34 protein-coding genes and 7 pseudogenes are annotated in these 40,819 nt (G+C 69.5%); 15 read left to right on the top strand and 26 right to left on the bottom strand.

The annotated features are described in order from the left end of the window. Window positions 1-1,286, bottom strand: a 1,286-nt coding sequence (locus tag ABZ823_RS28425) for a helix-turn-helix transcriptional regulator (protein ID WP_361665711.1), incomplete at its 3' end; no start/stop codon positions are given. 145 nt (window positions 1,287-1,431) lie between these two features. On the opposite strand from ABZ823_RS28425, the gene ABZ823_RS28430 reads away from it, so the two are divergent. Continuing rightward, window positions 1,432-1,749, top strand: a complete 318-nt coding sequence (locus ABZ823_RS28430; RefSeq protein WP_361665712.1) for a hypothetical protein — start codon at window positions 1,432-1,434, stop codon at window positions 1,747-1,749. 133 nt (window positions 1,750-1,882) lie between these two features. Here ABZ823_RS28430 and ABZ823_RS28435 read toward each other — a convergent pair whose 3' ends face one another. Beyond that, complete coding sequence (locus ABZ823_RS28435) at window positions 1,883-2,317, bottom strand: hypothetical protein (RefSeq protein WP_361665713.1); 435 nt, start codon at window positions 2,315-2,317, stop codon at window positions 1,883-1,885. Between the two features lie 126 nt (window positions 2,318-2,443). After that, window positions 2,444-13,162, bottom strand: a complete 10,719-nt coding sequence (locus tag ABZ823_RS28440; RefSeq protein WP_361665714.1) for a LamG-like jellyroll fold domain-containing protein — start codon at window positions 13,160-13,162, stop codon at window positions 2,444-2,446. Between the two features lie 118 nt (window positions 13,163-13,280). On the opposite strand from ABZ823_RS28440, the gene ABZ823_RS28445 reads away from it, so the two are divergent. Continuing rightward, complete coding sequence (locus ABZ823_RS28445; protein ID WP_361665715.1) at window positions 13,281-13,649, top strand: hypothetical protein; 369 nt, start codon at window positions 13,281-13,283, stop codon at window positions 13,647-13,649. A gap of 66 nt (window positions 13,650-13,715) precedes the next feature. Then, window positions 13,716-14,246 carry a hypothetical protein gene (locus tag ABZ823_RS28450; RefSeq protein ID WP_361665716.1) on the top strand — a complete coding sequence of 177 codons (531 nt, stop codon included), beginning with the start codon at window positions 13,716-13,718 and terminating at the stop codon, window positions 14,244-14,246. 275 nt (window positions 14,247-14,521) lie between these two features. On the opposite strand, the pseudogene ABZ823_RS28455 reads toward ABZ823_RS28450, so the two are convergent. Both ABZ823_RS28455 and ABZ823_RS28460 read right to left on the bottom strand, forming a co-directional pair. Then, a pseudogene (locus ABZ823_RS28455) lies at window positions 14,522-14,722 on the bottom strand (DUF2470 domain-containing protein); the annotation flags it as partial. Window positions 14,723-14,820: 98 nt separating this feature from the next. Continuing rightward, window positions 14,821-15,429: a TetR/AcrR family transcriptional regulator gene (locus ABZ823_RS28460; protein WP_361665717.1), complete on the bottom strand. Its 609-nt coding sequence runs from the start codon at window positions 15,427-15,429 to the stop codon at window positions 14,821-14,823. Window positions 15,430-15,559: 130 nt separating this feature from the next. Between ABZ823_RS28460 and ABZ823_RS28465 the strand changes: the two genes are divergently transcribed. Further along, window positions 15,560-17,071, top strand: coding sequence for a cytochrome P450 (locus ABZ823_RS28465; RefSeq protein ID WP_361665718.1), 1,512 nt, complete (start codon window positions 15,560-15,562; stop codon window positions 17,069-17,071). On the opposite strand, the gene ABZ823_RS28470 is transcribed toward ABZ823_RS28465, so the two are convergent. The 4 genes from ABZ823_RS28470 to ABZ823_RS28485 all read right to left on the bottom strand — a co-directional run bounded on the left by ABZ823_RS28470 (window position 17,033) and on the right by ABZ823_RS28485 (window position 18,832). Further along, on the bottom strand, window positions 17,033-17,863 hold the full coding sequence (locus ABZ823_RS28470) for a pentapeptide repeat-containing protein (RefSeq protein WP_361665719.1): 831 nt from the start codon (window positions 17,861-17,863) through the stop codon (window positions 17,033-17,035). The two genes, ABZ823_RS28465 and ABZ823_RS28470, sit on opposite strands and share 39 nt — an antisense overlap. 105 nt (window positions 17,864-17,968) lie before the next feature. Next, window positions 17,969-18,406, bottom strand: a complete 438-nt coding sequence (locus ABZ823_RS28475; protein ID WP_361665720.1) for an SRPBCC domain-containing protein — start codon at window positions 18,404-18,406, stop codon at window positions 17,969-17,971. After that, the gene (locus tag ABZ823_RS28480; protein WP_361665721.1) at window positions 18,403-18,531 is read right to left on the bottom strand and encodes a hypothetical protein; all 129 of its coding nucleotides are present in this window, start codon (window positions 18,529-18,531) and stop codon (window positions 18,403-18,405) included. The genes ABZ823_RS28475 and ABZ823_RS28480 overlap by 4 nt, the downstream gene beginning before the upstream one ends. A gap of 4 nt (window positions 18,532-18,535) precedes the next feature. After that, entirely contained in the window at window positions 18,536-18,832 is a 297-nt protein-coding gene (locus ABZ823_RS28485) for an ArsR family transcriptional regulator (protein WP_361665722.1), read from the bottom strand. Window positions 18,833-18,928: 96 nt separating this feature from the next. Between ABZ823_RS28485 and ABZ823_RS28490 the strand changes: the two are divergent. The 3 genes and pseudogenes from ABZ823_RS28490 to ABZ823_RS28500 form a co-directional block, all read left to right on the top strand. Next, window positions 18,929-19,030 (top strand): annotated as a pseudogene (locus tag ABZ823_RS28490) (DUF5999 family protein); the annotation flags it as partial. A gap of 80 nt (window positions 19,031-19,110) precedes the next feature. Further along, window positions 19,111-19,329 (top strand): annotated as a pseudogene (locus tag ABZ823_RS28495) (site-specific integrase); the annotation flags it as partial. 41 nt (window positions 19,330-19,370) lie between these two features. Next, window positions 19,371-19,646: a recombinase gene (locus tag ABZ823_RS28500; protein WP_361665744.1), complete on the top strand. Its 276-nt coding sequence runs from the start codon at window positions 19,371-19,373 to the stop codon at window positions 19,644-19,646. A 140-nt stretch (window positions 19,647-19,786) separates the two neighbouring features. On the opposite strand, the gene ABZ823_RS28505 is transcribed toward ABZ823_RS28500, so the two are convergent. Further along, window positions 19,787-20,479 (bottom strand): methyltransferase domain-containing protein, encoded by a 693-nt coding sequence (locus ABZ823_RS28505; RefSeq protein ID WP_361665723.1) that lies wholly within the window; start codon window positions 20,477-20,479, stop codon window positions 19,787-19,789. 117 nt (window positions 20,480-20,596) lie between these two features. Here ABZ823_RS28505 and ABZ823_RS28510 point away from each other — a divergent pair, with 117 nt between their 5' ends. Beyond that, the gene (locus ABZ823_RS28510) at window positions 20,597-20,743 is read left to right on the top strand and encodes a DUF5999 family protein (protein ID WP_361665724.1); all 147 of its coding nucleotides are present in this window, start codon (window positions 20,597-20,599) and stop codon (window positions 20,741-20,743) included. 9 nt (window positions 20,744-20,752) lie between these two features. Here the strand turns inward: ABZ823_RS28510 and sigJ are convergent, their stop codons facing one another. The 5 genes and pseudogenes from sigJ to ABZ823_RS28535 all read right to left on the bottom strand — a co-directional run bounded on the left by sigJ (window position 20,753) and on the right by ABZ823_RS28535 (window position 25,206). Continuing rightward, window positions 20,753-21,646 carry an RNA polymerase sigma factor SigJ gene (gene sigJ, locus ABZ823_RS28515; protein ID WP_361665725.1) on the bottom strand — a complete coding sequence of 298 codons (894 nt, stop codon included), beginning with the start codon at window positions 21,644-21,646 and terminating at the stop codon, window positions 20,753-20,755. A gap of 83 nt (window positions 21,647-21,729) precedes the next feature. After that, window positions 21,730-21,912 (bottom strand): annotated as a pseudogene (locus ABZ823_RS28520) (PIG-L family deacetylase); the annotation flags it as partial. Between the two features lie 274 nt (window positions 21,913-22,186). Further along, window positions 22,187-23,008 (bottom strand): recombinase family protein, encoded by an 822-nt coding sequence (locus ABZ823_RS28525; RefSeq protein ID WP_361665726.1) that lies wholly within the window; start codon window positions 23,006-23,008, stop codon window positions 22,187-22,189. Window positions 23,009-23,380: 372 nt separating this feature from the next. Then, window positions 23,381-24,037: a response regulator transcription factor gene (locus ABZ823_RS28530; protein WP_361665727.1), complete on the bottom strand. Its 657-nt coding sequence runs from the start codon at window positions 24,035-24,037 to the stop codon at window positions 23,381-23,383. Further along, window positions 24,034-25,206: a sensor histidine kinase gene (locus tag ABZ823_RS28535; RefSeq protein ID WP_361665728.1), complete on the bottom strand. Its 1,173-nt coding sequence runs from the start codon at window positions 25,204-25,206 to the stop codon at window positions 24,034-24,036. The genes ABZ823_RS28530 and ABZ823_RS28535 overlap by 4 nt, the downstream gene beginning before the upstream one ends. Window positions 25,207-25,339: 133 nt before the next feature. Here ABZ823_RS28535 and ABZ823_RS28540 point away from each other — a divergent pair, with 133 nt between their 5' ends. After that, window positions 25,340-26,260, top strand: coding sequence for an ABC transporter ATP-binding protein (locus tag ABZ823_RS28540; protein WP_361665729.1), 921 nt, complete (start codon window positions 25,340-25,342; stop codon window positions 26,258-26,260). After that, entirely contained in the window at window positions 26,257-27,117 is an 861-nt protein-coding gene (locus ABZ823_RS28545; RefSeq protein ID WP_361665730.1) for an ABC transporter permease, read from the top strand. The genes ABZ823_RS28540 and ABZ823_RS28545 overlap by 4 nt, the downstream gene beginning before the upstream one ends. A gap of 80 nt (window positions 27,118-27,197) precedes the next feature. On the opposite strand, the pseudogene ABZ823_RS28550 reads toward ABZ823_RS28545, so the two are convergent. The 4 genes and pseudogenes from ABZ823_RS28550 to ABZ823_RS28565 form a co-directional block, all read right to left on the bottom strand. Then, window positions 27,198-27,446 (bottom strand): annotated as a pseudogene (locus tag ABZ823_RS28550) (Tn3 family transposase); the annotation flags it as partial. 128 nt (window positions 27,447-27,574) lie between these two features. Beyond that, window positions 27,575-27,685 (bottom strand): annotated as a pseudogene (locus tag ABZ823_RS28555) (PIG-L family deacetylase); the annotation flags it as partial. 142 nt (window positions 27,686-27,827) lie between these two features. After that, window positions 27,828-29,129, bottom strand: a complete 1,302-nt coding sequence (locus tag ABZ823_RS28560; RefSeq protein ID WP_361665731.1) for an alpha/beta fold hydrolase — start codon at window positions 29,127-29,129, stop codon at window positions 27,828-27,830. A 142-nt stretch (window positions 29,130-29,271) separates the two neighbouring features. Then, window positions 29,272-29,648 (bottom strand): annotated as a pseudogene (locus ABZ823_RS28565) (helix-turn-helix transcriptional regulator); the annotation flags it as partial. 103 nt (window positions 29,649-29,751) lie between these two features. Here ABZ823_RS28565 and ABZ823_RS28570 point away from each other — a divergent pair. The 5 genes from ABZ823_RS28570 (at window position 29,752) to ABZ823_RS28590 (ending at window position 34,849) form a co-directional block, all read left to right on the top strand. Then, a complete protein-coding gene (locus ABZ823_RS28570; protein WP_361665732.1) occupies window positions 29,752-30,459 on the top strand; it encodes an SDR family oxidoreductase in 708 nt (235 codons plus the stop codon). Window positions 30,460-30,758: 299 nt separating this feature from the next. Continuing rightward, window positions 30,759-31,550: a (Fe-S)-binding protein gene (locus ABZ823_RS28575; protein ID WP_361665733.1), complete on the top strand. Its 792-nt coding sequence runs from the start codon at window positions 30,759-30,761 to the stop codon at window positions 31,548-31,550. Beyond that, a complete protein-coding gene (locus ABZ823_RS28580) occupies window positions 31,547-33,031 on the top strand; it encodes a LutB/LldF family L-lactate oxidation iron-sulfur protein (protein ID WP_361665734.1) in 1,485 nt (494 codons plus the stop codon). The genes ABZ823_RS28575 and ABZ823_RS28580 overlap by 4 nt, the downstream gene beginning before the upstream one ends. Further along, entirely contained in the window at window positions 33,028-33,672 is a 645-nt protein-coding gene (locus ABZ823_RS28585) for an LUD domain-containing protein (RefSeq protein WP_361665735.1), read from the top strand. The genes ABZ823_RS28580 and ABZ823_RS28585 overlap by 4 nt, the downstream gene beginning before the upstream one ends. A 22-nt stretch (window positions 33,673-33,694) precedes the next feature. Next, the gene (locus tag ABZ823_RS28590) at window positions 33,695-34,849 is read left to right on the top strand and encodes an ATP-binding cassette domain-containing protein (protein ID WP_361665736.1); all 1,155 of its coding nucleotides are present in this window, start codon (window positions 33,695-33,697) and stop codon (window positions 34,847-34,849) included. Between the two features lie 49 nt (window positions 34,850-34,898). Here ABZ823_RS28590 and ABZ823_RS28595 read toward each other — a convergent pair whose 3' ends face one another. The 7 genes from ABZ823_RS28595 to glgB all read right to left on the bottom strand — a co-directional run. Continuing rightward, window positions 34,899-35,834, bottom strand: coding sequence for an ABC transporter substrate-binding protein (locus tag ABZ823_RS28595; RefSeq protein WP_361665737.1), 936 nt, complete (start codon window positions 35,832-35,834; stop codon window positions 34,899-34,901). Next, complete coding sequence (locus ABZ823_RS28600) at window positions 35,831-36,502, bottom strand: ABC transporter permease subunit (RefSeq protein WP_361665743.1); 672 nt, start codon at window positions 36,500-36,502, stop codon at window positions 35,831-35,833. The genes ABZ823_RS28595 and ABZ823_RS28600 overlap by 4 nt, the downstream gene beginning before the upstream one ends. Further along, a complete protein-coding gene (locus ABZ823_RS28605; protein ID WP_361665738.1) occupies window positions 36,499-37,179 on the bottom strand; it encodes an ABC transporter permease in 681 nt (226 codons plus the stop codon). Before ABZ823_RS28605 ends, ABZ823_RS28600 begins: the two co-directional genes overlap by 4 nt. A 142-nt stretch (window positions 37,180-37,321) precedes the next feature. After that, window positions 37,322-37,528, bottom strand: a complete 207-nt coding sequence (locus ABZ823_RS28610) for a hypothetical protein (RefSeq protein ID WP_361665739.1) — start codon at window positions 37,526-37,528, stop codon at window positions 37,322-37,324. Window positions 37,529-37,659: 131 nt separating this feature from the next. Continuing rightward, the gene (locus tag ABZ823_RS28615; protein ID WP_361665740.1) at window positions 37,660-38,331 is read right to left on the bottom strand and encodes a UdgX family uracil-DNA binding protein; all 672 of its coding nucleotides are present in this window, start codon (window positions 38,329-38,331) and stop codon (window positions 37,660-37,662) included. Window positions 38,332-38,699: 368 nt separating this feature from the next. Continuing rightward, entirely contained in the window at window positions 38,700-39,494 is a 795-nt protein-coding gene (locus ABZ823_RS28620) for a SigB/SigF/SigG family RNA polymerase sigma factor (RefSeq protein ID WP_361665741.1), read from the bottom strand. A gap of 281 nt (window positions 39,495-39,775) precedes the next feature. Then, window positions 39,776-40,819 (bottom strand): 1,4-alpha-glucan branching enzyme (glgB, locus tag ABZ823_RS28625; protein WP_361665742.1); only part of this gene is annotated, 1,044 nt, incomplete at its 5' end.

The following is a 40,819-nucleotide window of genomic DNA, read 5'->3' on the forward strand; positions in this document are numbered from 1 at the left end:
CGCAGGGTGCATTCGGCGTCCGTCATCGGCCGCGCCCAGTCGTAGGCCTCCTCGAACAGCTTCTCGCCGGGGCCGCGGACGTGGAAGCGCGGCAGGTCCTTCAGCAGCGGGTGCCCGTCGGGGGCTTCGCATGGGGCGCAGTCCACCGGGTCCTTGCCCAGGCTGCCGGGGTTGTGCTCGGAGTGTCGGCGGCCGTCGGCGTCGGGTTCGGAGGCGCGGGTCGGGGGGTGCAGCGCGGTCATCAGCTCCAGGCCGGTGACGGCGGTGGAGCCGCGTGGCGTCATCACCCGGGACGCGTACACGCCCAGGATCCGGGCGAGTTCCGCCGACGGCAGCTGCGCGGCCGGTCCCCAGTGGCGGGAGTCGAGCGCGTGCCAGGAGGGGATGCACAGCTGCACGCAGTTGCGCTCCGAGCCCTGCGCGGGGCGGTAGATCCGCGCCCATGGCCCGAACCCGCGCTTCGTCAGCTTCCAGTCGGCGCGGGCCAACTGCTTGACGACCTTGTGGCCCTCCGGGATGCGCCCGGCGAGCCGCTCCTCATCCGTGAGGGCGACGGGGAGGCCGTAGCGCTGCAGCGCGGCCTCGGTGAGCACGAGCAGCGGGTCGGCGTCCTTGCCGGGGCCGGACAGCTTCGGCTGCCCGAGCTTCGCCTCCTTCAGCGTCCACTCCACCAGGGACGGGAGGGACTTGGCGGGTACGTCCAGGACCAGGCCGCCGGTGCAGTACGCCAGCACCTGCCCGCCCGCGTCGACGTCGACGACCGCGAGCGGTCCGTTCTCGAAGCGCGGATCGATGTCGCCCGCCGCGGTTCCGGCCGGGGCTGCCTTCCGTGCGCTCGGGCGGCGCGACGTCGACGTGCTCCTGGTGGCGCGCGCCGAGCGCGGCATGGCCTGCTCGGCAGGAGCGACAGCGGTCTGGGTGTTCTCGTGTGCGGTCATGTCCGCAGCCTCGGGGGCCGGGGCTGGGGGCATAGTCCGCTCTGCCGGAGCGGACTCGCCGGTGAATGTGGCCGGCACCGCGGTCGGGGCGGCGGGGGCGGGCGTGGGGTAGAGCTCCGCCAGTTTGTTCAGCAGTCGCGCGTACGCCTCGCGCTCGGGGCCGCGCGGTTCGGTCGGCTTCTTCAGCGACTCCCAGCCGGACACCGTCGCCCGGCGCACCTTCAGCGCGGCGGCCACTTCCTCCAGCGTCAGCCCGTGGGCCTGGCGCAGCCGTTTGCGCTCCTCGGCCGGCGGTAGCGGAGCGCGGGATGCGACCAGCGCGTCGACCGCGTCGAACAACTCGGACATGAAACACCTCCCTGGCCGACAGCCTACCTCGTAAACCGTACGGATTGCGTAATTTTGGCGTACTGATGCCGTACGAATGGCGTGTGTGGTGGCGAGACGGTCCTGGCCAGGCGCTGGCTGGAAACCAGACGCTTTCGGCGACGCGATGAAGGAACTGACGGCGATACGGAAGCAACTGGAACGTCTTGACGATCCGACGGTGGGGCTGACCGCACTGCACGGTGAGGTCACCCAGAGCCGCCTGAAGATCCTCGAAAAGATCGAGGGGGGCGTCATCGGACTGCACGAAGAGAACCGGGAGGTTCGTCAGCGCCAGGACCGGATGATCAGCGACCTGAAACACACGTGGCGATGGCGATCGGCGACGGACTCCTCGTACACGGCGCCCAGGCCTGGCCGCGTGGTCGAGGTCGCCAAGGTCGCCACGCACGGCACCATCCTCGTCGTACGGCGGATCGTCTAGTGGCAGGCGAGGCGGTCGCCGATGCCCGGTGCGGGGTCGTCGGCGTGGCAGTACAGCCGCATCCGCACCCAGCCCCGGCCGTCCGGGTTGAGCGGAACCCTGTAGCGAGGATCCCGGCCAAGAATTGATGCAATCAATCCGTCCAGCAATACACCTGCGCGCACTCACCAATTTCCCGTTTGCGGGTGATTAGTTCGACCAAGCTATGAAGAATGGCGGAAGCGGCAGACCGATCGATGGCCATACCGTCATTCTCTTTCTCGGCAACCCACCACTGAATCAATTCTTCGATCTGGGAATTCGAGGCGGAAGCTAGCGCTTCTATCAGGTCATCAGAAATAGCGAAAATTGCCGGACCTTCCTCAATCTCCGCGATCACTTCGGGAAGGTCCTCCTCGACAAGCTCCTCAAATGAACGACCTCTCAGGTAGGCCTCCCAATCGAGAAGAGCTTCCTCTACGTCGAAGTTGCCGAACCAAGCCATAGGGAATTGGGTACCGGGGCCCGTGTTTAGTACGCCGACTGCATCCTCTCTCGGCGCCACGAAAAATTTTACCGCGTTACTCATGTCTCTCATCCCTCAATCTTCCCGACACACTGAGGGCCCAGGATGCTGGGTCGCCGGCACTCCAGGGCGGGCGACCCAGCTCACACATGAGCCGAAATTACGGCCCATCGACGAATAGCTCTGACATCATTGCCAGAGAATTCCCACTCCAGGGCCACACCTGGGGCCGTAATCGTAAACATGTTGGCCCCACATCACCTCAGTCGTCAGATCGTACCAGCCAATGCCTGGAACGCTCGTCCCTGTGTTGACCCAGTCCGGCCCTGGCATGCCGCTGGGCGTCGAGAAAAGTTCACTAAGCGCCGGATCGTTATCAGTCAACTCCTTCACCCGGCGATCAAGAATATTTCCCTTTATTGTGTTGGCCCGGGATGGCCTACGGGCAATCCTTGTGAGGTCCTTTGCAGAGTACCCAATGGCCCCCGATTCCCATTCAGAAAGCGCCTGGTTCGTGTACTTGAGTAGACGCGAGGCCAGTGCGTCTGGCTTGTCGATCGTCATTCCACCTACATCGACAACACGAGCTCCGCAGTCGGCGCAGACTGCGCCTTGGGCAGCGTCGTCCCTACCAGCACCCGTAGTCGGCGCCTCCCCGGCGGGGAGCGGTACGCAGGTGTTGCCTGCGGTCCAGTCGGCGGCTGGGTTGCAGTACGCGACACCGGTGTCGGGGTCGAGGAGATTGCCGCCGCCGGTGCACTGGAAGCCGAGGAGGCCGCCGGTGCAGCCGCCGTTGTTGTCCAGGGCGGTGCCGTTGCTCGTGGGCTGGTGGGCGGTTGGGTCGGTGACCCGGGTGGGCGCGGCGCCCTTGGGGTCGAGGGGTTTCGTGTCCGACGGTCCCGTGCCTGGGCCCTTGGTGCCGTTCTGGTGGGGGCTCTCGTTCCCCTTCGGCTGGCCCGACGGCCGCGTGCCCGGGTTCTCCTTAAGACCCATCTTGGCGGTGGGCGGGGGCGGCGGAGGCGGCGCGATGGTGACGTCGCAGCTGCCGTAACCGGCGGCGAGGACGAAGACGCTCCCGACCTCGGCGGCGACGCCCCATCCCGCGGAAAGGCCCCAGAAGGTCCCTCCCGCGGCGGCGCCAGTGAAGAACGAGCCCCAGAAGCTGGGTCCGTCACTGTGGTGACGCATCACCCGCATGCCTGACCCACCGAACGTCCAGCTCAGCGAGGAGCTGATGGAGACAGCTATCTCGCGCTGCGCCGCGGCGATTTCGTCGCCGTAGTCCCGTCCCGGGCTGCGTCGTGAGTGGGGCCCGTTGCTGGATGAGTAGGACGGGTGGTGGTGGTAGCCGCTGGACTCGTTCGCCGGGTGGCAGGCGCTGTTGCCTGAGGGGTCAGCGTTGGTCAGCGGGTCGTCGTTGCCGTAGGCGTTGGCGTTGGCGTTGACGGACGGGACGGGTGGCTGGCTGGTGGCGTCGTGGCTGGTGAAGTCTCCTGTGGACGGGTCGTACCAGCGGGAGGCGGTGGCCACCCGGTGGGAGGCCGGGTCGGTCCAGCCGCCCTGGTAGCCGAGGTCGTGCTGAGTGCCGCCGGTGGCGAGGTTCTGGCCGTAGGGGTCGTAGGCGGTGGAGCCGGTGAGCGTGGTGCCGGTGGCGGTGAAAGTGGCGCTCAGGTCGCCGTGTTGGTTGGTGTAGGCCAGGGCCGCGCCCCCGGGGCCAGCGATGCCGAGGAGTTGTCCGCCCGGTCCGCGGCCGTAGGTTTCGGTTCCGTCGGAAACGACCTGCTCACCGGTGCCGTCGTAGGCGAAGGTGCTGCTGCCGGCAGTGGCGAGGCGGCCGAGGTCGTCGTGGGTGTAGGTGGTGCTGCCGTCCCGGGTCAGCTGGTCGAGAGCGTCGTAGCTGAGGCTCTCGGTGCCTTGGGGGCCGGTCACCGAGGACAGGGTGCCGCGGGCCGTGTAGGCGTACGTCGTCGAGGACGAACCGGTGCTGGCGGTGAGCTGGTTGCGGGCGTTGTAGCTCGCGGTCGTCGTGGTGGATCCGCGCGTAACGCTGGTGCGGTTTCCGGCGCCGTCGTAGCCATAACTCGTGGCGGTCGAGCCGTTGTTCCAGGAGGTCAGGCGGCCCGCCTTGTCGTAGCCGTAGGTGTTGGATGCCGCTCCCGCGATGCCGGTGGTGGTCTGCGCGGTGAGGTGCCCGGCGTTGTCGTAGCCGTAGGAGGCGGATGCTTCAGCGCTGCCGCCGGGGGCGGTGAGGGTGTCGCTGGTGAGGCGGTGCTGGGCGTCGTAGCCGAAGTTGCGGGTCGCGTTGCCGCTACCGCCGTAGGCGATCCCGGTGATTTGGCCGGTGGAGTTGTAGGTGTAGGTGAGAGTGGTGCCGGTGGCCGGGTCAGTGGCCGTGTCGACCTGCCCGTTGGGGTCGTATGTGAAGGTTGCGGTGCCCGCCTTGTCGGTGCGGGAGGTGAGCAGGCCGTCGGAGTTGTAGCTGTAGGTGGCGTTGCCGGAGGGGCCGGAGGCGGTCAGGACCTGGCCGCGGTCATCGTAGGTGTAGGTGTTGGTGCCGCCGGGTGCTCCGGCGGAGGTGAGGCGGCCGTCGGCGTCGTAGCCGAAGGTGCGGCTTTGGGTGGTGGCCTCGGCGCCAGTGCCGGATGTGCCGGTCAGGCGGCCATCGGCGTCGTAGGTCTGGGTGAGGGTGACGCCGCCGGGGCGGGTGACGGTGGTTGGGTTGCCGTTGCCGTCGTAGGCGACGGTCGTGGTGCGATCGGCCGTGTTCGGGAAGGCGCTGGTGCTGGGCTCGATGGTCGATTCGGGCAGCCCGAGCGTGTTGTAGGTGGTGATGGTGGCGTGGTTGTTGCCGTCCGTGTAGCGGGTGGGGTTGCCCGCCGCGTCGTAGCCGAAGCCGGTTGTGATGGTGGAGGTGGAGCTGACCGGTTCGGTCTGCTGGGTCAGTGCGTCAGTGGCGTCGTAGTCGTAGGTGGTGGTGTTGCCATCGGCGTCGGTGATCGAGGTGGGGTTACCGGCCGGATCGTAGCCGTAAGACGTGCTGGTCAGTGTGGTGCCGGAGGTATCCAGGTTCGCGGCGGCGGTCAGGCGTCCGGCGGTGTCGTACGTCTGGGTGGTGGCGGTGCCGTCGGGCAGGGTGGTTTTGGTGAGTCGGCCGTCGAGGTCGTAGGCGTAGTGGGTGGTGTTGCTGCGGGCGTCGGTGGCGGTGAGTTGGTTGCCCGCGGTGTTGTAGGTGGCGGTGAACTTCTCGCCGCCGGGCAGGGTGAGGGAGGTCTGGTTGCCTGCCTCGTCGTAACCGACCGTGGTGGTGGCGGTGGTCGTGGATGGCTGGCGGACGACCTGGCTGAAGGTCAACGGACGGCCGAGGTCGTCGTAGGTGGCCTGGACGACTGCTCCGGTGGGGTCGGTGGCGGATAGGGCCTCGCCGTCGGCGTCGTAGGTGACGTGGCTGGTGGGGGTGGTGCCGCCGACGGCGGGCTGCTGGATCTGGGCCAGGTCGCCGAGTTGGTCGTAGGTGTAGCGGATGGTGGTGTTGTCGGCGTCGGTCGTGGCGGTGAGGCGGCCGTCGGCGTCGTAGGCGGCCGTGGTGGTCGGGGTGAGGGAGGTGGTGGAGCCCGGCGGGGTGTAGGCGTTGCCGGAGACAGCCAGCTGCTCGCCGTCGGCGTCGTAGGTGTAGGTGGTGATGTTGCCGTCGGGGTTGTCGACGGCGGTCTGGTCGCCGAAGGTGTTGTATCCGTACAGGGTGATGGGGTGGATCTGCTGCGGGGTGCCGCCGTTGGTTTCGGCATTTACTGCCGGCGCGGTGATCTGGGTGAGGCGGCCGGCCGGGTCGGAGGTGTAGGCGGTGGTGTAGTCGGCGGCGGTGGCGCCGGAGACGTTGCCGCGTGGGTCGGTGGTGGAGGTGAGCAGGCCTCGCTGGTCGTAGGTGTGGGTGGTGACCAGCGTGCTGGAGCCGTTGTGGACGGTCTCCGCGGTGACGTCTCCAAGGGTGTTGTAGCTGTAGTCGGTCTGTTCGGTGGTTCCGCCGCCCGTCACGGACCGGGAGGTGAGGTTGCCGTTGCCGTCGTGGCTGTAGGAGGTGACGGTGTTCAGGCCGCTGGGGTCGAAGGTCCGCTGGGTGACGCGGCCCGCGGGGTCGTATGTGTACTGCGTCTTGACCAGCGCGTTGGTGTCCAGGTCAGTGACCACGTGCCCGGCGTTGTCGTATCCGTAGACGTGCAGGTACTTGCTGCTGGTGGAACCGTCCGCGTTGTGGAAGTTGCTGAGCGTGCTGGAGTAGAGCCAGTGCGTGAAGTGGTACTTGTAGCTGGTGGTTCGGCCCATCGCGTCGGTGTCCGAGGCGAGGAGGCCGTCCGGGTCGTAGGCGCGCGAGTCGATCACCAGCGGGCTTGCTGTTGAGGGGTTGACCGGGTCGCCGGTGTAGTTGGTCAGCGTGGTGGTCAGCAGTTCACCGGTGGGTGAGTAGCTGTAGCTGTAGGCGTTGCCGTCGGCGGCGGTTTCGGATGCGCGGTTGCCGTAGGCGTCGTAGCCGTAGGTGGTCTTGCGGCCGGCCGGGTCGGTGACCGAGTCGACCTGATCGTGGCTGTTGTACGTCCACGTGGTGGTACGGGAGGTGTTGCCGCCTGTGGTGTCGGCGACCGCCTGCGAGGTGGTGTTTCCGTCGTCGTCGTAGGCGTAGGTCGTCTGGGCGGTGTGGGTGGTGCCGGATACGGCGTCGGTGGTGGCCGGGTCGGTGCGAGTGAGCACGCGGTCGTCGGCGTCGTAGGCGTAGGTGGTGGTGATGCCGTTCGGGTAGGTGTCGGAGACCTCTGTGGTGGTCAGGCGGCGACCGAGCCCGTCATAGGTGTAGCTGGTCTTCAGCCCGGACGGGGCGGTCACCTGGGCAAGATCGCCAGCGCTGTCGTAGGCGTAGCTGGTGGTCTTGCCGTTGGCGTCCTTGGTGGTGGCGACCAGGCCGGCGGGTTCGGTACCGCCGCCGACCGCCACCTCCGTGCCGGTGGTGTAGGTCCTGGTGGTGGTGTTGCCGTCCGCGTCCTTGGTGGTGAGTAGGTGACCGTTAGAAGAGTAGATATAGGTGGTGGCGTAGGTGGTGTCGGACGGACCGGAGGAGCGGGGGTCAGCGTAGGCGAGGGGTTCGTCGTTGCGCGGATCGGTGACGCTGTACGTGCCGTCGGCCGGGTAGCTGTAGTAGCTGGTGAAGCCACCGGGGTAGAAGTCGCCGAGCGTGGTGGACAGCAGATCGCCGCGCGCGTTGTGTGTGTAGCTGGTGTTGTCGCCGTCCGGGCGGATGACGGTGGAGACGAAGCCGTTGGTGTCGTAGGCGTACGAGACGGTGTGGCCGAGGGCATCGGTGGTGGAGAGCAGGCGTCCGCCGTGGCCGGGGTCATATTGGTAGATGGTGGTCTTGTTGCCCGGGTCGGTAACCGTGGCGGTGGTAACTGGCGTGGCCCCGTTGGAGGCGCCGCGAGCGGAGTAGTCCGCGGCGATCGCGTTGTCGCTGAGCTTGCTGACGAAGACGGACGCCTCGGCCAGCGAGCCCTTGAAGTAGCCGTTGGGGTTGTTGGACGGCTGGGCGGGCCAGGAGCCCGACAGGTAGCCGGCGCCCAGGGAGTAGTAGCTCTGACCGGTGTTGTTGAAGTCCTTGCCGGTGCGCTGGTCGGCCTGCTTGCCGTCGAGGTACAGGGCCTGGACATCGTCAGAGCCCATGCTCATGGCTACCTGGTGCCAGGCGCCGTCGGTGACGGTGCCGTCGGACTCTATTGGGGAGAGGTAGCCGTCCCAGAACTGGCCGTACAAGTGGCCGTCGGAGCCGACGTACAGGGCTGGGGTGTAGTTGCCGCTGGGGGTGGTGCCGATGGGGCTGCTCTGGTAGCTGAACAGCACGCCTCCGGCGGTGGTGGTTTTGAACCACAGCTCCAGCGTGACGTTGACCGGCCCGTTCGTGCTGCCGATGGTCGAAGGGGGCAGTTCCACGTAGGAACTGGTGCCGTTGAGGGACGCGGCGGTCTCCGTGCCGCCGGAATACAGGCCCGATGCACCGAGTGTGACGCTGTGGTAAGTAGCGGGGCCGTCGGAGCAGTACCGGACGGCGTTGGCGGTGCAGTCCGCGGTCTCATTGACGGCCTGGCTGCCGGAAGACTCGCCGAGACGCCAGTAGTCACCTGGATCGTTCGCCATCACCGAGTTGCGGTAGTAGGCGCCCGAGCCCTTCGTCGCGGGGTTGGCGAGTTTCCAGGTGCCGCCGTTGGCGTCAGTGATCTGCGATGCCCTGTCGTGCACCGCGTCGTAGGCGGCCGCCATGTGCGTCTTGCCCGAGGGCAGGGTGACGCCGGTCAGTTCGCCTGCGGCGTGGGTGCCGGTCGCGTACTGCTGCTGGATGGCTGGGGCGCCGAGCGAGTGGGTGTAGAAGCCGGCTTCGGCGATCTGGCCGTTGAAGTAAGTGGGGTAGCCGGTGTTGCTGGACGTGCTGTAGTGCGGCTCGTCGGGCCAGTTGCCGCCGAGGAACCCGGAGCCGATGGTGTCGACAGGCTGACTGCCAACCGATATCAGACCGGTCTTGCTACCGACCAGAGAGCCGTCGACGTACAGCGTCTGGGTGTCACCGGCTCCGCTGAGGACGACGTAGTGCCACTTGCCGTCGGCCACGGACGCGGAGGTGGACACCGGGGAGACGCCCTGGCTGTTCCAGAACTCGCCGTACAGCTTGCCGGATGTCCCGACGTACAGCATCGGCGTGTAGTTGCCGGGGGTCGAGGAGTTGCTCAGTGCGTCCTTCTGGTACGCGAACAGCACACCGGCGGACGTGCTGCTCGTCTTGAACCACATGCCCACTGAGACATACGACGCCGACGACAGTAGCCCGTTGGGCAGCGAGACATAGCCGTGGGAGCCGTCGAAGGAGGCCGCGGTGGTCGGCGAGCCAGCCAGCGGTCCCGAAGCGCCGAGGCTGACGCCACTGGAGGAGTAAGTGCCCTTGTCGTTGCCCTCATTGAGGGTCACTTCGCTGGCAGCTGTGGTGCCGGAGGATTCAGCCAGCCGCCAGTACGAGGCCGGGCCGGCGTCCAGTACGGCGGAGCGGAAGTGGGAGCCGGAGGTGTAGGAATACGTGGTGCACGCGGTGGTGGAGGTCGGCGGGCAGACCTTGGTCAGGTTGTCGCCACTGTAGGAGTACGTCCAGGTTTCCGGGCTGCCGCCGCTGGTCGCCGGGTCGGTGGCGACCTGGGTGACGTGGCCGCTGCTCCAGGTGAGATGCAGGGCGCGGTTGCTGGTGGCGTTGGTAACGGTGGCCAGCGTGCCGTCGGCGTTGTAGGCGAGAGTCTCGGCGCGGCCGAGACGGTCGGTGATCTTCGTCAGCTTCCAGGCAGTGCCGGACGACTTACCAAAGGTATAGGTGCTGCCGGACTTGTCCCCCAGCGCCCAGCCCGCGGAGATGCCCGCGACCGGCGCAAGGGTTTCGAACTCACCGGCGGCCGGGGTGTAGACGGCCATGCCAGTGGCGGTGCGCGTGGAGCCGGTAAACGGGGTGGAGATGGGCGGGGGGCCGGAGTGGTACAGGTACTGCACCCCGCTGGACTTGTCGGTGGCCACCAGGTCGGTTCCCGCGTCACCGCTGACCCCGGCCACGGGTGCCAGGTCGCGCATCGTGTTCCAGTTGGTACCGATCTGCACGCGCGAGCCCAGACCGCCCGAGCCAGTACCGGGGTACAGCCACAGCTTGCCGGTGGCGGACTCGATGGCGACGATGTCGCCATGACCGTCGGCGTTGAAGTCGCCGCCGATCAGCTCGGTCATACCGCCCCAGCCACCGGTGCCGATCTGGACACGGGTCCCCAGGGTGCCGCCGCTGCTGATCGGGTAGGCCCACAGGTAGCCGGTGGAGGTCTCGCTGGCGACCAGGTCCTTCTTTCCGTCGCTGCCCAGCGGCGGGGTGACGGCGAGGTTGGACATGCCGGTCCAGCCGCCGGTGCCGATCTCGACGCGGGAGCCGTATCCCCCTCCGGACACACCGGGGTACATCCACAGCGTGCCGTCCGACGGCTTCATAGCGATCAGGTCACCGACGCCGTCGCCGTTGACGTCGCTGCCGGTCAGCAGGTCCATGCCGTTCCAGCCACCGGTACCTACCAGCACCCGGGTCAGCGCCGAGAAGTCCGGTCCCTTGTACAGCCAGAGCTTGCCGGTGGTCTGGTCGACGGCGACCAGGTCGTCGACCCTGTCGCCGGTCTGGTCACCTGTGTCGGCGATCTTGTTGAGTTCGAAGCTGTTCTGGCCGAACCGCTCCTGCCGGCCGTCCGCGCCGGTCACCACGATGTCGCCGGAGGTGTCGTTGTCCGGCTGGACGCTCATGTCGTACCGAGATGACCAGCCCGAGCCGAACAGCAGGGACGTGCGCGGGTCCAGTGAATTGTAGGTGCGGGACACGTCCAGCGCCGGTCCCGCCGTGGCCACCGCGGCGTCGGTGGCCGCCGTGGTGTAGTCGCCCACCTGCGGGTCGAAAGCACGTCCGCTTTGGTTGCGCGCCGCCGAGCCGAGGTGAGAGGTGATCAACGGCTGCGGGACCGTCGTGGAGAAGTACGCCGGATCGGACCAAGCACTCTGGGCGTCGCCGTCGCTGTCGGCCACGACCCAGGAGTAGGACTGGTTCCAGGCGAGCTTGCCGACCGGGACGGTCCACTGAGTGGTGCTCACCCAGCCGGAGTCCGCCACCAGGGACGGGGAGCCCGATGCGGAGTTGGAGTAGACCTGGTAGTCGTAGGTCAGCGCGTTGCCCGGGTAGTTGTCCGGGTCGTGGCCGCTTGCGAACAGCTGCGGGGAAACGGAGCCGACCACTGCGTTGGAGGGCGGTGAGGTCGAGTCGATCTGCGGCGGGGTGTCCGCAGAGGTGATCTGCGCGCATGTCTGCGGCACGTTGTAGGTGGAGTAGAACGACGTGCCGCTGGTCAGCATGTCCCAGCACACGTAGTACTGGCCGGGTGCCAGCGCCGGCAGCGTGCCGGTCATCGTGATCGTGGAGTTGGGGCTCACTGAACTCGGCACGTACGTCTTCGTGGCGTTGGTGCTCACCTTCGACCAGGACGTGGTGTAGATGTCGGTGGCCAGCTGCGTGCTGGAAGTCGACCAGGAGGTCGTGCCGCGGTTGGTGAGCGTCACCTTCATCGAGCCTGTGGTGCTCGCCGTGGGCTCGGTGTACGTCTGGTTGGGGATGGAGTAGTCGGCGCCGTAGGGGCTGTAGGTGACCGACAGGTACGGCGGGTAGGAAGAGTGGACCGAGGCGAACTGCTTCCAGGCCGCCACCACCGAAGTGTCAGCCGTCAGCGCAAGGCCCCGGTTGGTTCCGCCGTGCGCCCAGCCCTCGAGCAGCTTCACTCCGGCCGCACTGGGGTTGTCGCCGATGTCGATCCCGTGCCAGGAGGAGCCGCCGCAACTGGCCCCGGCTTCGAAACTGGCCGACCCGATCGTCGACCCGTACGACAGGCCCGGGTAGTCGGCAATGGTGCCCACGTTCCAGGAGCTGGTGATGCCGTGGACGTAGACGGGTTGCGCGGTGCAGCCGCCGGACCAGACGTCGTCCAGGTACAGCGACGCCTTCTCGATATAGTCGTTCTGGAAGGTGGACCCGAACGACGAGAACAGCAGGTAGCTGTTGGCCTTGTGGGTGCCGCTGTCGTAGGAGCCGACCTTCAGGGTGTCGTCGGTGGAGAAGTTGATGTCGTACGGGGTCTCCACGTACGTGCTCGATGCGGCGTTGAGGTTCGTCGGGTCGACGGTCACCGGGAACACACGGTCCGCGGAGCGCAGCCAGGAGTCGTCCAGCGACACCTTCAGCGCCGGGCTGCCGTCAGAGGTGGTGGTCAGCGAGTACGTGACGCCGGTGGAGATGGCGCCCTCGCCGGAGACGTGGTCGACGTGGGCGTCCTCCATGAAACCGTGCGGAATCGTTTCACGCACTGTGCCGGAGCCGTCTTTGAACACCACGCTGCCGTTCGCGGCCAGCGACGGAGTCAGGCCGGTCACGTGCAGCGGGAAGACCCAGGTGGTCGGGGCCTCGCCGGAGTGCAGGGTCAGGGTCTCCTTCACCCCGGATGCGGTCGCCGTGTACGTCACGTCCGACTGCTTGACGATGCCCGGATAGGTGATCGAGCTTCCCGAAGCCTGGCCCTGGACAGCGGCCGCACCCTGCAGGCCGTAGCTGACCTGCTCGCCATGGCCGGGGCCGTACGTCACCAGCGCCGGATCGTCGCCGGTTGCCGCGAAGCGGGCCGAGGGGGCGTCTGCTTTCTCCTGCCACGCGCCGTCGGAGCCCTGGGCCAGCGTGGTGTCGATGTCGGCCCACGAACCGTCCGCCGTGCGGTAGTGGACGGGACGGCTGTAAACGCGGGCGGTCAGCGTGCCGTCCGGGTTTTGGAACACCGAGGTGGTGGCTGTGCGGTCTTTGGTGACCTCCGGGCCCGCGGCTGTGGGGCCCGGCAGGTGAGCGTCGCCATGGGCGGAGGAGGACAGGGAGTGGTGGGGGAGCGTGCGGGCGCGCACTGCGGCAGGCGGTGTCGTCCGCTTGGCGCTGAGCTTGCTCTTCGGGCCGGTGAACGACAGGTGCGGCTTCACCGACCGGTTCGGAGTCCGGTCGGCGGGCAGCGCTCCCTTCACCGCAGCCGGCTTGTGCCGGCTGGCGGTGGAGAGGACCGGGCCGCCCCTTGTCAGCGCGGAGCCGGTCTGGTGGCGCAGCCCGGCGGCGGAACCTGTCCGCTGATGGGGCAGCACCAGGGAACCCGATTCTTGGGCCTGCTCGCTGATGACTGCCTCGGCGGGCTGCGTCGCCAGCACCATGAGAAGCACGGCACTGACCGCGAGCGCGATCCTGCGCAGCCAACGCCGCGGCACGCCACTTGCGAGGGAGGCGTTGACGAACGCCAATCTCCTCCCCACATCAGACGACACGCGGACCGGACGGCGTCTCATCGCAGAACCCCCACAGGCACGACGCAGCAACGCCTCTCCTGTGGAGGCGCAGCGCCCATGTTGTAGCGGCGACTTGACGGTTGATCAAAAATTCATCAGCACCGCCCGACGGCCAGGCAGCAGCGGCCACGCTGACCAGTACGGCTACGGCCTGGTCAACCCGCTGGCTGCTCTGCGTTCACCCGTCACCATCAGCGGCAGTGCCGCCAACCCGCTCCTGTCGGCCCGCCCACTTGGCAATCACACCGACACCGGTATCGGATGGCTCATCGGCATCAGCGTGGGTGGGGCAGTGGCTCTGACCGCCACGTCGGCATGGATAGTCATCCGGCGCCGCAAGGCCCCTCCCGCCAAACGGACGAGCCCGGCTTCCACGCCGTCACGCGGCGCATCACGTCCCGCCGGCAAGTCGAGCAAGAAGAAGCAGAAAGCCCGAACCTGACAGCATGGAAGGCCCGGCCAGTCAGGCAGCGGACTACCTTCAAAAACCAGTCCTGGAGCGCGCCCCGTGATCCTCCCTTTCAGCCTTCACAACCGCTCTCCAAAGGCGCGGCTGATGGCTGCCGCAAGTGCACTGACCGCCGTCGGCTTGCTGGCATGGCTTGCCGTCGCGCTGCTCACCGACCATGCGACTCCGAAGGTTGTCGCCGACAACATCTCAAGGAATTTCCGCGTTTGCCTGATCAATGGCCAGCATGACTCGGATACGGCTCGGACCGTTTGGTCAGCCCTGCAGAAATCCGCTTCCGGTGCCGCCATCAACGCAGAGCACATCCAGGTCCCGAACAAGGACACGACAGCGCCCCTGCCCTACGTCAACAGCCTTGTGCAGCGTCACTGTGGACTGATCATCTCCGTGGGTCCCGATCTGCACAATGCCGTGACTGCAGCCGCCCGGCACAACCCCCATCAGCAATTCATCACCATAGGCCCATCCATCAAACTGCCCAACGTCCAGACGTTTTCACCGGCCGACCAGCCAGCCATTATCAGTGCGGTCCAAACGGCCGCCCGACCGCGGTCGCCGCACCGATCGTGAGCATGCGGGAGTCCGGCTGACTGGTCCCCTTCGGGCGCCGCTGAACACCATGCAAATGCGGCTGCGGCCGAACTGGGCGCGACCACGGCGGCTACCTCGTCGACTCCGCGCCCCGGCCAGGGCCAAACCGCAAGCCTGGCAAGGCCAGTCGGCGAGCAGCTTCAGGCAGCCGGGCCTGGCGTGGAGGCTTGGGCCTCAAGGCCAGAGCGCACCGCTCACCTACAAACCGGGCTAACTGCTCACGGCCGGTCAGTTCAGCCCCAACTTGGCAAGAGTGCGCACAGCGCGACGGCGGGCAGCACGCTGTCCTCGGGCAGGTGCAGCAGCACCCGGCCGTCCGCCGTGACGGTGTGCGCGCCGACGAGTTCCTCCCGGCCGCCCTCCGTGGTCACCGCGCAGGACCACGCGGCGGCCAGCACCGATCGGGCGCGCTCCGCCGCGGCGGGCGCGGCCGTCCAGGCATGACGGTCACCCATTCCCAACCTCCTTAGGTAAGCCTTGCCTAACCTAGCGGAGATCGGGGTGCACGCCAACCACGCCTCGGCGTCGGGCGGACAGGGCACCCGAGCGTCCTTCAGGGCGCGATGACGCCCCACAGCGCGCGGGCGCACAGGTCACGCACCTGGTCCCGGGACAGGTCGGCCCCCCTCAGCCACTCCAGGCACACGGCCGTCGTGAAGGCCAGCCAGCCGCGGACGGCGATCCTCAGGTCGGCCCGCCCCCGGGTGAACCTGGCGAACTCGGGGTCCCCGTCCAGCGCGGCCAGGATCTGGTGCTCCTGCGCGGCCAGCGACCGCTGGTAGACCCTCCGTACGGCCTGGTCCCCCGCCGCGTCGGCGCGGTGGAAGGCGCGGAAGCCGTGCGCGTGCTCCTCGACGTAGGCCAGGAAGGTGTCCAGCGAGGCGGCGAGCTGGTCGCGCACCGGAACCCCCGGCACGACCTCCGTGATCCGGAGCATCCGCTCGCTCTCCCGCTCCACGATCGCCGCGAAGAAGTCCCGCTTGGTCGGGAAGTAGTGGTACAGCAGCCCCCGCGAAACCCCGGCGATCTCGGCGACCTGCTCGATCCACACGTCGTCGTAGGGGTTCTCGGAGAACAGCCGGGCCCCGACCGCGAGCAGCTGCTCCCTGCGTTCCCCGGTGCTGAGCCGGCGGCGCGTGCGCTCCCCCTGGTTCGCGGCCATGACCGCACTCTACTTGACGCCGGTTCAACGACGGGACGAGACTGAAAGCGCTATTGAACCGACGTACAACATGCTAGTTCACCCTGCTCTGTCCGGGCTCGACCCGCGTTGCCTCGAGGGAGATGGCGTCATGGCGGAGACGACGGCGACCGCGCTTCCGAAGGGTTTCCGCGGCGCGGAACTGGGCTGGCCGCAGCTGGACCGCATCCCGCACCCGCCGCACCGGCTCCCGTTCATCGGCGATGTCCTCGGCGCCGACCGCCGCAGGCCGCTGCAGGACTCGATGCGCTACGGACGCCTCCTCGGCCCCGTCTTCCGGCGGAAGTACTTCAGCCGGGAGATCGTCTTCGTATGGGGCGGGCGCCTCGCGGCCGATCTCGCCGACGAGTCGCGCTTCGCCAAGCATGTGGGCCTCGGGATCGCCAACCTCCGGCCGATCGCCGGGGACGGGCTGTTCACGGCGTACAACGAGGAGCCCAACTGGCAGCTGGCGCACGACATCCTGGCACCCGGCTTCAGCCGCGAGGCGATGGCGGCCTATCACCCGATGATGCTGGACGTGGCCGAGCGGCTGCTGGGCCGCTGGGACGCGGAACAGGCGGGTGGCCGTGCCGTGGACGTGCCCGGGGACATGACCAAGCTGACGCTGGAGACGATCGCGCGGACCGGCTTCGGCCATGACTTCGGCTCCTTCGAGCGCCCCCGGCCGCATCCCTTCGTGACCGCCATGATCGGCACGCTCACGTACGCGCAGCGCCGCAACGCCGTTCCCGGACCGCTGAGTTCGCTGCTGCTGCGCGGTGCCGCCCGTCGCAACGAGGCGGACATGGCATATCTGAACCGCACGGTGGACGAGCTGGTTCGCGCCCGACGCGCCGGCGGCGGGGACGGCGACCTGCTCGACCGGATGCTGGAGACCGCGCATCCCCGGACCGGGGAGCGGCTGGCCCCCGAGAACGTCCGGCGTCAGGTGATCACCTTCCTGGTGGCCGGCCACGAGACGACCTCGGGGGCGCTCTCCTTCGCCCTGCACTATCTCTCGCGGCATCCGGACGTGGCCGCGCGCGCCCGGGAGGAAGTGGACCGGGTATGGGGCGACGCCGCCCGCCCCGGCTATGAGCAGGTAGCCAGGCTGCGGTATGTGCGCCGGACTCTGGACGAATCCCTGCGCCTGTGGCCGACCGCCCCCGCCTATGCGCGGGAGGCGCGGCACGACACCGTACTGGACGGCGTCCATCCGATGCGCCGGGGCGCTTGGGCACTGGTCCTGACGCCCCTGCTGCACCGGGATCCGGAGGTGTGGGGGTCGGACGCGGAGCGGTTCGACCCCGACCGGTTCGAGGCGAGCGCGGTACGTGCGCGGCCCCCGCACACCTTCAAACCGTTCGGGACGGGGGCGCGGGCCTGCATCGGGCGGCAGTTCGCGCTGCACGAGGCGACGCTGGTACTGGGGCTCCTGCTGCGCCGCTACGAGCTGCGGCCGGACCCGGCCTACCGGCTGCGGGTGGCGGAGCGGTTGACGGTGATCCCGGAGGGGCTGCGGCTGCACCTCGACCGCCGCCCCGTCCCGCCGCGTACCCCGGCGGCCCTCACCGACAGACCGTCACCGGCGCGCTGCCCAGTGACCGGGGCGCGCGACTGACTCCGGGAGCCTGGTGCCCGCGCTGCCCCGGGCCGCGTTGATCTGGGGCTGGGTCAGAAAGAGGGCACCGGTCAGATCGGCGTCGGTGAGGTCCGCGTCGCGCAGGTCGGCGCCGATGAGATCGGCGCCGCGCAGATCGGCGCCCGTGAGGTCGGCGGCTATGAGGTAGGCGCCGCGCAGACCGGCGCCGCGTAGATCGGCGCCCTTCAGCCGGGCGCCGATGAGGTCGGCGCCCCGCCGGTCCCTGGTGCGGCGCCCCGACCCCGACCGCGCCAGCTCGCTGGCGCGCAGCAGCAGTACGTTGACCTCCTGCCGGTGCGCCGCCACATCCAACTGCCCCAGTTCTTCGGGGGTCTGGCGAGTGAGCCGCTCGGTCTTTGCCAGGATGCGGCGCAGTTCGCCGTGAACGGGACGCGCGGCGGGCAGGGTGAGCGCCTCGGTCATGTACCGCAGCAGTTCGTGGAGTTGACGCACCACGGGGAACACGTCGAACATCCGCCGTGCGTGCTCCGGGCCGCCCGACCTCCAGTCCCGCCCGCCGAAGGTGACCTGGGAGACCTTCTGTCCGGCGCCGAAGCAGTCGTAGACCGTGCAGCCGGGGAAGCCGCGCTGCCGGAGCTCGGCGTGGACGCCGCAGCGGAAATCGTCCCGCAGGTTCCGGCAGGCGGTCCCGGCGTCCTTGTCGATCGCGAAGTCGGCCGAGCGGGCGAAGGGCAACGCGACACAGCACAGGGCGAAGCAGCGGGCGCAGTCGGCACGCAGGTCGGCAGGGTCGGCGGGGGTGACGTGCATGACGGTCACCCTAACGGCCCGGGTTGTCGCCGCAGCAACCGGTTTCGGAGGGCAGCGGCGTTCTCCGAGCCCGGCAGGGCGCCGGACCGGCCGGCCGTCGCCGGCTCACATCCAGTCGTCGGGCCCCGGGTCGCCGCCCGACGCCGCCGTGGCGAGCCGGTCGACATAGTGCACCCAACCCTCCTCGTGCGCGGCGCACGCCTCCGGGGAGGGCAGGTCCCGGTGGACCAGGCGCAGCAGGGTGCCGGCGGCGACCGGCTCGAGGGTGATCTCCACGGTGGTCGAGCCGGGCGGCACGGGCATCCCGCCCTCCGCCCAGCCCCAGGTGAAGACCACCCGGGTGGGCGGGTCGATCTCGACGAAACGGCCCTCCGCGACGTTCTCACCGGTGACGGTCGTCCGATAGGCACCACCGGGCTCGAAGCTGAACTCGCCGTCCTTGCCCATCCAGGACAGCCACTTGTCCCGGTCGGTGAAGAAGGAGAACACCGTCTCGGGGCGGGCAGCGATAAGCCGTTCCACCGTGACCACGTTCGCGTTCAAGGGCTCTCCCCTTCGGAGTCTCCGGCCCCCTCACGCTCCGCCCGCTCGGCCGCCTCCGCCAGGTCGGCCAGTGTGTCCAGCTTGGGGGCCCACGTCGACCGAAGGTAGTCGGCCAGTGGGCCCATGGCCTCACGGTCGGCGCGGTAGAAGCGCTTCTTGCCTCTTGGCGAGCGTAACCAGGCCGGACTCCCGCAGCACCTCGAGGTGCTGCGGGACGGCTCCGAAGGTCACCTCGAACCGTTCGGCGATCTCGCCCGCGGCCAGCTCCGCGTCCCAGAGTGGACTCAGGGCATCCGCGCGGCGGAACTCACCCGGGAGGCCGACGGGGGCGGCTTCGGCGTCGGCCTCGAGCGCAGAGTTCTTCAGCCGACGCGGACCGCTCATCCCCGAGCACTGCGCGACGGCTGCCGCGAGGGGAAAGCTCACCGTCGAGTTTCCTGCCCTGTGGCGGTCCTCTCATCCGTACGAAAACAAACTCCGGTACCACGGAGACACACCGTCGTACGACCCTGGAGAGACGTCATGTGCACGCACCTGCCTCCGTGCCCGTCGGCCGACCGCCCCGACCACGACGCCGCGGTGATCGTCCGCGCCCATCCCGAGCAGGGCTGGTGTGTTAACTGCACCTTCTTGAGGTCGTTGGGCACTGCGATGTCCGACTGCCTGAGGAGTTCTGTGTGACGTCGCACCTGCGCAACCAGCTGATGGAGGGGCGGGCTGTCCTGCCCCGCGTCGGCTCGGTCGTTCAGCTGGAGACCCAGCATCCGCCGTACGCCGTACTCGACCCCGCTGGAAGCCCGGTCGAGTCGGTGACCCCCTACCTGCGGGACCTCGCTCTGAACGACAACAGCCCAGCAACCAGCCGTAGTTACGCTAATGACCTGCTGCGGTGGTTCCGGTTCCTGTGGCTTCTGAACGTGACCTGGGACAGGGCGACGGAAGGGGAGGTGGCGGTGATAGTGGGATGGCTTCGTTCGGCACCGAACCCTCAGCGCCGCCGCGCCCGGCCGGACGCGCCGCAGCCCGGCTCCGTCAACCCCCGCACCGGCAAGCGGTACCTCAGAAGGACCTCCTCCTGCGCCGCAAGCGGGCCCAGGAGGAGCACTGGCTCGGCGAGGTAGAAGGCATCGACTCGACCCTGACCTTCCTCCGCGCCAAACAGGCCGAAGCCGCCCGCCTCACCAAGAGACCCACCACCGACCTCGGCAATCCCCGTCCACGCCCCGAGGAGAGCCAGTGATCCCCAACGAACCACGATCTGGGGCGCAGAGAAGCGTCAAGCAGCCCAACCGCCACTCCGACGGCCGGGTAGCGGACCAGGGACTCCCAAGGCCCAAACTCATCCCCCATGCCGGGCAGGGCTTGTCCAGTCACATGCGCCTAAGCCGCGAGACTCGACCGCGCCCATGTCCCGTCCTCCGTGAGGTACGTATCCACCTTCAGGCCCACCTCTTCGAGAGCCCCCTCGAACTGCTCCTTCGTCAGCGGCCGGGACACGAACGTCTGGGTCCATGTGGCGTCCGGAAATTCATACTCCGCATACACCGAGTTCGCCCCATCACCAGTCGGCTCCGCCGACACGATCCGCATCGTGAAACCGCTGGGGTCGACACGCTCACGCGGCACGTTCGTGTGCCAGTCCTCACCCTCCCGTTGGATCAGCACGCAGCCGCCCGACGCGAGGTGCCGGACGCAGGTACGCAGCAGCGCACGCCGCACTTCGACGTCTCCGGTGTGCACGAGGAACGACGCAAGCATCACCACGTCGAACGTCTCGCCCAGGTCGAGGTCCTCGATCGCGCTGCGTATCGCACGTGCCCCGCGAATGCGATCGAGCATCTCCTGGGACTCGTCCACAGCAGTCACCATAAATCCCCGCTCCAGGAGCGGGTGGGTCACGCGCCCCACACCACAACCCAGCTCCAGGATGTGCGCACCCGGCGACACGGCACCGGCGACGATGTCCGGCTCGGCCCCGACCGGCAGCCGAGAGTACAACTCGACCGCGCAGCCGTCCGGCGTGATTACCCCGGGCCCGGTCCCCTGATGTCCCGCTCGCTTATTCAGCTCCATGCCTGTCCAACGGTCCGGGCCACACCGCAGTTTCCCTACCCCGCCTGTTTCCGCGTCGGACTCGGAGCGGGAAACACCTCCGCAGAGCGCACCCCTGCGGAGGAAGTCCGCAGCGAGATGGAGAAGCCGCACACCCATCTGGGTGAAGTGCAGAGAAGGAACCTGCTGTGCAACGGCACCATCGTCTTCGACGACACCGGCGAACTGCTCCCGGACGGGAGGGCGGTGGCGCCGCTGCGCGCGGGGCAGAGGACCGGGGCCTGACCCGGCGGGTCAGGCCGCCGGTGCCGCACGGCCCAGCCGCTCCAGCCGCTCGGGGTCCGACATGATGTAGATACCGGTGATCCTGCCGTCCACGACGGTGACGCCCATGACCGACATGAGCCGGCCCTCGGGCGCTGTGACCAGCCCGATCGCGCCGTTGACCAGGGCGAGCCGGGCGTACTGGGAGTACTGCCGGAACATGAGCGCCCCCTTCGCCACGGTCGACGCACCGCGCGCCACCTTGGAGGCGGCCACACCGGAGACCAGGGGGCCGGAGTCGGCTCGCAGCACGACATCCGGGTCGAGGACGGCGACCAGGGCGTCGAAGTCACCGGCGCGCGAGGCCGCGAGGAACGCCTCCACCGCCTCGCGCTGCCGTCGCGGATCCGGATCGGACGCGGGCTCGGCGCTCTGCACCCGGCGGCGGGCGCGGCTGGCGAGCTGCCGGGTCGCGGCGGACGTGCGCCCCACGATGGCCGCGATGTCGTCGAACGGCACGGCGAACATGTCGTGCAGGACGAAGGCCAGCCGCTCGGCGGGCTCCAGTGTCTCCAGCACGACAAGGAGGGCGAGCCCGACCGAGTCGGCGAGCAGCACCTCCTGTTCGGGATCGACGCGCTCCAGGGGCGTGACGACGGGGTCCGGGACGAAGGTGTCGGCCATGGGTTCCTCCCGGCGCGCCGTGCGGGAGCGCAGCATGTCGAGGCAGATCCGGCCGACCACGGTGGTGAGCCAGCCGGCGAGGTTCGTCACCTCGCTCACGTCGGAACGGCTCAGCTTCACCCAGGTCTCCTGCACGGCGTCCTCGGCCTCGCCCAGTGAGCCGAGCATCCGGTAGGCAACGGCTCTGAGATGCCCGCGCTGCGTCTGGAAGCGTTCGGCCAGCAGTTCCTTGTCGTCCATCGATCCCCGTTTCGTGAAGTGGTCTGTGTGGGCTTTCGGACACGTCGAAGCACGGGTTCCGGCCCCCCCGGAGCCGTGGCCGACTAGCGGCCGAAAAGCTCGAACGCCACCGCCGGTCCGCCACCGAACCGCTCGCCCACGGCCTCGGTCTGGGAGGTCAGGAAGGACCGTGCGTATGTCTCCGGGTCCTGGTCGGTCAACGCCTCGATATACGTACGGTGTTCCAGCAGGGACCGCACCGCGCGCTCGAGGCCCGGTGCCGCCTCCTGGCCCTGTTCTCCCGAAGCTGCGGCGAAGTGACAAGTAGCTCTCCGTAATCAAAGTGACGCTGGGTCAGGGATAGCGGGACGGGGTCCGGGAACTTCGCCGACCTGAAGGGCGGCGAAGTCGGCGTGGGCCTGTTCGACGGCTTCCGGGTACGCCCCGCGCTTGGCGTGCTCGGCCAGCGCCCGATAGATGCTCGCCACCGAGGAGTTCTGGCCCGGCCCTTGGGGAGTACGGGAACGGGAATTAGCGGTAGCGGCTGACACGGTGCCACCGTCACCGAGCCTCTTCCATGGTCGCCGTGCGTGGGCCGGGGAGTTCGCCGGCCTGAAGGGCGGCGAAGTCGGCGTGGGCCAGTTCGACGGCTTCGGGGTACGCCTCGCGCTTGGCGTGCTCGGCGAGCGCCCGGTAGATGCTGGCGACGGAGGGGTTCTGTCCCTTGCGTTTGCCGGTGGGGATGATCAGGTCCGGTTGGATCTGCTCGACGGACTCGCCGAGTGCCCGGCGCCGCAGCACGGTGTGCAGCATGTCCTCGGTGATGACCGGGGGCCGGCCGCCGTGCTTGCCCTTGCGGGCCGCGGCGTCGAGCCCTTCCAGGGTCGGCTCCCGGATGTTCTCCCGTTCCGTCTCGGCCATCGCCGCGAAGAATGCGAACAGCAGCCTGCCGTGGCCGCTGGGGTCGTACATCCCCGCGAGCGGTCCGGCGAGCATCTCCAGCACTAGGCCGTGGGCGGACAGGTGGTCGGCGAGCGCGGTGAGTTCGGCGGCGTCGCGGCCAAGTCGCTTCATCTCGTACACGGTGAGGATCACCCGACAGTGCGGGGCGTGGGCCTTGATGTCGCGGGCGGTGGTGAGGGCGGCCTCGAACTGGGGGCGGACCCGTACCCGGGTGCTGATCTTCTCGGCGAAGATCTTGTCCCGTGGGATGTTCTTGGCCGCGAGTGCGTCGAGCTGGGAGTCGAGTTCCTGGCCGAGGGTCGAGCAGCGTGCGTAGCCGATCCGAATGTCGGCGGTCGGCGTGTCGGGGTCGATCGGCGCAGGAGGCGGGGTGCCGGGCCGCCACGGTTGTCCCGGTCCGCGGTCGGCCGGGGTCGGCACCCGCAGGAGCTTCGCGAGCCGGGGCACTTTGGTGAAACGGCCGGTGTGGTAGGTGCCGGCGACCGCGCCGCCGCGCGAGCGGCAGGGTGATCCACGCTCGGCGCCGCAGCGCGGGCACGGGTGGCGCTCGATGTCGTCCGCATCGGACCGGGGCGCGGTGTGAGGGTCCGATGGGTCGGGATTTTCGCACAATGCGACTCTCACAAGGGGGTCGCCCCCGCTTTTGAGTGAGAACGAGTTGTGCGATCCGATCCGGGGGTCCGGAGGACCGTCCCGACCCCCGGGTGGTCTCGCTCTGGCAAAGGACCGTTTATGAGAGTTCGGGCCACGTTGCTTCGGCCGGCGAGCTTCGGTAACTGAGATGCTTGGTGTTCAGCGAGGTGGCGTTACCAGGCCGATCTCGTAGGCCGTGATGACAAGTTGGACCCGGTCGCGGGCTTCGAGTTTGGTGAGTAGCCGCGCTATGTGTGCCTTTGCGGTGGCCACGCTGATGTAGAGGTGGGCGGCGATCTCGCTGTTGGACATGCCGCGCCCGACGAGGGTCAGTACCTCGCGTTCCCGCTCGGTGATGTTCCCGACCGGTCGTGGATGCGGGGCTGGTTCGGGGCGGGCGGCGAACTCTGCGATCAGGCGGCGCGTGACGCTCGGGGCGATCAGGGCGTCTCCGGCGGCGACCACGCGGATCGCCCCGAGGATGTCGTCCAGTGCCATGTCCTTGACGAGGAATCCGCTCGCACCCGCTCGGAGCGCACCGTAGATGTACTCGTCGTCGTCGAACGTGGTGAGGATAAGGACGCGCGTCGCTCCAGCGGCTGCCGTGATCAGCCCGGTGGCTTCGATGCCGTCCATGCCTGGCATGCGGATGTCCATCACCGCCACATCGGGCTCCGTGTTCCGGACCAGTTGGACCGCTTCGGCGCCGGTTCCGGCCTCTCCCACGACGTCGATGTCGGGCGCGTCGGCCATCAGGACGCGCAGACCGCTGCGGACCAATGGCTGGTCGTCGGCGAGCACGACGCGGACCGTCATGAGATGTGCACACCTTCGGAGAGGGGGAGCCGGGCTGCCACGCGAAAGCCGCCCTCGGGTCGCGGCCCGGCGGTGAACTGGCCGCGTAGCAGGTTGACGCGTTCCCGCATTCCGGTGATGCCGTATCCGGTGCCGGAGGTGGAGCCGCCGCGGCCATCGTCGGCGACCTCGATGGTCAGTTCGCCGTCTTGGTAGCCGATGGTGACGCGGCAGTCGGGGGTGTCCGCGTGGCGTACGACGTTGGTGAGGGCTTCCTGCACGATCCGGAAAGCGGCCAGGTCGATATCGGGGGGTAGGGGCCGTCGTTCTCCGAGCCATCGCACGTCGACATGGATGCCCGCGTCCTTCGTTGACGCGGTCAGCCGGTCGAGGTCGGCCAGCCCCGGGGCAGGCTCGCGCGGCGCGGCCTCCGCCCCAGGGCCCGGTTCGGTGCGGCGCAGTGCGCCCAGGGTGCGCCGCAGCCCGGCGAGGGTTTCCCTGCTGGTGTCTTCGATGGTGGCCAGCGCGTTGCGGGCCTCGTCCGGCTGTGTGTCGATGACCCGGCGGCCCACGCCTGCCTGGATGGCGATGACGCCGATGCTGTGCGCGATCATGTCGTGCAGCTCACGGGCGATCCGGAGCCGTTCGGCAGCGACGGCCTGGGCGGCGGTCTGCGAGCGCAGTGCCGCGGCGTGCTCTCGGCGTTCGCGAACCGAATGGCCAGTCATCCAGGCGGCGCCAAGGGCGAGGAGGAGGACCACGACCGTGCGGGCGAAGCCGTCCGTCCCGGTCCCGAGGCGTGCGGCAAAGGCGACTTGTACGCCGAGCGTCGTGATGGCAGCGGTGACCGCGATGCGGCGAGGCCGGGTGGCCACGATGTATCCGATGGCGAGGTCGTTCGCCAGAACCAGCAGATACACGACCTGCCAGAACGGGGTTGTGGTCGCCGTGATGTACGTACCCAGGAGCATCAGTGCCAGGGTCGGCAGTGGGCGGCGGCGCAGCAGTCCGAGAGGCAGGACCGTGACCGCGGCCGCCGAGACGGAGGGCAAGCCGGGGGAGTCGAAGGGCGTGCCGCGTGCTGCGAAGAACAGTGCGAAGGGGTAGGCGATCGCCCCGCACCAGGCCAGAGCCGCCCGCGCGGCCGGCCGCAGGTGCCAGGACAGCAGGGGACGCGGCTTGGCGGACATGGGGCGATCGTAATCGCCTGACCAGCGGCGGAACATTGGCCCGTGGGCGTACGCCCACGGGATACCAGGCGTCCCGCGAGTGCAGCCGACGGGCCGATGCCGGACGGACGCTCTCCCCGGCACCGTTGGCCGGGTGATCGAAGTCAACGAACTGACCAAGCGATATGGCAAGGCCACTGCCGTCAAGGGCCTGACTTTCACCGTGCGTCCCGGGCACGTCACCGGGTTCCTCGGTCCCAACGGTGCCGGCAAGAGCACCACGCTGCGCATGCTCCTCGGCTTGACCGAACCCACCAGCGGCACCGCCACCATCGACGGTCACCTGTTCCGGGACCACCCGCGCGGCCTGCGTCACGTCGGTGCCCTGCTCGACGCCCATGACGTCCATGGCGGTCGCAGCGCAGTGGCCTATCTGTCCGCCCTGGCCCGCAGCAACGGTATCCCGCGGAGCCGGGTGGACGAGGTCCTTGAGGAGGTAGGACTGGCTCCTGCGGCCCGGCGTCGCATCGGCGGGTTCTCCCTGGGCATGAAGCAGCGGCTCGGCATCGCCACGGCTCTGCTCGGCGACCCTCCGGTACTGCTGTTCGACGAGCCGGTCAACGGCCTGGACCCGGAGGGCGTGCGGTGGGTACGCGGCCTGTTCAGGCGACTGGCCGCCGAGGGGCGCACCGTGTTCGTCTCCAGCCACCTGATGAGCGAGATGCAGAACACCGCCGAGCACCTGATCGTCATCGGCCGGGGTGAGCTGATCGCCGACGAGAGCGTGGCGGAGTTCGCGGCCCGCGGAACCCGCCAGAGCGTGACCGTGCGGACACCCGACAGCACCGCGCTGGCAGCTGTGCTCGAAGCCGAGGGCGCTTCGGTACAGCCGGACGCCTCGGGCGCAGAGGAGTGGCTCACCGTGACCGGCCTGAGCGCGGCCCGCATCGGGGAACTTGCCTCCCACCACCGCATCGTGCTCCTTGAGTTGGCCACCCGCACCTCCTCGCTGGAGGAGGCGTTCATGGAACTCACCGCCGACAGCGTCGAATACCTCGCAGGAGAATCCCGATGACCTCGACCACCACACAGCAGACGGGGGTCTCGACCGCCGTGCGCGCCGCCGAGCCCGGCGCCCGCTTCCGGGACCTCCTTGCCGCCGAGTGGATCAAACTCTGGTCGCTGCGGTCTATTTCCTGGGCGTTCGGGGTCAGCGCGCTGGTCATCATCGCCATCAACATCAGCGCGGCCGTCGCGGACTACAACAACTGGCCGACCTACAACGAAGGGATCCGGGCCCTCTTCGTTCCGATCTGGGCCATGCGGGACGCCTTCACCATCGGCGCCTGCATGGTCCTGATACTCGCCACTGGCAGCATCGGCGCCCTGACGGTCGTCGGCGAGTACAGCAGTGGACAGATCCGCACGACTTTCGCGGCGGTACCGGCCCGCCGATCGGTCGTAGCGGCCAAGATGGCCGTCGTGACGGCAGTCATGCTCGTCTACGGCACGGTCGTCGCGGGAACCTCGTTCGGCGTGACACAGGCCATCCTGTCCGGTCGGGGCATCGGCCTGTCCCTCGGCTACCCCGGCGCGCTCCGCGCCGTCGCGGCGTCCGCTCTGCTCGCTCCGGTGTGCGCGCTCGTCGGGATGGGCCTCGGTGCCCTCATCCGGCACACCGCAACCACCCTCGTGACGTTCACCGGCATTCTTCTGCTGCTGCCGTTCCTCCTCAACGACCGCCACCGCTGGTCGTCCGCCATCCTTCACGCGCTGCCCCGCAGTGCGTGGGAACGACTGGTGCAGATGGGCGACCCCTTCGGATCGGCCCCCTACCCGGCGACGATCAGCGGGTCGTGGATCGTGTACGCGGCTTGGCCCCTCGCCGCAGCAGTCGTCGCTGTGGTCGCCGTCCGCCGGCACGATCTGTGAGCACGCAGGGGCCTGGCTGCCATAGATGTACACACCTCGCCCTCGCCGCCGCGGCGTCCACGGTGCCCGGCCCCCGTACGGATCATCGCGGCGACCTCCGAGGCCGAGCAGGACTTGAGCTGGCTGTAGACGCACAGCGACTTCTTCTCGACGTGCCAGTAGATCATCACGCCGGGGCCGCGGTACCGCTGGTGCCACTCGGTCATGAAGTTCGAGCTCCAGGAGCCGAACTTCTTGGAGTCGCTCGCGCAGGCGGTGCCCTCGCCCCACCACGCGGCCTCGCGAGCGGCGAAGGTGGCGTTGACCAGCCGCACCAGCGCCGCGCGCAGAGTCCTGACAAGCACACCCCAGATCCGCTACAGAGAGCTACTTGTCACTTCGCCGTAGCTTCGGGAGAACAGGGCCTCCAGGCGTGGGTCGGCGTCGAGGAACCGGCGACGGCGACCCAGCGGACGCCGATCGCCGCGGCGCAGCCGTACTCGAGGCCGTCGGGATGGGCGACCACGGCGAGAGCGCGCCGCCAGTCGTCGGCCATGGGTTCGAGCTGGTCGTTCCGCGGCTCCTTCATGGTCGCAGGCTAGCGGCGACTGCCGCGGCCGGTGGGGGGTGCCGGGGAACTCCTCGCGGACCAGGGCTGGGAAGCGGCGGGGAACTGCCCGTGGATCGGGGCGAGCAAGGCGCCGGCCCCGGTCCACCGGTCCGGTCCTCGGTCAAACCTCGTCCCGCGACAGCGCCAGCAGGCGGTCGAGGACGCGGGGGCCGCCCGCGCGGACGCCGTCGTGTTCGAACTCGTCCGTCACCCAGGTGCGCAGGCCGCGGATCGAGCGGGCCGTCTCCAGGGCGTGGGCGGTTTCGACGTACATGTCGTCGTGGTAGACCGCCGCCGCCACCGGCACCTCGTTCGCGGCGAGGCGGGCGCGGTCGTACAGCGGCGTCCAGTCGGTGCGCTCGGCGAGCAGGTGCGCGGTCTCGCGCAGGGGGCGAAGCGCCGGGTCGGTCTCGAACATCCAGGGGTGCACGGACTCGCCCGTGAACAGCACCCGGCCGTCGCCCGCGAGTGCCTTCTCCGCGTCGAACTGCGGGAACTGCGCGCGTACCCGCTCCGCGGACCAGGCGGTGGGGCGGTCGTCCTGGCCGTAGATCGCCTCGTGGACCAGCGCGTACAGCGGGTGGCCCGCGTACGACAGGAGGGCCTGTACCTCCTCCTGGAAGGCGTCCGAGAGCGCGGGTCCCCGGGCGGTGCGCACGAAGGCGTTCTCGAGGAGGAAGTGGAGGCGGTGGCTGCCCTCACCGCCGCCGAGGAGGATGCCGAGGGACTGGAACGCCTCGACGGTGAGCCGGTAGCCGCCGTTCAGGACGGGCTCGTGCTGGAGCAGGTACTCGGCGATACGACGGGCGCGTTCGACGTCCTGCGGGTAGCGGGCGTAGTGGGCGGCGACCTTGCGTTCGATCCGGGGGTAGGCGGCCCGGTAGACGTCGTCCGCGTGTGCGTCGAGGGAGGGCAGCCCACCGGTGATCAGGGCGGCACGCAGGCCCTCGGGGGCCGTGGAGAGGTAGTGCACGGCGCAGAAGCCGCCGAAGCTCTGCCCGAGGACCGTCCAGGGGGCGCCGCCGGTGAGCTGGGGGCGGATGGCCTCGCAGTCGCGGACGATGGAGTCGGCACGGAAGCGGACGAGGTAGTCGGCCTGCTCGCGGGGCCCTCCGCGCAGCGGGAGCGTCTGGCGGTTGGCGGGCGTGGAGGCTCCGGTGCCCCGCTGGTCCAGGAGCAGCACGCGGTGCTCCTCCAAGGCGCGGCCCAGCCACGCCTGCTTTCCGATGAAACGATTCGCCCCGAAGCCGGGACCGCCCTGGAGATACACCAGCCAGGGCAGGTCGGCCCCCGCCTTGTCGCTGGCGACGGCCTCCCGTGCGTACAGCTCGATCGTCTCCCCGTCGGGGGTGTCGTGGTCGAGGGGCACGATGAAGCGCCGGTCGGTGAGGACGACACCGGGGTGACGGTAGCTGAGACTCAATGGGGCTCCCGGGACGGACGGATGCAGGACGCGTGCCAGTTCAGCACATGGTCGGGCGGCTTCCGCCCCCGGGGATCGAGAAGCGCTTACCGACCGGCCGCTCAGCCGGTGTCGGACATCCCTACGACGAACCCGCCGCGCTCGTCCAGGATGCGTCGTAGACGGCGACGGGTGTTCCCGTCAGCCGGTCCAGGAGCCGTTGGAGACTCGGGGTGAGGTGCGCGGGCACGGTGTCCGGGCCCGGCGGCGTCAGTCCCGCGAGCCGGAAGAGGTGCTCGCGCTCGGTTCCCCTCGGCCGCCGGGCCCTGCACAGGGCTTCGACGACCTGGGCGGAGGGGTGGATCGCGCGGCCCTGTTCGAGGCGGGTGACGTAGTCGACGGAGATCCCGGCCGGCAGGGCCAGCTCCTCGTGGAGCAGCCCGGGCGCGCCGCTGCCCGCCGGAGGGCAGCCCGGCCGCCTCGGGTCGGACGCGGGTCGCGCCAGCGGCACACCGCCTTGCCGAACTCCGCCGTCGCCATGCCGACCGGGGTGCACCGAGGGAGGGGACGTCTTCCTGGTACCCGTGGTCGCAGGAAGAGGGGACCCCTGGCTGTGCGGGAGGTCGCGCATCACTCTTGAGGCATGACGACAACACTCATCACCGGGGCCAACAAGGGCCTCGGATTCGAGACCGCCCGCCGACTCGTCGAGGCGGGGCACACCGTCTACCTGGGAAGCCGGGACGCCGAACGCGGACGCAGGGCCGCCGAGCGGCTGGGCGCGCGGACGGTCCTGCTCGACGTCACCGACGACGCCTCCGTGACGGCCGCGGCCAAGACCATCGAGGCCGACGGCGGACTGGACGTCCTGGTCAACAACGCCGGTATCGAAGGCCGGACACCGGACGGAGGCGTGATCGGCGCCGCGGAGGCGACCGCCGACGTGATGCGGACGGTGTTCGAGACGAACGTCTTCGGTCTGGTTCGCGTCACCCACGCCTTCCTGCCGCTGCTGCGGCGCTCGGCCGCCCCCGTGGTGGTCAACGTCAGCAGCGGCCTCGCCTCGCTGACCAGGGTCACCGCCGCGGGCACGCCCACCTACGGCTATCCCGGGGTCGCCTATCCGGCGTCCAAGGCGGCGGTCAACATGGTCACGGTGCAGTACGCGAAGGCGTTCCCGGACATGCGGATCAACGCGGTGGAGCCCGGCTACACCGCCACGGACCTGAACCACCACACGGGCACGCAGACCGTCGAGCAGGGCGCCGAGATCATCGTCCGCATGGCACTGGTGGGCCCGGACGGCCCAACCGGGGGCTACTTCGATGCGGAGGGCCCTCTTCCCTGGTAGGGACGCGTACGGGGTAAGGGCACGTACGGGCGCTGCGCGAGGCGGTGTTGGTGCCATGGCGCCGCGCGCGACGGTATGAGTGCCATGGCACCGTTGTGAGACGGTGAGTGCCATGGCGCCGCGTGAGTGGACGGTCCGCGCACCGAGACCCGACGACCGTGGAAACGGCGCCGCGGGGTGATACGGCGCGGTGGCTCGACACGGAGCGCCGGCCCGCCGCGCCGTGAGACGGGGTCTCCCCCAGGCCGCGTCCGCCGATTACCCTGCACTCATCGGATGATCCACCCCGAGGAGCCGCGATGCGTGTCGCTCTGTTCCTGACCTGCGTCAACGACACGCTCTATCCGGATACCGGGCGTGCCGTAGTCAAACTCCTGACCAGGTTGGGCGTCGAGGTCGACTTTCCGTCGGCGCAGACGTGTTGCGGGCAGGCCCACTACAACACCGGCTACCGGCATGAGGCTGAGCCGCTCGCAGTCCAGTTCTCCGATGTATTCGGGGGGTATGAGGCGATCGTGACCCCGTCCGGGTCCTGCGCGGCGATGGTGCGGGAGCTGTATCCGCGGATGGGGGAGCGGGCACGGGCCGAGGGCCGCGGCGACACGCTGGCGGCCACGGTGGCGCCCGTCGTCCCGAAGACGTACGAACTGACGGAGTTCCTGGTGGACGTGCTGGGGGTGACGGACGTCGGGGCGTACTACCCCCATCCGGTGACCTACCACCCCACGTGCCACGGGCTGCGCAGCCTCCGGCTCGGCGACCGCCCGGTGCGGCTGCTCCGGGCCGTGAAGGGACTGGACCTGATCGAACTGCCCGGCGCGGAGGAGTGCTGCGGCTTCGGCGGCACCTTCGCCGTGAAGAACCCCGACGTCTCGGCGGCCATGGGCGTCGACAAGGTGCGCAGCGCCGAGTCCACGGGCGCGGAAGTGCTCTGCGCGGCCGACAACTCCTGTCTCATGCACATCGGCGGCACGATGGCGCGGCTGCGCGTCGGCATGCGGCCGGTGCACATCGCGGAGATCCTGGCGAGCACGGAGGAGGAGCCGCTGGGTATGAGCGTCGTCGACCGGGTGAAGGGGCGCAGCGCATGAGCGGGACGTTCGTCGGGATGCCGGCCTTTCCCGAGGCCGCTCGGGAGGCCGTCGCCAATCCGACTCTGCGCGGGAACCTGCGGCACGCCACGCACACCATCCGCGCCAAGCGGGCCAGGGCCGTCCGTGAGGTGCCCGACTGGGCGGAGCTGCGGGAGGCGGGCAGGCGGATCAAGGACCATACGCTGCGCCATCTCGACCGCTATCTGGTGCAGTTGGAGGAGGCGGTCACGGCGGCCGGTGGCACCGTCCACTGGGCCGTTGACGCGGACGAGGCCAACCGGATCGTCACCCGACTCGTCAAGGCGACCGGCGAGTCGGAGGTCGTGAAGGTCAAGTCCATGGCCACCCAGGAAATCGGCTTGAACGAGGCGCTCGAGGCCGAGGGGATCCGGGCGTACGAGACCGATCTCGCCGAGCTGATCGTGCAGTTGGGCAAGGACCGGCCGTCGCACATCCTGGTCCCGGCCATCCACCGCAACCGCGGCGAGATCAGGGACATCTTCCGCTCGGAGATGGGCGCGTGGGGCCGCCCGGCTCCCGAGGGCCTCACCGATTCGCCGGCCGAACTCGCCGAGGCGGCCCGGCTGCACCTGCGCGAGAAGTTCCTGCGCGCCAAGGTCGCCGTCTCCGGTGCGAACTTCATGGTCGCGGAGACGGGCACGCTGGTGGTGGTCGAGTCGGAGGGCAACGGGCGGATGTGCCTCACCCTCCCCGAGACGCTGATCTCGGTCGTCGGCATCGAGAAGATCGTGCCGACCTGGCGGGATCTGGAGGTCTTCCTTCAGACGCTGCCCCGCTCCTCGACGGCCGAGCGGATGAACCCGTACACGAGCATGTGGACGGGCACCACGGACTCCGACACGGCGGACGGCCCCCGGACCTTCCATCTGGTCCTGCTGGACAACGGGCGCACCGACACGCTCGCCGACCAGGTCGGCCGCCAGGCCCTGCGCTGCATCCGCTGCTCGGCGTGTCTCAACGTCTGCCCGGTGTACGAGCGGGCGGGCGGCCACGCCTACGGCTCGGTGTACCCGGGACCGATCGGCGCCATCCTCAGCCCCCAGCTCCGGGGTGCCGACAACGCGATCGACGCCTCGCTGCCCTACGCCTCCTCGCTGTGCGGCGCCTGCTACGACGTGTGTCCGGTCGCCATCGACATCCCTGAGGTGCTGGTGCATCTGAGGGAGCGGGTCGTGGAGGGCGGGGCCGCGACACGGGCGGGGAACAAGGTCGTGCTGAGGCCGGCGAAGGGACACGCCGCCGAGCGGGCGGCGATGCGGGCGGCGCGCTGGGCGTTCAGCCACCCCGGGGCACTGCGCGCCGGCCAGCGCCTGGCGTCGCGCTCCCGCCGCTTCCATCCGCGGACGCTGCCGGGCCCCGGCAGGGCGTGGAGCGCGAGCCGGGACCTGCCGGCGGTGCCCGCGGAACCGTTCCGCGACTGGTGGCAGCGCACACGCGGAGGGAAGGAGGCGCAGTGAGCGGCAGCAGGGATCTGATCCTGGGCCGGGTGCGGCGCGCGCTGGCGGACGTGCCCCAGGACGACACGCCGTACGAGCAGGCCGTTCCCCGGGACTATCAGGAGCGGCACGGCGAGCGCTCCCCGGCGGAGACGGTGGATCTGCTCGCGGAGAACCTCGCGGACTACCGGGCGATCGTGCACCGGACGGACGCCCCGGGACTGCCGTCGATCCTGGCCGGTCTTCTCGCGGCGCGCGGCGCGCGGACCGTGCTGGTGCCCGCGGGACTGCCGTCCCACTGGCTCAGGGGCGTCGAGCAGGTTCCCGACCGGGCGGAGAGCACCCCGCACGAACTCGACCGCGTCGACAGCGTGGTCACCGGCTGCGCGGTCGCGATCGCCGAGACCGGCACCCTGGTGCTGGACGCTTCCCCGGACCAGGGGCGCCGCCGTATCACCCTCGTACCCGACCACCACATCTGTGTGGTGCGGGTTCCGGGCCAGGTCGTGTCGTCCGTGCCGCAGGCCCTGCGTCGGCTCGCCCCGACACGCCCGATGACCTGGATCTCCGGTCCGTCCGCGACCAGTGACATCGAGCTGGACCGCGTCGAGGGGGTGCATGGTCCGCGCACCCTGGAGGTCGTGCTGGTGAGCGAGGAGTGACCGGCGCCGTTAGCGTGAGGGAATGATCCGGTTCGAGCAGGTCACCAAGCGGTATCCGGACGGTACGACGGCCGTCGACGGCCTGTCCTTCGAGATCGCCGAGGGCGAGCTCGTCACGCTCGTCGGACCGTCCGGCTGCGGCAAGACCACCACGATGATGATGGTCAACCGGCTGATCGAGCCGACCTCGGGGCGGATCTTCGTGGGCGGCGAGGACGTCGCGACCGTCGATCCGGTACGGCTGCGGCGCCGCATCGGTTATGTGATCCAGCAGATCGGGCTGTTCCCGCACCGGACCGTGCTCGACAACACCGCGACCGTGCCCTGCCTGCTCGGCTGGAAGAAGGCGAGGGCACGGGCGCGCGCGGCGGAACTGCTCGACCTGGTGGGCCTGGACCCGAAGACGTACGGGCCGCGTTATCCGGACCAGTTGTCCGGCGGTCAGCGGCAACGGGTGGGGGTGGCGCGGGCGCTGGCCGCCGATCCGCCGGTGCTGCTGATGGACGAGCCGTTCGGCGCGGTCGACCCGGTGGTGCGGGAGCAGTTGCACGAGGAGTTCCTGCGGATGCAGACGGCCGTGCGCAAGACGGTGCTGCTGGTCACGCACGACATCGAGGAGGCGGTCGGGCTCGGTGACCGGGTCGCGGTGTACGGGCAGGGCCGCGTCGAGCAGTTCGACACGCCCGGGGCGGTGCTGGGCAGACCCGCGACGCCGGGCGTCGCCGCGTTCGTGGGCGCGGACCGGGGTCTGAAGCGGCTGTCGGTGACCGAGATCGAGCCGAGCGACCTGGAGCAGCCGCCCGTCGCACGGCTGGACGAGCCCACCGGTCGGGCGGCGGCCCGGCTGCGCGCACAGGGGGCGCGCTGGGCGGTCGTGCTGGACACCGCCGGCGATCTGCACGGCTGGGCCGGCGTCGAGGAGCTGGCCGGGGGCGGCCTGGTCCGCGACCACGCGCACCGGATGAACTCCTGGGTACCGGTGGGCGCTCCGCTGAAGCAGGCGTTCGGGGTGATGCTCCAGCACGACGCCGGATGGGTGGCGGTGCTGGACGGGACACGATTTCTCGGGGTTCTGACCCCGGCCAAACTCCATGAGGCCCTGCGCCGCTCGGTGGACGCGGACGCGCGGGGCGTCTCCCGGCGGGAGGTGCCGTACGAGTCGGTGGCGGACGCGTGAGAAGCCTCGCCGTCGGCGCGTCCGGCCGGCCGACGGCGTCGGTGCCCCGTCACTTCAGCAGGCCCTTGTCCTCGAGATAGGCGCGGGCCACGTCCTGCGGGAGCCGCCGCCGACGGTCGACCCGTTCGTTCATCGACGCGAGATCCCTGGTGGTGAGAACGGAGTTGAGGGCGCCGAGTGCCTTGGTGACGCGTGCGCCGCCCGCACGGGAGCGGCTCACGACCGGGACGATGTAGTCCGCGTTCTGGAGATGTCTGTCGTCGGCGAGCAGGACGAGCCCGAACGCGTCCAGGGTCGCGTCCGTGGTGGTGGTCAGCACCATCTGGTCCCGTCCGCTCTGCACGGCCCGTTTGGCCTGGGTGGTGCCGACGCCCTTGGGGTCGACGCCGGTGACGTCGATGCCGTACACCTTCCTCAACCCCGGTGCGCAGTACGGTCGTCGTACGCACTCGTCGCCTGCCGCGAGCCGCACTCTCACGCCGGACCTGCCGAGGTCGCTCAGCGTCTTCAGGTGGTGCTCACGGGCGTACGCCCCGGTCACCGCGAAGGCGTTCTGGTCGACCGCCCGGCCGGGAGCGAGCACGGCGAGACCGCGGGGCGCAGCGAGCCTGCGCAGGGCCTTCATCGTGGTGTCGAGGTCCGGCGAACCGACGGGAGGAGCGTCGGGGCCGTGGGTCCTGGCGTTGAGCCAGTCCGCGAAGGTGGCCGCGTACTCGGGGACGACGTCGATCTGCCCCGATTCCAGGGCGGGTTCGTACAGCTCCCGGTTGGCGACGGTGATCATGGACGTCTTGTAGCCGGCCTGGTCCAGGAGCAGTGTGTACATGTGGGCGAGCAGGTCGCTCTCGGTGAAGCCGGCCGAGCCGACCGTCAGATGGCTGCTGTCGCCGGGCGGCGCGGTGACCCGGTCCCGGGTCTCCAGGGACGGGCCGGTGGCGCAGCCGACGAGGAGGAGCAGGCACGCGGCCACCGCGCACCGTCTCATCGCGAGCCTTCGGCCCGGAGCGGGACCAGCCGCTCGACTGCCTCGAAGACCCCCTCCACGGTCAGTGCCAGCGCCGCCACCAGGAGCGCACCGGCCACCACCTGCGGCGTGCTCGCCAGGTTGAACCCGGCGGTGATGATCCGGCCGAGTCCGCCTCCGCCCGCGAGCGCGGCGATCGTGGCGGTCGCGACGAGCTGTACGGCGGCGATCCGCACCCCGTTCAGGACCATCGGGAGCGACAGGGGGAGTTCCACGCGGAGCAGCGTCTGCCGGCCGGTCATCCCCATCCCCCGCGCCGCCCGCACCACACTGCGGTCGACCTCCCGCATGCCGACGTAGGTGTTGGTCAGCAGGGGCGGTACGGCGAACAGGACGAGGGCCACGACGGTGGGCCCCTGCCCCCAGCGGCCGAGCGGGGTGAGCAGCAGAAGCACCAGCACGGCGAAGGTGGGCACGGCACGGCCGACGTTGGAGATGTTGACGGCGAGCGCGCCGCCCCTGCCGAGGTGGCCGAGGACCAGCGCAATCGGCAGGGCGATCGCACAGCTGATGATCAGACAGCTCACGGTGAGGAGGACATGCTGCGTCAGCCGGTGCCCGATGCCGTCGTCGCCCGCCCAGTGAGCGGGGTCGGTCAGCCAGTGCCAGGCCTCGCCGAGGGTCCTCATCCGCGTGCCGCCCTCGCCCAGGGTGTGATCAGCCACTGCACGCCGAGCAGCAGCAGATCGGCGGCCACGGCGATCAGCACGCACAGCACGGACGCGGTCAGCACCTGCGCCTTGAAGTACGTGTTCATGCCCGCGTAGATCAGGTTGCCGAGTCCGCCGAAGCCGACGATCGCCCCGACGGTGACCAGGGAGACCGCGGAGACCGTCGCGATGCGGAGCCCGGCCATGGCGGCGGGCAGGGCGAGCGGGAGTTCCACGGTGAGCAGCAGCCGGATCGGGCCGTATCCCATGCCGTGGGCGGCCCGTCGGGTCTCCTCGGGGACTGCGCGCAGTCCCGCGAGGATGTTCCGGACGAGCAGGGTGAGCGAGTACAGGACGAGACCGGCGACCACCAGCGCCGGCGACAGCCCGTACAGGGGCAGGAGCAGCGAGAACATCGCCAGGGACGGAATGGTGTAGAGGACCGTGGTGACGGCGAGCACGGGCCCGGCGACCCCGCCCCAGCGGCGCGCCAGCAGGGCCAGTGGCACGGCGATGACGAGACCGATGAGCACGGAGGCCACGGTCAGTTGCAGATGCTGGGCCACCGCGTCGAGGAGGATATGGCGGCGGGTGCGCAGATAGGCGCCGCAGATCCACTCGTTGCGGGCGAGACAGTCGTTCGGGGGCGTGGTCACGCCTCCATTGCACCGGGTGGACGAGGAGGCCCGCAGGTCGTGGTGACCCGTCCGGGGCGCGGCGGCGTCCGGCGTCGCCGCCGACAGGTTTCCCGGCCGGGACCGTGCCCCAGGGGTCCGTCCGCTTCGCCGACGGGCCCGGTCAGGAGTCGCCGCCGGAGGGACGGCCCTCGGCGGTTTTGCGGTTGGCGTGCGGACTCGGGGTGATCGGGTCGCCCGCCCCGCCGGTGTCCCGGCTGGTGTCGGTGTCGTCCTCGAGCTCCTGCTGCTTCGCCTCATCGAGAAGCTCTTCGGTGGCGGTGCGGGTCGGCTTCTTGCGCCAGGGCAGGCGCTCCAGGAGAGTACGCATGGCGGCCGGGTACCCGGAGATCGTCCGTCCAGACGCGGTCGTCATCCGGCCGGACGCGGTCATCGCGGGACGGCTGGACGCAGTCAGCGCGGGACCGCCTTCACAGGAAGCGGCGGAATGTGGACCTTCGGTCACGCGTGGGCGTGCCCGTTCAGTGCCCGTGCCACCACCTTCAGGTCCGAGACGAGACCCGCGTACGCGGCCTCCCGGTCGTCGGCGCGCAGGATCGCCGAGGGGTGCACGGTCGCAACGACATACTGCTCCTCGTCGGCGTCGGGCATCGTCAGCAGGCTCCCCCGGTCCTTGGTCACCCGGAACGAGGGGCCCAGCAGCGCCTTGCCCGCGGTGGCGCCAAGGGCCACCACGACCTCCGGGCGGACCAGGTCCAGTTCCGCTCGCAGCCAGGGCTTGCAGGCGCTCAGCTCACGCAGGCTCGGCGTCTTGTGGATGCGCCGCTTGCCGCGTTCGGGAACGACGGTGAACTTGAAGTGCTTGACCGCGTTGGTGACGTACGCCGCGCCCCGGTCGATCCCCGCCTCCGTCAGCGCCTTGTCCAGCAGCCGGCCGGCCGGTCCGACGAAGGGCTCGCCCTGCCGGTCCTCCTGGTCGCCGGGCTGCTCTCCGACCAGCAGGACCCGCGCCGAGGTGTCTCCCTTGCCGAACACGGTCTGGGTGGCGTTCTCGTACAGGGGGCAGCCCCGGCAGTTCGCGGCCGCGCGCCGGTAGGCGTCGAGCCCGCCACCGTCCGGAAGGAAGGGGGTCGCGTCGTAGGCGTTCCCCCCGGCGTCGTCGGAACGGCTCATGCCTGCCTCACCTCCGGGCCCGCTGTGCCGATCGGGTCCCGGGGTACCCCTCCCTCCGGTTCGCACACCCCCGACGGAGTGGCGATGACGGCGTTTCGAGCCGGAGGGAGAGTCGATCGAAGAGTTGTCCGTCAATATCCTTGCGATCCGGCGCCGTTGCCCTCTGGGCAGCGTGTTTCAAATACCCTCTCCCGGATAGTCCGGAAGGAGCGGCGCACTGCCAAGCCGTTCCCGGGAGGGTTCGGCAGTGAGCCCGCCCGCAAATGGCCGTCCGGTCGACGAGTCGCCGTGCCGGGCGGCCGGATGCGATCCGGCCCGATGGGCGGGATGGCCGGTCACCGATTGAGGCGAGGGCAGGATCGCCACTGTCAGCCGGTATCGGTGAGCGCCTCCTCGCGTACGCGTGCGCAGCATCCGCTGAGCAGGCGAGAGACGTGCATCTGGGAAATACCGAGTTGGTCCGCTATGCGGCTCTGGGTCATCCCGCGGAAGTAGCGCAGATAGAGGATGGTGCGCTCACGTTCCGGCAGTGATCGCAGACATGGCTTGACGGCCTCACGGTCGACGATCAGGTCGTACCCGGAGTCGGAGGCGCCCAGGGCGTCACCGAGGGCGTATCCGTCGTCGCTGCCCGCGACCTCCGCGTCCAGGGACAGGGCGGTGAAACTGTCCATGGCCTCCAGGCCCACGCGGACGTCCTCTTCGCTGAGGTGTGCGTGCTCGGCGATCTCGGCGACCGTCGGGCCGTGTCCGGGGGTCTCCTGGGACATCTCCTTGACAGCCGTCCGGACCCGGTTGCGCAGGTCCTGGACCCGGCGGGGCACATGCAGGACCCACATGTGGTCGCGGAAGTGCCGCTTGATCTCGCCGGTGATGGTGGGGATGGCGTAGCTCTCGAAGGCGTACCCCCGGTCCGGGTCGTAGCGGTCGACCGCCTTGACCAGACCCAGTGCCGCGACCTGGCAGAGGTCCTCGACCGACTCGCCCCGGCCTCGGTAGCGCCGGGCGATGCGATCGGCCATCGGCAGCCACGACCGGACGATCTCGTCGCGCAGGTTCCGGCGCTCGGGTCCCTCGGGCAGCTCGCGCAGGAACGCGAAGGCGTCGGTGGTGTCGGGGGCGTCGTCATGGGGGTGTTGCTTCGACTTGGCCGTGATGCGCATGGTGCTTTCAACTCCCTGAAGGGGCTGACTGGGCAGTCACCGTGGGAGGCCGTGCACACAGACCGCGCGGGGAGCCACACACCCGGGATCTGGTGGGCCAGTTACCACGGAGGTGCCTCCTGTCCGAAGCACTCATAACGAGCCATTCCCGACTTTTCGGGCACCAAACCGTTTACGAGAGATATTTCGTTGGTCACCGGCGTGACTCCCGGCAACTCCGTCGTTCCGAAAAGTGACAGGGAAAATGCGCCGGAGGAGAGGAAACGAGTGCGGGGCGGATTTTATGCACCGGGGGAATTCCCGGCGCATTTATCGGCCCCCGTCGGAGGGACCCCGGCGACGGGACGCAGCCAGAGGGTGGCGAGCGGTGGGAGCGTGAGGCGGATGCCTCGCCCGGGGCCGACCCCGGGCGTCACGGGGCCGGGGTTGCGTACGTCGCTGCCGCCGTAGCGGGCCGCGTCGGTGTTGAGGACCTCGTGCCAGGCCGGCACGTCGTCGGGCACGTCCAGGCGGTAGTGGTGGCGGACGACGGGCGAGAAGTTCGACACCGCCAGCAGGGGCGTGCCCTCCTCGTCGAAGCGCAGGAACGCGAACACGTTGTCGTCGGCCGCGTCCCCCACCACCCACTGGAACCCGGACGGGTCGGTGTCGCGCTGCCACAGGGCCGGAGTGCGGTGGTAGACCGTGTTCAGCTCGCGGACCAGGTCGCGCACGCCCCGGTGGTCGGCGGCGGCGCCGTAACCCGCGTCGAGCAGCCACCAGTCGGGGCCGTGCGCCTCGGACCACTCGGATCCCTGGGCGAACTCCTGGCCCATGAAGAGGAGTTGCTTGCCCGGGTGGGACCACATGAAGCCCAGGTAGGCGCGGAGGCCGGCGCGCTGCTGCCACCAGTCGCCGGGCATCTTCGACACCAGCGACCGCTTGCCGTGCACCGCTTCGTCGTGGGAGATGGGCAGGACGTAGTTCTCGCTGTAGGCGTACACCATCGAGAACGTCATCTCGTGATGGTGGTACTTGCGGTGTACCGGGTCCTTGGACACATAGACGAGCGAGTCATGCATCCAGCCCATGTTCCACTTCAGTCCGAAACCCAGTCCGCCGTGGTCGGTGGGGCGGGTGACTCCGTCCCAGGCCGTGGACTCCTCGGCGATCGTGATCACCCCGGGGCAGCGGCGGTAGACCGTGGCGTTCATCTCCTGAAGGAACGCGACCGCGTCCGGGTTCTCGTTCCCGCCGTGCTCGTTCGGCCGCCACTGGCCGTACTCGCGTGAGTAGTCCAGGTACAGCATCGAGGCGACCGCGTCCACGCGCAGGCCGTCGATGTG

Source organism: Streptomyces sp. NPDC047079, assembly GCF_040643755.1.
Lineage (GTDB): Bacteria > Actinomycetota > Actinomycetes > Streptomycetales > Streptomycetaceae > Streptomyces.

Bases quoted from the DNA above. Each gene is read 5' to 3' on its own strand.
- ABZ823_RS28430 (WP_361665712.1), top strand. From the start codon at position 1,432: ATGAAGGAACTGACGGCGATACGGAAGCAACTGGAACGTCTTGACGAT.
- ABZ823_RS28435 (WP_361665713.1), bottom strand. From the start codon at position 2,317: ATGAGTAACGCGGTAAAATTTTTCGTGGCGCCGAGAGAGGATGCAGTC.
- ABZ823_RS28460 (WP_361665717.1), bottom strand. From the start codon at position 15,429: ATGGCCGCGAACCAGGGGGAGCGCACGCGCCGCCGGCTCAGCACCGGG.
- ABZ823_RS28465 (WP_361665718.1), top strand. From the start codon at position 15,560: ATGGCGGAGACGACGGCGACCGCGCTTCCGAAGGGTTTCCGCGGCGCG.
- ABZ823_RS28470 (WP_361665719.1), bottom strand. From the start codon at position 17,863: ATGCACGTCACCCCCGCCGACCCTGCCGACCTGCGTGCCGACTGCGCC.
- ABZ823_RS28480 (WP_361665721.1), bottom strand. From the start codon at position 18,531: ATGGGCCCACTGGCCGACTACCTTCGGTCGACGTGGGCCCCCAAGCTG.
- ABZ823_RS28500 (WP_361665744.1), top strand. From the start codon at position 19,371: ATGGCTTCGTTCGGCACCGAACCCTCAGCGCCGCCGCGCCCGGCCGGA.
- ABZ823_RS28505 (WP_361665723.1), bottom strand. From the start codon at position 20,479: ATGGAGCTGAATAAGCGAGCGGGACATCAGGGGACCGGGCCCGGGGTA.
- ABZ823_RS28510 (WP_361665724.1), top strand. From the start codon at position 20,597: ATGGAGAAGCCGCACACCCATCTGGGTGAAGTGCAGAGAAGGAACCTG.
- sigJ (WP_361665725.1), bottom strand. From the start codon at position 21,646: ATGGACGACAAGGAACTGCTGGCCGAACGCTTCCAGACGCAGCGCGGG.
- ABZ823_RS28530 (WP_361665727.1), bottom strand. From the start codon at position 24,037: ATGACGGTCCGCGTCGTGCTCGCCGACGACCAGCCATTGGTCCGCAGC.
- ABZ823_RS28535 (WP_361665728.1), bottom strand. From the start codon at position 25,206: ATGTCCGCCAAGCCGCGTCCCCTGCTGTCCTGGCACCTGCGGCCGGCC.
- ABZ823_RS28545 (WP_361665730.1), top strand. From the start codon at position 26,257: ATGACCTCGACCACCACACAGCAGACGGGGGTCTCGACCGCCGTGCGC.
- ABZ823_RS28570 (WP_361665732.1), top strand. From the start codon at position 29,752: ATGACGACAACACTCATCACCGGGGCCAACAAGGGCCTCGGATTCGAG.
- ABZ823_RS28575 (WP_361665733.1), top strand. From the start codon at position 30,759: ATGCGTGTCGCTCTGTTCCTGACCTGCGTCAACGACACGCTCTATCCG.
- ABZ823_RS28580 (WP_361665734.1), top strand. From the start codon at position 31,547: ATGAGCGGGACGTTCGTCGGGATGCCGGCCTTTCCCGAGGCCGCTCGG.
- ABZ823_RS28590 (WP_361665736.1), top strand. From the start codon at position 33,695: ATGATCCGGTTCGAGCAGGTCACCAAGCGGTATCCGGACGGTACGACG.
- ABZ823_RS28595 (WP_361665737.1), bottom strand. From the start codon at position 35,834: ATGAGACGGTGCGCGGTGGCCGCGTGCCTGCTCCTCCTCGTCGGCTGC.
- ABZ823_RS28600 (WP_361665743.1), bottom strand. From the start codon at position 36,502: ATGAGGACCCTCGGCGAGGCCTGGCACTGGCTGACCGACCCCGCTCAC.
- ABZ823_RS28610 (WP_361665739.1), bottom strand. From the start codon at position 37,528: ATGCGTACTCTCCTGGAGCGCCTGCCCTGGCGCAAGAAGCCGACCCGC.
- ABZ823_RS28615 (WP_361665740.1), bottom strand. From the start codon at position 38,331: ATGAGCCGTTCCGACGACGCCGGGGGGAACGCCTACGACGCGACCCCC.
- ABZ823_RS28620 (WP_361665741.1), bottom strand. From the start codon at position 39,494: ATGCGCATCACGGCCAAGTCGAAGCAACACCCCCATGACGACGCCCCC.